The sequence below is a fragment of the Actinoplanes aureus genome (assembly GCF_015704865.1).
Lineage (GTDB): Bacteria > Actinomycetota > Actinomycetes > Mycobacteriales > Micromonosporaceae > Actinoplanes > Actinoplanes aureus.
The window spans coordinates 110532-166364 of sequence record NZ_JADQTO010000023.1; the positions used below are offsets into that span (position 1 = coordinate 110532).

Here is a 55833-nt window from a genome sequence, read left to right on the forward strand (position 1 = left end):
GCTCGTCGTTGCGGATCGCCTCCTCGCTCTGCATCAGGTCGAGGATGAGGCGGTCGTACAGCATGGTCAGCAACTTGGCGGGTGACGCGGTGTTGATCGAGTCCTGAAGATAACGGTCACGAAGGTTGGGTGCGCTCATCGGTTTCCTCGTCAGTTGTCCGGTATGGCCTACGGCGGGGTGGGTCAGCCCAAACTGCCGAGTTGGCCGGCGAGCCAGTTGGACTGGTTCTTCAGGTTGCCGAGCGACGTTTCCAGGTTCGTGTACTGCTTCTGCAGCGAGATCTTGCGGGCCGCGAGACGGGTGTCCCAGTTGCTGATCTGGGTGTTGAAGTTGTCGATCTCGAGCCGCCGCCCGGTGATGACGTTGGCGACGGTGAGCGACTGCTTGCTCGTCTGCTCCTCGAAGTTGTCGGCCAGACCGATCATGGCTTCTTGGATCTTGGTGGGATCGCCGTTGTAGGCGCTGGTGAACTTGCTGGGGTCGAAGGTCAGCTTGCCGGAGCGGTCGAGCTGGATCCCGATCTGGGCGAGGCTGCCGAACGAGATCTTCTCCGGGTTGGAGAGGTCATCGGGAAGCTGCGTGTCGTCGAACTTGGGGTTGGCGTAGGAGAGGCCACCGCTGATCGAACCCATGATCTTCTGGCTCAGCTCACGCACCATGAAGTCACCGGTGAGCGGCGAGCCCTTCTTGGTGGTGGGGTCGTACGACGTCTGGGTGCTGACCTCGGTGAGGACCGCGTTGGCGGCGTCGACGAAGGCCTGCAGCTTCTCGGCGATCCCGCCCGTGTCGGCCTGCGCGCTGACGGTCACGCGCTCCGCCGGCTTGGTCACCGTCACCGAGACACCGGCCATCAGCCCGGTGAAGGTGTTGCTGCTGCTCTCCACCTCGTAGCTGCCCGGAGTGAGCCCCGAGGTCGGGTCGGCCGGGACGTTCAGCGAGCCGACCCGGATCAGCGCGTTCTCCGCGGCGGTGACGTCGGTCGGCGCCACGTCGACGCCGTTGGAGAGGCCGATGACCGCGAACGCGTTGTCGGTGCCGGGCTTGGTGCTGCTGAGCTGGAGGATGGTGTCGCCCGTGCTGGTCGTCACGACGCCGGCCCGCACGTTGAGGCCCTTGGTGCTGTTGATCGCGGCGGCGATGTCGGACGGCTTCTTGCTGGTGCCGAGATCGACCGTGACCGGATCACCGACACCGAAGGTGAAGGTCACCGACGAACCGTTGTTCCCGGTTGCGTCCGTGGTGCCGGCCGGGTACTTGAGCGTGGAGACCTGAGCGTTGGCCACCTTGACGACGTCGAACGTCGTGGTGCCCGCAGCGGCGGTCGTGCCACCCGTGGCGGTGGCGGTCACCGTGTCGGAGCTGGACGTGGCCTTCAGCGCCCGCCAGGTGCTGAGCTGGCCGAGGGTGTCGGCCGAACCCTTCAGCGCGGACAGTTTGCTGTTCACGGACTGATAGGAGGCCACCGTGGTCTCGGCGGTCATGAGCTTGGTCTTGAGCCGGTTCTGCGGGGCGGCTTCGACCTGCATGAGGCTGGAGATCAGGCTGGAGGTGCTGAGACCGCTGACGAGGCCGTCGACAGAGCTGGACACGGGAGCTCGCTTTCGGTGCGGGAACGGAAGAGGTAGCCGGCGTGTGACTACCGGCTACCTCTACCTATTCGGTTCGTACGCCTGCCGATTCAGTTCCGCTCGGTGGCAGTTCGGTTAGCGGAGCAGGGACAGAACGTTCTGCGCCGACTGGTTGGCCTGCGAGAGCATCGAGGTGCCGGCCTGGGTCAGGATCTGGGCACGCGTGAACGAGACCATCTCCTGGGCCATGTCGGTGTCGCGGATCCGGGACTCGGAGGCGGAGAGGTTCTCCACCGCGACGTTCAGGTTGTTGATGGTGTGCTCGAACCGGTTCTGGATGGCACCGAGCGCCGCCCGCGAGTCCGACACGTTCTGGATCGCCTTGTCGAGCACGGTGATGGCCTCGTTCGGGCCGTCAGCCGTGGTCAGGTCGAGCGCAGAGGTGCCGAGAGTGCCGGCGTTGACCGCACCGATGGAGACAGCGATGCGCTCGTTGACATTGGCGTTGGCGCCGACCTGGAAACGGCCGGTGTTGCCACCGCTGATGTCCTCGAGGCTGTCGAGGTCGGCCGCCGGGGCAAGGTTGAGCTGGGCGAGGAGGTCGGTGCCGCCGGCACCCACGTTGAACTCCCCGGCACCGCTCAGCTTGAAGGTGGTGGCGCCAGTGGCGTCCGTCGTGGCGGACATGGACACCTCGTTGCCCTGGAAGTTCTCGCCCGCCACGCCCTTGAGCTGGGTGGAGATCTTCTCGTTGACGAGCTTGGCGATGTCCTGCCCGGTCGCGCCGGCCGGGATCTCGTCATCGGCGAACGAGATGGAGACCGGGGTGTCGAGCGTCTTGCCGTCGACCACGGTGATGTCGAACGACGAGCCCGCACGCAGGCCGGTGGCCGAGGTGCCCGTCGCCGTGGCCAGATCGTCCTTGGCCACCCCGGCCGAGCCCGTGATCGCCTTGGTGGCACCGAACGAGCCGTCCAGCAGCTTCGCCTTGCCGAAGGACGTGGTGCTGCCGATCCGGTCGAGCTCGGCGTTGAGCTGCTTCATCTCCTTGTTGGCGGCGTCCTTCGCCTCGGCGTCCATGGCGCCGCTGTTGGACGTCTGCACCGACAGGTCGCGCATGCGCTGAAGGATCGAGGTGACCTCGTTGAGCGAGCCCTCAGCGGTCTGCGCGACGCTCACGCCGTCCTGGGTGTTACGAACGGCGGTCTTGAGGCCGCCGATCTGCGAGCGCAGGCCCTCGGAGATCGAGAGGCCGGCCGCGTCGTCCGCCGCCCGGTTGATGCGGAAACCGCTGGAGAGCTTCTCCAGCGACTTCGCCATCTGGTTGTCGGTAACCGAGAGGTTCCGGTAGGCGTTCTGAGCGGCGATGTTCTGGTTGATGCGAAGACCCATGGGGTTGATTCCTCCTTGATCGGGGTCTGAACCGGCCCATCCGTGAGCCGTGGGTGTTACGCCCCATCCATTCGGCGGGTCGCCGAGAGACCATGAGAATTCTCTGAGATTTTTTCGGGCTTTTCGGGCGAACCGGAGAAGTGCTGATCGTCGGAAACCGCTCAGCGACACGGCGGATGTGCCGACCTGTCCGAATGAGCGGGCCTGCCGAGGGGGCTGGCCCGACCAGCGATACGACGGAGGACCGGGTGAGCCTGACCGACCTGGCCAGCGTGCTGTGGCGTTCACGTGAGCTGCTCGAGATGCTGCTGTTCAAGCTTGAGGAGGAGCAGTTGCTCCTCGCGTCCAACCGGTCACGATGGCTCAGCCACGCCACCCGCGAGGTCGAGGTGGTACTGGATCAGATCCGGCAGACGGAGGTCATCCGGGCGGCGTACGCGCAAGAGGTCGCCGTCGAGCTCGGTCTCTCGCCGGACGCCTCCTTGGGCGAACTCGCCGACGCGGCGCCGGATCCCTGGTCGGACCTGCTGCACCAACACCGCAAAGCGTTCCTGATGCTGACGTCGGAGATCCGGGCCCTGGCCGACGTCAACCGCGATCTGCTCACAGCCGGCCAGCGCGCGGCTCGCGAAACCATGCTCGCGTTCGCCGAGACTGTGGAAACGTACGGACCGCAGGGCCAGACCGTCAGCGGCGCCGTGCGGCGCCCCACTCTGGTTGATGAGGCGATCTGATGGGCAGCACATTCGGCGGACTCAACACGGCACTCACGTCTCTGTACGCGCAGCGCCGGGGCTTGGACGTCACGGGTCAGAACATCGCGAACGCCAGCACCGAGGGATACACCCGGCAGCGCGTGGTCATGCACGCGCAGAACGCCAACCTGGTGCCCGGCGTCTACGCGACCACCTCGGCGGTGGGCAGCGGCGTCACCGTCTCGTCGGTGGACCGGCTGCGCAACACCGCACTCGACCAGCGCAGCTTCACCGAGCACTCGAACTCCGCCTACCACAACGAGCGGGCCGGGGCGTACGGGCTGATCGAGGACGTCTTCGGGGAGCCGAGCGACACCGCGTTGCAGGCTCGCCTCCAGGACATGTGGGACGGCTGGAACGCCGTATCCGCCAACCCGGACAAGACGGCACCCAAGTCGGCCCTGCTCGAACAGGCCACCACGGTGGCCTCGTCGCTGAACGACGCGCATGCCGCCCTGAACAATCAGTACGAGTCGGTGCGGTCCGGGCTGGAGACGTACAAGAACGACGTCAACAAGGCCGCCGACGCCATCGCGAAGCTGAACAAGGAGATCGTGGTGGCCACCGCCGCCGGTCTCCAGGCCAACGAGCTGCAGGATCAGCGCGGCATGCAGATGCTGAAGCTGTCCGAGCTGATCGGTGCCACCGCGAACGAGACACCGAACGGCGCACTCAACGTCTACGTCGGCAGCGCCCCGCTGGTCAGCGAGTTCCACACCCGTGAGATCGACATCAAGTCACCCGGCGCCCTGAGCCTGGCCGACCTGCCGGCGCGTGACGTCGAGTTGCAGTGGACCGACAACGAGACTCCGGTGGCGGCCGGTGGGTCGATGGGCGCCCAGTTGGAGACGCTCGCCGAGGGCGGCACCCTGCACGGGATAGCGAGCCGGTTGGACGGCATCGCCCGGACCCTGGCCCAGACGGTCAATCAGATTCATCAGCCCGGGTACGGCATGGACGGCACCACTGCGATGAACTTCTTCGTGCCGAAGGGCTCCGACCCGCTGGACCCGAACCCGCTGGTCTACCAGCAGGTGTCCGCGTCGAACATCGTCGTGAACGAGGAACTGCTCAAGTCACCGGGCAAGCTCGCGGTCTCCTCCGGGAACCCGGCCGCGGTGAATCCGGAGGATCGGGTGCTCGACGGCACGGTGGCCGACGACCTCTCCGAGCTCGGCACCTCCCGGACCGGGGCGGACTCCGAGTACCAGTCGCTGATCGGGGACCTGGGTGTGGCCGCTCAGTCGTCGATCCGCCGGCGCGACATCCAGAACGCGGTGACCGACCAGGTGGACGCGGCACGCGACGCGGAGTCCGGGGTGAACCTCGACGAGGAGATGACCAATCTGCTGACGTACCAGCGCGGTTACGAGGCCGCCTCGCGCGTACTCACCACGATCGACTCGATGCTCGACCAACTGATCAACCGAACCGGCCTGGTCGGTAGGTAAAGGGAGCACAGCGCATGAGTTCTAGCCCGCGGGTGACGGAAAGCAGCGTTCGGACCCGGACAATGGCGAGTCTGCAACGCAGTCTCGGCCGTACCCAGACCGCACAGGATCAGATTTCGAGTGGCAAGCAATTGCATCGCCCCTCGGATTCACCGACCGGAACCGTCACGGCGCTCCAATTGCGCGGCGAGGTCCGGGCGAACAAGAAGTACACCACCAACGCGGACGACGCGATGGGCCGGCTCGGCACCGTGCAGGACACGCTGCAGAGCGCCACGGCGCTGGTGGCGAAGGTTCGCGACCTGACGGTCGCGGCCGCCAGCACCGGCAGCGCCAGCACACCCGAGGCGAACCGGGCGCGCGCTGTCGAGATCGAGGAGATCAAGGGCACGCTGATCCAGTACGCCAACACGAAGTACCTGGACCGGCCGGTTTTCGGCGGTGCCACCCCGGGCGGCAACGCCTATGGGGACTCGACAGGTACGTACGTCGGCGAGAAGAACGGCGAGATGCTCCGGGCGATCGGGCCGAACGCGCGGGTCCGGGTGGACGTCCGGGGCCCGGAGGTGTTCGGCACCGACAAGCTCCTCGACGGGTCCGGCAACCCGCTCCCGGACGACAATCCGGCGCAGCTCTTCCGGGTTCTCGACACTCTAGCCACAGCCATGCGGGAAGGAGATGCCGATTCCATTACTACTGGTCTGGAGAATCTGGATAAAGCCTCTAATCTCCTAACTTCCACTCTTTCGGACGTAGGCGCCCGATACAATCGGGTTACCCAGATGAAGCAGTCCGCTGAGGATCGCTTGATGTCCGTGTCGTCGCAGCTCTCCGATATCGAGGATGTCGACCTGCCGAAGGCGATCATGGAATTGCAGCTCCAGCAGACCTCGTATCAGGCCGCCCTGGCCGCCACGGCCAAGGTGATCCAGCCCTCGCTCATCGATTTCCTGAGGTGACCATGAGTATTCGCACCGCATCCCGACCGATTGAGTCCACCATGACCGACCCGTCGCTGGGTCTGCCGACCATCTCGATGGCGGTGCCCATGCCCGGGTTCCCGGCTCACCGGGAATTCGTCCTGGTGCGGCTCAACGAAGAAGGACTGCTCTACGCCTTCACGTCGCTCGACAACCCGGATCTGCGCTTTCTGGTCGCGCCGCCCGAGCCGTTCTTCCCGGACTACGCCCCGGAGATCGAGAACGAGGTGTTCGCCGCGCTGAACACCAAGGACCCGGACCGCCTGCTGCTGCTCACGGTCATCACCGCGGGCACCGACGAGACCACCGCGAATCTCCTCGCGCCGATCGTGGTCGACCGCGACAGCATGCGCGCGATGCAGGTCGTCCTCTCCGGGTCGAGCTACCCGGTCCGGGCGATCATGAATCGGAACTTCTGACCCTCCATGAACCTTTTTCAGAGCGGCCGCGGCCCCGGTTGAGAAAGGTTCAGTGCAGGCGCGGTCGTGTTTCCTCGCGGCCGCGCCTTTGCCATGCTGTCCGTTCCATGGATGGAGGAGGGCACCGATGCTTGTGTTGACCCGGCGGGCCGGGGAGAGCGTGATGATCGGCGACGACGTCGTCATCACGGTGCTCGAAGCCCGTGGTGACGTCATCCGGCTGGGCATTCAGGCTCCCCGCGACGTGCAGGTGCACCGCGAGGAGGTGTACCGCGAGCTGCAGGACGCGAACCGGGCGGCCGCCTCACCAACCGACGACGCCGTCCACGCATTGACCAGAATGCTGGAGAAATCCGACACGGAAGAGTGAAAGGTGCAAGACTGACGCCCGTCGCGATCGCGCGGCGGGCGTTCTCCCGTCGCTAGACCTTCAGCCCCCGGGTACGCAGGAACGCGATCGGGTCCACCGCGTTGGCATGGATCGCCGGCGCCGCGTTCACGTGCACCTCGAAGTGCAGATGCGGCCCGGATGACGAGCCCGAGGTGCCGACGTGGCCGAGCAGCTGGCCGCGCGTGACGGTCTGACCGACCTGAACGACCGGGCGGCGGACCAGGTGGCAGTACCGGGTGACGATGTTGCCGGCGTGCTGGACCTCCACGTACCAGCCGCAGCCCTTCAGGTTGCGGTTGCCGTCCACGTCGCAGCTGCCGGCCGAGACGTTGCAGACCACCCGGATCACCGTGCCGGCCGAGGCGGCCAGGATCGGGGTGCCCCGCTTGGCGGCCAGGTCGACCCCGTCATGTGACGGGCGGGCGGTGGTACGGAATCCGCTGACCAGCCCCGCGCCGACCGGGACGCCCCAGAGCTCGCCCTTCAGCGGCGCCGGGATCCGGGGTGCCGGTGCCGGTTCGACCGCGCAGCCGGGGATCGGGGTGGCCGGCCGCACGACGTACGCGTCCGACACGTAGGCGCCGTTGGCCAGCTGGTTCCAGAGGTTCGTGGTCCGTACCGTGCCGGAGATCTGTTGCGCGGCGACCTGGCAGACGATCCACACCTTCGCGCCGTCGGCGATCGAGCCGAACCGCTCTGCCGACGCCGAGGGGGTGCGCCGCAGGTTCAGCCGCGTCCCATCGGTCTTGGCGTTGCCGGTCACGGTCGGAACCTTGGCGGCGGCCGCCGCGGGCTCCGCTGTCGCGGGCAGGAGCGGACCCAGCAGGCTCGCGGTGGCGACGGCCGCCAGCGCGGTACGGCTTCGATGTCGGACCTTCATGCCACCAGGCTGTCCGGCACCGGATGCGCACTGAGGTGCGTCCGGAGTGCGGAACGGTTGCGGCCGTGCCCGGTTCAGGACGCACCTTACCTGCACCGGCCGCTGACCCCGGAGACAACGTTGGGGCCGCAGTCTTTGCCACAGACGGAAATGCCGTCCCTTCATCTTGAGGGAGAGAGCGTGGGCGCAGAGCGCGAATCAGTCATCGGTAGCGGTGCGTTGGGTACCGTCGGTGCGCTGGATCTGACGGTGGATGCCCATGTGCACACCGGGTTCGCGGCCGGCCGGGATGCCGTCGGTGTGGTGGTCTCGGCCGCCGACCAGGTCGGTCTGACCGCGCTCACCTTCGCCGACCAGGCAGGTCCGGACACCACCTGGCTCACCGCGTACGCCGACGCCGTACGCCGGGCCCGGCACCGCACCGAGCTGAAGTTGCGGGTGGCGGCCGAGGTGGAGGTCGTACGCCCGGACGGCTGGCTCGCCCTGCCCCCGGACCTGGCTCAGCTGGACGCCCTGTCGGTCGCGGTCTCCGCGCTGCCGCTCGGCGACGAGCTGCTCGACGCCCGGGAGATCCGCGCGCGGGTCGACGCCGGCGTACTTTCCGCCGAGCAGGTGGCCGAGGTGCTGGTGCGGGTCACGGTGAGCGGTATCGAGCGGGCTTCCCGGTATGTCACGTCGCAGCTGGCCCGCCCGCTGGCGCTGCTGGCGCAGTCGGGGATCGAGGACACCGTGGTCAGCCCGGCGCTGGTCGGCGAGCTCGCCACGGCGTGCCGGAGCACCGGGACCGTGGTGGAGATCAGTGAGGCCTGGCGCAGCCCGTCGGCGCGAATGGTGCAGTTGTTCCGGGACGCCGCGGTGACGGTGGTTCCCGCGAGTGACGCCCGGTACGCCGCAGAGGTCGGCCGCTGGCAGTACCTCCGACGCGTCTGAGGAATTTGAACACGAGGTGCGTTCGTCTCCGTACTCTCTGTCATGCCGGGTACTTCAGCATGGGAGAGTTGCGATGAGTATGGTTCAGCAGGCTATCGAGGTCAGCGCACCGGTTCACACGGTGTACGAGCAGCTCGCGGCATTCGAGAACTACCCGCGATTCATGACCGGCGTGCGTCAGGTGACGTCGGTCGGTGCCGACCAGACACACTGGATCATGGACGTCGACGGGAAACGCCGCGAGTTCGACGCCCAGATCATCGAACGGTCACCGGACGAGCGGGTCTCCTGGTCGACGATGGAAGGGCCGCTGCTCGCCGAGACGATCACGTTACGTCCGATGGGTGAGACGAAGACCCAGGTCGTCGCGCAGCTGGAGGCGGACATCGCCTTCCTGATGCCGAGCGACCGGCACGGGCAGGAGTCGCTCAACCGCCGCCTCAAGGCCGACCTGACCACGTTCAAAGGCCTGGTCGAGAGCGGCGTGCTGGGTGGCCGCCCGATGCCGACCGGCGCCAGCACGAAGCTGTTCGGCGGCGTGTTGAGCCGCGACCCGGTGTCGCCGGCGTCGGTGGCCGCGCGCATCCGCAACCGCCAGTCCACGCCGCCGCCGGGCCCCGGCGCGGGCTGGGACACCGGTACCGCTGATCTCGGCAATGCCGACCCGACCGGCACCGGCCTGACTGACAACCCTATCCACAACGCGCCCACCATCGCGGACATCAAGAGCCCGTCCGGTATCCGGGGACCTCAGAACATCGAGCGGGAGATGCGCTCGGCCGGGCGCCGGGTCGGCGCACCCGGTGCGCTGAGCGGTGGCGTGTCCGGCACCGCCCCGATGGGCGGCCGGATCAGCAACACCGACATGTGGGGCGACGGCATGGTCAACGAGGAAGAGCGCGGTTGACGGCGCCGAAGGCGACAAAGGCCGGCCTTCGGGCCGGCCTTCTGCTATGCCGGGGCGCCTTCCAGGGTCACCAGCAGGCGGGCGCCGCGTGGTACGGCCTGCTCGTACCGGACCGAGCCGCCGTTCGCCTCGACCAGGTGGCGGACGATGAACAGGCCAAGGCCGGCGCCGCGGATGAAGCGGCCGAACACGTCCGGCAGCAGCGCCTCCGGGATCCCGGTGCCGCTGTCCTGCACCACCAGCAGCACCGTGCCGGCATCCTGACGATCGGCCCGTACGTGTATCGGCGGCGCCCCGTGCCCGAGCGCGTTCTTCAGCAGGTTCTCCACCACGACGGTCAGGTGTCCGCGGTCGGCGAGCGCGGTCAGCTCCTCGTCGATCGTGATCTCCACGTCGCCCTCGCCGGCGATCCCGGCGCTGACCGTCTCGACCACCTCGAGCAGCGGCACCGGCACCCGGCGGGCGGTCACCGCGCCGGTGTCCAGCCGGAAGAGCAACTGCAGATCGTTCATCATCTTGATCAGGCGTCGGGTGTTCTTGTCGATCTTCGTGGCCAGCTCCAGCCGGATGTCCTCCGGCAGGTCCGCCCAGTCGGCGCAGAGCAGTTCGGCGAGACTGGCGATGGAGCTGATCGGCTGTGCCACGTCGTGCGTGAGCATCGAGGTCAGGTCGTTCTTGAAGGCGAGCGCCGTGGCGAGCTCGGCATTGCCGCGCTCCAGCTCGGCGGCGTGCTCGGTGAGCGCGTTCTCGGCGCGCTTGCGTTCGGCGATGTCGACGCAGGTGGCCACGTATCCGCGGGGTGCGCCGGCGGCGTCCGGGATGGCCGCCATGGTGGCGAGCACCGGCACCTCGGTGCCGTCGGCGCGGGGAATCGTCCAGTCCAGTCCGGTGCCGGGCGGGGGTAGCGGCGGGGGGTCGTGAACGGCGTCGTGATGCCCGGTCAGTTCGCGCCACCGGCGGTTCACGTCGATCACGTGGTAGTTGGCGTCGAGCACCATGACCGCCTCGTTCATCGACTGGAGCAGCGTCTGGGCGAAGTCCTGCCGGTCGCGGAGCTCGGCGACGAGGTGACGCTGCTGCCGGTCGGCGCGGTCGAGGGTGCGTACCAGGTATGCGAGGAGGGCGAGGAGCACGAGCGCCGCGAGGATCACCCCGGTGCTCACCGCGGCGGCCGGGCGGCTGATCCCGGTGCGTACCGCGAGCGCGCTGACCACCGCTGCGATGATCGGCGCGGCGATCAGGGCGGGGACCAGCCGGCGTACGGCGATGCGCGGCACCGAGTCGTCCAGCGTGCGCAGCGGTCCGGTTTCCGGCCGGGCCAGAATCGTGCCGGTGGCGAGCAGCAGCAGCGCGCCGGCGAGGGGCAGCGGCATGACGCCGTCCGGCCCGCTCCCGGCCGGGAACGTCGGTGCGAACAGGCGGGGGACCAGGGCGACCAGCGCGATGATGGCGGCGCCCAGCAGCAGCGGGTCGGCGACTCGGAAGGACACGAGTCCGGTGCGGTGCGGCAGGCGCAGGTCGAGACAGGCCAGTGCCAGACCGGCGAGGATCGTGGCGACCGCCGCAGCGGGGTGATCGCCCAGGGCGGCGCCGCCGAGCACGGCCGCCACCAGCGCGAGTAGCGCGGCGGCGCCGGAGCGGACCCGGGCGGCCCGTTCACCGGGGACCGGCACCACCTGGAGAAGGAGGGCGATCCCGGCGGGGACGAGGGCAACCGCCGGACCGGGGATGACCCCGTCCGGCGGTACGCCGCCGTCGAGCGTGCGCGTGTCCAGGGCACCGAGAACGGCGACCGTGACACCGGCGCACCCGGCGATCAGCCGGGACAGCCTGCCCACGCCATGCGCCGCGATATGCACATATACCCCCAAGACGTGAGGGAAAGAGCATAACGCGGCCTACCGGTACGGGCGGTTACTTGCCCGCCCAGCTGAAGCCGTCCTCGATGCGGATCTTGCTCGCGACTCGCACGATGTCGGCGTGGTGCCGGTTGGCGTGATGGCCACAGAACGCCAGTTCGCCGCCGCTGATCAGCGTGACCTCCAACTTGGCGGCCGCGCCGCAGCGATCGCAGCGCTCGGTCAGCTCGCCGATGACGTCGATCTCGGGCGACAGCAGGGTGGTCATATCGCTCTCCTTGCTTAGTGGCGTGCTCGGTGGCGGGTGCAGCGTTCCTGACAGGGTGAGATTCGGCCCCCAGCACGGTCGGCTTAGAGGTTCCCCGGTGTGATCCGGCCGATCGGAATCGATCGCCTAATGCCGCACCGGGGCTGCAACCCGGCGCTACCCGGGTCTGCTCCTGTTCCTTCTCAGCTTTCCCTCAAGTGCGTACGGCATGCGTCGCGCGTCTCCGGCGCCATTCCCGGCAGCTAGTGGTGCTCGACCCGGAGTACACCGCGGGCCGGTCACCTCAGCTTCCCAGGAACTGGTGCGCGAGTACGGCGGAACGGTAGTCGACGACTGGGCCCGCCGGCTGCTTCACCCCGGCCCACCCGACCGGCGCCGCAGGAGACCGGCCCAAGTGCCGTACGAGACCCCGGGCCGACGGATAGCGTGAAGACGACCCGAGCCCGAGGGGGACCGCCATGTCCGAGGCGCCGGTAGCCGAGCGGCCGACCGTCCTCGTCGTCGACGACGAAGAGGACCTGCGCGACATCATGCGTCGCATGCTGGAGCGCCGCGGGTACGCGACGCTGGTGGCCGGTGACCCGGAGGAGGCGATGTCGGTGTGCCGGGAGCACCCGGGCGAGATCGCCGCGCTGGTCACCGACCTGACCCTGCCCGGCGTCTCCGGCGGTGAGCTGGCCGGCGCCGCCAGCGACCTGCGTCCGGGACTCGGCGTGGTCTTCATCTCCGGGCTGCCCAAGGACATCGCGGTGACCAAGGGCCTGGTCGGCGCGGACGCGCTGCTGGTGAAGAAGCCGTTCACCGCGGACGCCCTGCTGGCGGCTCTCAAGTCGGTGCTGGGTCAGAACGGCTGAGGTCGGACGAGGGCCAGGGCAGGGTCAGCTCGCCGAGGCGCCACCGGGCCGGGCCGTCCAGCACCGGCCAGCCCTCGGCGCGCATCCGGCGTACCGTCGCCAACCAGCGCTGCCGTGGTCCGAACGGGGTGGCCTCGGTGTCCCACGCCCGGCCGAGCGCGCGCAGCAACTCGTGCACCGGATGTCCCGGCACGTTGTGGTGGATCAGCGCCTTCGGCAGCCGCTCGGCGAAGACCGCCGGATGTTCCAGCACCGGCAACCGGGCGGACAGGGTGAGGGTGCGCGGCGTGCCGTTCTCGACGACCGCCCAGGTGGCGATCCGGCCGAGCTCGTCGCAGGTGCCCTCGATCAGCAGCGCGCCGGTCGCGGTCATGGTCCGCCAGGCGGCCGTGACCTCCTGCTCGTCGTACTGGCGCAGCACGTTGAAGGCGCGCACCACCACCGGGGCGAGCCCGGCCAGCTCGAACCCGCCGCGCCGGAACTCCAGCCACGGCGGATCCGCGTAGGGCTGGGCGGCGATCACCCGTACCGGATCGATCTCCAGACCGACCACCGCGACGTCCGCACGGACCGCGGCCGCCAGGCGGTCGCGCAGTTCCACCGCCGTGACCGGCGTGGCGCCATAGCCCAGGTCGATCACCAGCGGCCGCGCCGCTTCCTTCAATAGCAGTTCGCATCGGTACGCGAGAAAGTTGTCGACCCGCCGCAGCCGGTTGGGATTCGTCGTCCCCCGGGTGATCGCGCCGACCGGCTTCGCCATCGTTACCTTTCCCGGTGCACCTTGTGCTGGGCGGCCTGGGCGATCGGCCGGATCACCACACGGTCGATGTTGACGTGGTGCGGCCGGGTCGCGGTGAACGCGATGACGTCCGCGATGTCGTCGGCGACCAGCGGCTCCTTCACGCCGTCGTAGATCGCGTCGGCCTTCTCCCGGTCACCGCCGAACCGCTTGAGCGAGAACTCGTCGGTGCGCACCATGCCCGGGTCGATCTCCACCACCCGGACCGGCTTGCCGGAGAGTTCCAGTCGCAGCGTCCCGACCACGGCGGTCTGGGCGTGCTTGGACGCGGCGTACCCGCCGCCGCCCTCGTAGACCGTGAAGGCCGCCGTCGACCCGACCGTCACGATCGTGCCGGCGCCGCTCGCCTCGAGTGCCGGGAGCAGCGCCTGGGTGACTCGCAGGGTGCCGAGGACGTTCACGTCGTACATCCATTGCCAGTCATCCACCGACCCGGCGGCGACCGAATCAAGTCCGCGGGCGCCGCCCGCGTTGTTCACCAGCAGGGTGACCGGGCCACCCAGCCCGGCCACCAGTTCGGCCAGCCGAGCCACCGATTCGTCCGAGGTCACATCGCACTGCGCCGCGGTGGCGCCCGGACCGATCTCCTCGACCAGCTCCGCCAGCCGATCGGCCCGCCGGGCCGCGGCGACCACATGGAATCCCTCGGTGGCGAGCCGGCGGGCGGTGGCTGCTCCAATCCCGCTGGAGGCGCCGGTGACGACAGCGATGTTCTGCATGAGCTGAGCCTTCCCGCGGCGGAAAACCGATGACACTTCGTCGAGAATCCTCTCGCACCATCCGGGATAACCCCGGTTTGCAATGACCTGGATCACCCTCGATCGGCTGCGTGGTGGTTCGGTGAGCGCCGATGGGGAAGATGAACCTTGGCGCAACAAGTTTTTACATTCGATGCGGAGGGGGCACATACGTGGCTGGGCTTCGAATCGGCGGCCTGTCCGCCCCACGACGCATCGCCACCCTCTCGGTGCACACGTCGCCGCTGGAGCAGCCGGGGACCGGCGACGCGGGCGGCATGAACGTGTACATCGTCGAGGTCGCCAAGCGTCTCGCCGAGCGCAACGTCGAGGTCGAGATCTTCACCCGGGCCACCACCAGCGGCCTGCCCCCGCTGGTCGAGATGCTGCCCGGCGTCTATGTGCGGCACGTCACCGCCGGCCCGTTCGAGGGTCTGGCCAAGGAGGAGCTGCCGTCCCAGCTGTGCGCGTTCGCCAACGGCGTACTGCGGGCCGAGGCGGCGCACCCGCCCGGTCACTACGACCTGATCCACTCCCACTACTGGCTCTCCGGCCAGGTCGGCTGGCTCGCCCGCGAACGCTGGGGTGTGCCGCACGTGCACACCGCGCACACTCTCGCCAAGGTGAAGAACAGGCTGATCGCGGCCGGTGACCGTCCCGAGCCGAAGGCCCGGCTGATCGGCGAGGAGCAGGTGGTCGCCGAATCCGATCATCTGGTGGCGAACACCCGGTTCGAGGCACAGGACCTGATCTCCCACTACGACGCCGATCCGGCCCGGGTCAGCGTCGTCCAGCCCGGCGTGGATCTGGACCGGTTCCGTCCGGGCACCGCCGACCGGGCCCGCTTCGGCCTGCCTACCGACGGCCGGATCGTGGCCTTCGTCGGCCGGATCCAACCGCTCAAGGCGCCCGACGTGCTGATCTCCGCGGTCGCCGAGATGCGCGCCCGGGGTACGTCCGACGTGACCCTGGTGATCTGCGGCGGCCCCAGCGGCAGTGGCCTGGAGCGCCCCACCGCGCTGATCGAGCTGGCCGCCTCCCTCGGTGTCTCCGACTCGGTGGTCTTCCTACCTCCGCAGACCGGCCCCGACCTGGCCGCCCTGTACCGGGCCGCCGACCTGGTCGCGGTGCCGTCCTACAACGAGTCGTTCGGGCTGGTCGCGCTCGAGGCGCAGGCCTGCGGCACTCCGGTGGTCGCCGCCGCGGTGGGCGGCCTGGTCACCGCGGTCCGGGACGGGATCAGCGGCGTGCTCGTCGACGGGCACAACCCCGCCGACTGGGCCCAGGTGCTGGAGAAACTGCTCGACGCGCCCGGCTACCGGCTCCGGCTCGCCGCCGGCGCGGTGGCCCACGCGTCCCGCTTCTCCTGGGATCGGACCGCCGAATCACTGCTGCGGGTCTACCGTGACGCGATGACCGAGCACCGGGCGCTGATCGCCGCCCGGCTGGAGAGGGCGGCCTGCGCATGGTGAGCGAACTGATCGAGCGTGTCCTTGCCGACCGCGAGCTGGAGTGGGAGTCCACCGGCGACAACTCGTACGTGGTCAGCCTCCCCGGCACGCACAAGCTGAAGACCGCCTGCAATCTGATCGTCGGCGAGCACTCGCTGCGGATCGAGGCGTTCGTCATGCGCCGGCCCGACGAGCGGCACGAGGAGCTCTGGGCCTGGCTGCTGCGCCGCAACGCCCGGATGTACGGCGTCGCCTTCTCGATCGACGCGGTCGGTGACGTCTACCTGACCGGCCGGGTGTCGCTGACCGGGCTGGACGAGGACGAGCTGGACCGGCTGCTCGGTTCGGTGCTCACCTACGCCGACGAGTCGTTCGACACCATGCTGGAGATCGGTTTCGGCTCGTCGATCCGCAGGGAGTGGGACTGGCGGGTCAAGCGCGGTGAATCGCTGGCGAACCTTCAGGCGTTCAAGCACCTCGCCGAGTCCGCCGACTAGAAATTGATGAACGAAAGATTGTCGGGTGCCGCCGGCGGTCCGAGTCCACAGAGGATCGCGTCGTTTTCGCGCCCGTCGGCCTAGTAATTTTTTCCATGCCGATGAGCCCGGACGAGTGATTGGTGGATCCTCCGATCGGTTGGTTGTCGGCGATTGTGACGGTTGAGACAGATGTCGACACGAATTCGGGTTGTGAGGCTTGACTGCCCCAACTAGCGTGGTCGATGGACGCCGAGCCGTCAGTTCGGGGAACGGGTCGATCGGCAACGATCGCCGCGGATCGGCGTTTGGGGACGGGTGGCATGAGCCGTTGGGGGACGGCGCGACCCGAGACCGGCGGTTAGTGCGGGCGGCGCCTATGGGGATGGGTGTCGCCCGCCGCCGCCGGCGCTTTTGTTTCCAGCGTGTTTCATTTACTGCATCTGTTGCGCATCCGATCATTTGGCGTGCGCATTCCAGCCGTGTGCGGTTTGTGCCCTGCGCGCGCGATTAGCGCAACGTCCGATGTGTTCCCTTGGCGAGAGCTGCGAGGTTCCGGCCGTACCCACCGAGCCGACCGGCCCGGTGGGTGATGCGGGTCTCAGTGAGTCGCTGCGGCGAGTTCGGCGGCACGCGCTTCCGCCCGGCGCTGCTGCTCGGCCCGCCGTGCCCGGGCCGGCCCGGCGAAGAACTGGCCCACCGCGGCCGCGGCGCAGAGCACGAAGCAACCCACCCAGAGCACCACGTCGCCGCCCTTCTGCAGCACCAGGCCGCCGAGGATCGGCGCGAGCGCCGTACCGATCGACCAGGTCAGCGAATTCAGCCCCTGGTAGCGGCCGCGCAGCGCCGGCGGTGACAGGGCCGCGACGGTGTTGGCGTTGCTGGGCGACTGGAGCATCTCGCCGAGTGTCCAGATGACCACGGTCACCGCGTACATCCAGGGGGCCTCGGCGACCGCGACCAACCCGAAGCCGGCGCCGATGATCAGCGTCGCGAGGGCCAGCACCCGGGCGCTGTCGCGGCCGGCGATGAGCCGGGGCACGAAGAGCTGACCCAGGACGATGAGTACGCCGTTGACCGCGATCACCAGGCCGTAGGTGGCCGCCGAGAACCCGTCGGCCAGCATGGCGATCGGAAGCGTCGAGGCGTGCTGGAGGATGACCAGCACCGACGCCAGGCTGAGCAGCAGATAGACCAGGAAAACCCGGTCCTTCAACGCGGTGCCGATGCCGCCGGTCGCCAGGGCCGGCCCGGTGCTGTGCGCCCGGCTCGGACGGGTCTCGGCCAGGAAGATCGCGGTGATGATCGCGGTGATCAGGGTGGTGCCCGCGTCGACCACGAAGAGCAGCAGGTAGTCGACCTGGGCGGCGAGACCGGCCGCCACCGCGGCCAGGGCGAAGCCGAGGTTGATCGCCCAGTAGTTCAGCGAATAGGCCCGCACCCGGTCGTGCTCCGGCACGACGTCGACCATCATCGCGGAGAAGGCCGGCCGGACCCCCTCGGCGAACATGCCGAGCAGCAGAGTCACGACGGCGATCTGCGCGTACGTCTCCGCGAAGCCCAGCGTGAGCATCAGCGCGGCCGCGCCGAACTGGGCGGTGAGCATGGTCGGCCGCCGGCCCCAGCGGTCGGCCAGAACGCCGCCGGTCATGGTGCCGATCGCGCCGCCCACGCCGTACAGCCCGAGGACGATGCCGGCCTGGCTCTGGGTGAAGTGGCGGTCTCCGGTGAGGTAGATGCTCAGGAAGAGCACCACGAAGGCGCCGAGGCGATTGATCAGGGTGCCGGTCCAGAGGAACCAGAACTGCCGCGGCAGGCCACCGGCGGCTTCCCGTAACCAACCCCGCACGACGCCTCCCGGTAAGCACTGATCAAGGTCCGCTGCCTTACAACCTAGGGGTCGGCGCAACCGGGTTTCCATGTGGCGGCGGACACGTACCGGGTGGCCCGCACATCGCCCGGGGCCACGGGGGAAAATGTGCTCATGACTGGAACCCTGGTGCTCCTGCGGCACGGCAGAAGCGAGTGGAACGCCAAGAACCTCTTCACCGGCTGGGTCGACGTGGACCTGGACGCCACGGGTGAGGACGAGGCCCGGCGTGGCGGAGAGCTCCTCCGGGATCAGAACGTGTTGCCCGACGTGGTGCACACCAGCCTGCTGCGCCGCGCGATCCGGACCAGCGAGATCGCCCTGCACATCACCGACCGCCACTGGATCGAGGTGAAGCGCCACTGGCGGCTCAACGAGCGTCACTACGGCGCCCTGCAGGGCAAGGACAAGAAGCAGACCCTGGAGGCGTACGGCGAGGAGCAGTTCATGCTCTGGCGCCGGTCGTACGACGTACCGCCGCCCCCGATCGAGGACGGCTCCGAGTTCTCCCAGTTCGGCGACGCCCGGTACGCGGACCTGCCGCCGGAGCTGCTGCCGAAGGCGGAGTGCCTGAAGGACGTGCTGGAGCGCGCCCTGCCCTACTGGTACGACGCGATCGTTCCGGACCTGCGGGCCGGCAAGACGGTGCTGGTCGCCGCGCACGGCAACTCGCTGCGCGCCATCGTCAAGCACCTCGACGAGATCTCCGACGAGGCGATCGCCAAGCTGAACATCCCGACCGGCATCCCGCTGCGCTACGACCTGGACGAGAACCTGCGCCCGATCAACGCGGGCGGCACGTACCTCGACCCGGAGGCGGCGAAGGAAGCCGCCGCCGCGGTGGCCAACCAGGGCCGCTAGGAAGGAAAGCCTTCAGTCCGCTCTTGGGTGGCGGGCGGGGCGGTTGGATGGGGCCGGGACGCCCCCGTGGTGTCCCGGCCCTCCCTCCCCCGGTGTCAGCTCTGGCTGCTCACCGGCTCCCCGGTGATCAGGTAGATCACGTGCTCGCCGATGTTCACCGCGTGGTCGGCGTACCGCTCGTAGAAGCGGCCGAGCAGCGCGCCGTCGATCGCGGTCTCCGCACCGTACGGCCAGTCGTCGTCGAGCATGATCTTGAAGAGGTGACGCTCGAGGTCGTCGATCGCGTCGTCCTGCTTCTCCAGCTCCGCCGCGGCGTTGACGTCCGGGTTCTGCAGCAGTGCGGTGATCTTCTCCGCCATGAGGTCCGCCACCTCCGCCATCTGCTTGAAGGTCGGGCGCAGCTCGGCCGGAACGGCGGGCGACGGGTGCCGGCGCGACGCGGTCTTCGCCACGTGCTCGGCCAGGTCGCCCATCCGCTCCAGGTCGGCGGAGATGTGCAGCGCGGTGATCACGCGGCGCAGATCGCCGGCCACCGGCGCCTGCCGGGCGATGGTGTCCGCCACCTTCGCCTCGACCTGTTCGTAGATCGCGTCGACCTCGGCGTCCCGCTCCATCACCGCTTCGGCGGCCTTGAGGTCCGCGGTCAGCAGCGCGGTCGTCGCCTTGCGGAGTGCGGCACGAACCGCCTCCGCCATGGTCACCAGCAGGCGGCTCACCTCGATGAGGTCGGCCTGATACTCCTCGCGCATGTTCTGGTCCCGGGTGCTCAGGGCCGACGTCGGGCGCCGGCCGGTGTGTCTTGCTCACGCTAGGTCGAGACGGCGGCCTCAACATGAACAGCGGTGAACGACGCCGGGCGCAGTGGTGAACATTATTCGACGCGCGCCCGTTTCGTCCTTTTGGCCCTGTGGCTCAGGTAAACAATGACCCTACGATCGCAGCGTGGAGTGGGAATATGCCGTCGGCCTGGTCTCAGCCGCGCTTGCCGTCGGTGTGGGAGCGGGGCTCGTCCTGGCGCGGGTCCGCCGGCCGGGCGAATCGGCCGGGTCGGGACCGCTGGAGGGGAGAGCCGCCATCGAACCGGACGAGGATCGCCCGGCGGGTAAGCACGGCCTGAAGGGGCTCGGTCGCAAGAGCCTCGACTCGTTGCGGGTGGGCGTCGTCGTCCTGGACGTGGACGACTACCCGGTGCTGGTCAACCCGGCGGCACGTGCGATGGGCCTGCTCCGCTCGGGTGGAGCGCCCGGCACCATCGCGGCCCACCCGATCCTGCGCACCCTGGCGGGACAGGTGCGGCGTACCGGCGTACGCCGGGAGGTGGAGCTCGACCTGCCTCGCGGCCGCGCCGGCGGAGCGCAGGCCCCGCTGGGCCTGCATCTGCGCGCCGTGGCCCTGAACGCGACGCATGTCGCCGTCGAAGCGGCCGACGTGACCGAGTCGCACCGGCTCGCCCGGGTCCGCCGGGACTTCGTCGCCAACGTCAGCCACGAGCTGAAGACCCCGATCGGGGCACTCCAGCTCCTGGCCGAGGCGCTTCTCGACGCCACCCAGCTGCCCGACACCGCCCCCGAGGCGCAGTCCGAGGACCTGCTGGCCGCGCGCCGCTTCGCCGAGCGCATCCACCACGAGTCCGCCCGCATGGGTCGGCTCGTCAGCGAGTTGCTCGAGCTCAGCCGCCTGCAGGGCGCCGAACCGCTGCCCGACCCGGAGCCGGTCCCGCTGGACTGGGTGATCGCCGAGGTGATCGACCGGACCCGGACCACCTCCTCGGCCAAGGGCATCGAGATCGTCTACGACGGTCCCAAGGGCGCCATGGCGTACGGCAACGACAGCCAGATCGCCACCGCCGTCACCAACCTGGTCGAGAACGCCATCGCGTACTCCGGCGAGGACACCAAGGTCTCGCTCACCATGCGGCAGCGCGATGAGTGGATCGAGATCGACGTCGCCGACCAGGGAATCGGCATCGCCCCACAGGACGTCGACCGGATCTTCGAACGGTTCTACCGAGCGGACCAGGCCCGCTCGCGATCCACCGGCGGAACCGGCCTCGGCCTGGCCATCGTCAAGCACATCGCCACCAACCACGGCGGCCGCGTCGACGTGACCAGTTCACTCGGCGACGGTTCTACGTTCACCTTGCGCCTACCGGCGCGCCCCCCTGAGTCCCCCTCGTCGTCACCGACGGCGATTGAGATCGAGTCTGGTGCGGCCGGGCGTTGACCCAGCCGCCGACGACGGAAGGAACTTCATTGGCCCGCGTGCTCGTGGTCGAGGACGAGGAGTCGTTCTCCGACGCCCTGTCGTACATGCTGCGCAAAGAGGGGTTCGAGGTCTCGGTCGCCGCGACCGGAACCTCGGCGCTCACGCAGTTCGACCGGACCGGTGCCGACATCGTGCTTCTCGACCTCATGTTGCCGGAGATGTCCGGCACCGAGGTCTGCCGCCAGCTGCGGCAGCGCTCAGCCGTCCCGATCATCATGGTCACCGCCCGGGACAGCGAGATCGACAAGGTGGTCGGACTGGAGATCGGCGCCGACGACTACGTCACCAAGCCGTATTCGCCACGTGAGCTGGTCGCTCGGATCCGTGCGGTGCTGCGCCGCCAGGGCACCGAGGCCGCCGAGGTGACCACCCCGACGCTCGCCGCCGGCCCGGTCCGGATGGACGTGGAGCGTCACGTCGTGACGGTCGACGGCACCGGCGTGCAGTTGCCGCTGAAGGAGTTCGAGCTGCTCGAGCTCCTGCTGCGCAACGCCGGCCGGGTGCTCACCCGCGGTCAGCTCATCGACCGCGTCTGGGGAGCCGACTACGTCGGCGACACCAAGACCCTGGACGTGCACGTCAAGCGCCTGCGCTCCAAGGTCGAACCGGAGCCCTCGGCTCCGCGCTACATCGTCACGGTGCGCGGTCTCGGCTACAAGTTCGAACCCTGATGGGATCGGCCAGGCGCCCGTCCTTGGGCGCCTGGCCTCCCCAACCGAGCATTGCTCAGTGACAGGTTGGCATGCGACCACCCCGCGCGCAAGATGGTTACACCTGGCGGGGTGACGCGGGCTCACGTCCGCCGCGGCGCTTCGGCGCTTGCGCGCTCGCGGTGGCCGGGTGGATGGCGATCAGGCCGGACTTCAGGCGGGCCGCGCAGAGCTCGGCGAGTTTCCGGTACGCGGCCTCGCCGATCAGGGCGGTCAGTTCCGGGGCGTAGGTGAGGTACATCGGCTCGGTGCCGACATGGGCATCCGGGGACGAGGTGCACCACCAGGCCAGGTCGTGGCCACCGGCTCCCCAGCCGCGGCGGTCGAACTCCGTCAAAGTGGACTGGAGCAGCTTGGTGCCGTCGGGCCGGGTGATCCAGTCCTGCTCCCGGCGTACCGGCAGCTGCCAGCAGACGTCGGGCTTGTACTTGAGCGGGTGCACGCCGTCCCGCAGAGCCTGGGCGTGCAGGGCGCAGCCACCGCCGGCCGGGAAGGTGCCGTCGTTGAGGAACACGCAGGGGCCGTCACCGGATCGGGTGGCCGTACGCCGGGCGGGTTTGGTTCCGTCGACCGTGTCCACCTCGGTGTAGTTCTTGAACCCGCGCCGGTAGTGCTGCCAGGTCTCCGGCGTGAGCTTGGCGGCCGCGGCCTTGACGCGGTTCTCGTCGTCGGCGTCGGTGAAGAAGGCGCCGTGCGAGCAGCAGCCGTCGTCGGCTCGCCCTCCGATGATGCCGCGGCAGGCGGAGCCGTAGACGCAGGTCCAGCGGGAGAGCAGCCAGGTCAGGTCGGCTCGGACCAGGTGTTGCTCGTCGGCGGGATCCAGGAATTCGATCCATTCCCGAGGGAAGTCGAGGGCGACCTCCGCGGGGGGTTGCGTGCTGCTCATCCGGGTCAGCGTACGCCCACCGATGGATCACGACCGTTTAGAGCTGATATATCCGGGCCTGACGGGCGCGGCTACCCTGGTAGGCGTGAGTTCCCGCGTTCCCGTGCTTCTCTCCAGCTCCTCGGTCTTCCCCGAGCCGACGGCGGCGGCGTTCGAGATGGCGGCCACGGTCGGCTACGACGGCCTCGAGGTCATGGTGTGGACCGACGCCGTCAGCCAGGACGCCGGTGCCCTCAAGGGTCTGGCCGACCACTACGACGTCCCGGTGCTCTCGGTCCACGCACCCTGCCTGCTGGTCACCCAGCGGGTGTGGAGCTCGGACCCGTGGGAGCGGCTGAGCCGGGCCGCCCAGCTCGCCGAGTCACTGGGCGCGCCGACGGTCGTGGTGCATCCACCGTTCACCTGGCAGCGCGACTACGCGCGCAACTTCGCCGAGGGCCTGGCGAAGGTGCAGGCCCGGCACCCGGATCTGAGCTTCGCGGTGGAGAACATGTTCCCGGTCAAGATGGCCGGGCGCTGGTTCGTGCCGTACACGCCGGGCTGGGATCCCACCGAGTCCGGCTTCGACTCGTACACGCTGGATCTGTCGCACTGCGCGGCCTCCCGCATCGACGCCCTGGAGATGGCCGACAAGATGGGCTCCGGCCTGCGGCACGTCCACCTCGGCGACGGCACGGGCGAGGGCCGCGACGAGCATCTGGTGCCCGGCCGCGGCAACCAGCCGTGCGCGGAGCTGCTCCAGTCCCTGGCGCACCGCGGTTTCACCGGCTCGGTAGCCCTCGAGATCAACACCCGCAAGGCGCCCAGCCGCCCCGCACGCGAGGCCGACCTGCGCGAGTCCCTCGAGTTCGCCCGCAAACACCTGACCCCAGCCGCCTCAGCAACCCCCGCAACCACCCAGGCCTAGCTTCCGTGGAGGTCTGCTCGCCGGTCACGCTCTTTCATCGGTACGCGTGACCGGCGTCCCGCCGAAGCCGACCCGCACCCGCCCTCCCCGCGCAAGCCAGACTTCCGTCCCGGCCCCACCGCGCCCGCCGGGAAACACCAATCCGTCCCGCTACAAGAGCCGCGCCCGGCTGCTCGCCAAGCACCGGGCTGCTTGCCGCGGGTGTGCGGGACCGGATCGGATTGCCCACGTTCGCCGCCCTAACCGTCAGGCGATGCTGTTTCCCGGCGGTCGCGCTCGGGCGGCGAGGCAAAGCCGGCCTAGCGCCGGAACAGCGGGCACGGGTCGGCTTCCGCAAGACCCGCTCACGCGTACCCCGAAGAAGCGGAACCGACATGCAGGCCGAGACCCGGAACATGGTCTAACAGCATCCAAAAGCGCATATCGACCTACCGGGGCGAAATGCCGCCGAGCGAAGCGAGGCCATCAGACACAGCCACAGCGCGTTTGCGTGCCCGGTGTGCTGCCACGTGTGACCGCGTCGCGCAGCGTTCCGAGCAGAACCGGCGGCAGTTGTTGGACGACGTGTCCAGGTAGACGTTGCCGCAGCGCTCGTCGGCGCAGATGCCGAAGCGGGCGCTGCCGTACTCGCAGAGCCACACGGCCAGGCCCCACACCGCGCCGGCCAGGAACTCGGCGCTCACCGAGGAACCGCGGCTGGTCACGTGCATGTGCCAGTCGCTGGCGTCGTGCCCGGAGATGCGTGGCTGCACCGGGTGCGCCTCGAGCAGCGAGTTGAGCTCGTGTACCGCCTCGTTGTCGCGGCCGGAGGTGCCGAACTCGAAGACCTCGCGCAGTCGCCGCTGTGCGCGGCGGAAGGCGGCGAGGTCTTTCTCCGCGACCTGATCACGCATGTAGGCCTGCTCGTCGGCGAACAACGCCCGCAGTCCGGCGAGATCGTCCAGGCCGGCGTTGACGAGGTCGACCGCCGTCCGCGCGTACGCATCGAAGTTCACCCGACAACGGTAGCCGCACGTGGCCCCAGGGGGCACGTGCGCAGTGCCCGGGACGTGCGAATCCGGGCCGCACCGCGGCGCCGGGTGCCGGGCCGGACGTTACGCTCGGCGCATGTTCCGTTCCCTGTTTCTCGCCGCGGCCGGTTCTTCTCATCTCGAGCGGCTGGTCGAGTCCGTGCCCGTCAGCAAGGCGGTCGTGCGGCGGTTCGTCGCCGGCCGCAGCGCCGACGACGCACTGCGGGTGAGCCGGGAACTGGCCGACGACGGTCTGGCCGTCAGCCTCGATCATCTGGGTGAGGACACCCGCACGATGGAGCAGGCGGCGGCGGTCCGGGACGAGTACGTCGCCGTGCTGCGTCGCTTGCGCGACGCCGGTCTCACTCCGGCGGCCGAGGTGAGCGTGAAGCTTTCGGCCCTGGGTCAGCAGATCGACGACAAGGCGGCGTACGAGCACGCGCACGCGATCTGTGCCGCCGCCACCGAAGCGGGCACCAGCGTGACGCTGGACGCGGAGGACCACACCACCACGGACGCGACCCTGGAGACGCTGGTGGAGTTGCGGCGGGACTTTCCGTCGACGGGTGCGGTGCTCCAGGCGTACCTGCGGCGGACCGAGGGGGACTGCCGGGAGCTGGCGACGGCCGGGTCGCGGGTGCGGCTCTGCAAGGGCGCGTACGCGGAACCGGAGTCGGTGGCCTTCCAGTCGGCGCTGGACGTCGACAAGTCGTACGTGCGGTGCCTGAACATCCTGATGTCCGGCGAGGGCTACCCGATGGTGGCCACCCACGACCCCCGGCTGATCGCGATCGCCGAGGACCGGGCCCGCTGGTTCGACCGCTCCACCGGCGAGTACGAGTTCCAGCTGCTCTACGGCGTACGCCCGGAGGAGCAGGCCCGGCTGGCGGCCGGCGGCCACACCGTGCGGATTTACCTGCCCTACGGCGAGCAGTGGTACGGCTACCTGATGCGCCGTCTCGCCGAGCGCCCGGCGAACGTTGCCTTCCTGGCCCGGGCCGTCACCTCGAAGAAGTAACGCATTTGGGCGATTCCAGCCCGAAACCGGCGTGTCGACCTTGACTTTTTGTGGGCATTTCACGGAACGTATCGCGTTGGTCACAGCCGTATCGATACCGTTCTGATGACACGCACGTAATCTGCCGCGGCGCCACTGGGCCGGTCATGGCGGATCGTGCCTGCGAAAGGATCGGTGCGACGCGATGACGGGTCCAGCCCAGACCGAGGAACGGCTCTCGGAGGTGCGGTTCCTGACGGTGGCCGAGGTGGCCGCCCTCATGCGGGTTTCCAAGATGACCGTCTACCGGCTCGTGCACGGCGGTGATCTCACCGCGGTCCGGGTCGGCCGCTCGTTCCGGGTGCCCGAGCACGCGGTTCACGAGTATCTGCGTGGCGCCTTCTCGCAGAGCGCCTGACGCCGGGGTCGTGTTGGCCCGGTAGGGGCGGGCCGGTACGCTGGACCGGTTGGTTCCCGGGTTCTCGCGTGCCGTGTCAGGCGGCGCCGCTGCCCGGGACCCCGTCCAGTCCGGGTCCGGCCGCACGCTGGTCCCACTCACATGGTTTCGAGAGGCTTTTCGTATGGGCTCCGTGGTCAAGAAGCGCCGCAAGCGTATGGCGAAGAAGAAGCACCGCAAGCTGCTGCGCAAGACCCGCGTCCAGCGTCGCCGTCTCGGCAAGTGACGGCCGGCCAGGAGGATCTCCTGGCCTTCGCCGGCTCTTGCCGACCCTTTCCGAGGCTTCGCATCGAAAGGTGCACCCGTGGTGACCTCACCGCCCAGCGTTGTCGTGGTCACCGGAGTCAGCCGCTATATCGGCGCTCGGGTGGCCGCACGCCTCGCCGCTGATCCCCGGATCGACCGTGTCGTCGGCCTGGATCCGCATGACCCGCCCGCAGGCCTTCTCGGCCTGCTCGACGGCGTGGAGCGGATCCGGGCCGACGCGCGCGCGGCCACCGAGGCGATCGCCGACCTCGGCGCCGAGGCGGTCGTGCACCTGGCCGTGACCAGCGTGCCGGACCCGCAGCACGGCGGCCGCGCGGCGATGAAGGAACAGAACGTCATCGGCACCATGCAGGTGCTGGCCGCCGCGCAGGGCACCACCCGTTTGCGCAAAATCGTGGTGCGCTCGTCCACGGCGGCGTACGGCGCGTCGTTCCGCGATCCCGCGGTCTTCACCGAGGACACCGAACCCCGTGCCGTTCCCCGGGGTCCGTTCGCCCGCGACATCCTCGACATCGAGGGGTACGTCCGGGGGTTCCGCCGCCGCCGGCCCGAGGTCTCGGCCACGGTGCTGCGGTTCGCCCCGATGATCAGCTCGTCCGCCGAGACGTCGCTGACCCGCTACTTCTCCCAGCCCCTGGTCCCGACCGTGCTCGGCCGCGACGCCCGGCTTCAGTTCGTGCACGTCGAGGACGCGCTGGAGATCCTGCACCGGTCGGTGACCGAGGACCATCCGGGCACCTTCAACGTCGCGGGCGAGGGCGTGCTGATGCTCGCCCAGGCGGTCCGCCGGGCCGGCCGCATCGCCCTGCCGCTGCCCGAGTCGGCCCTCTCCACCGGCGCCGCGTTGCTGCGCAACCTCGGCGTCGAGCAGATCGGTCTGGACCAGATCGACCTCTTCGTGCACGGTCGGGTGGTGGACACCACCCGACTGATCCGTGAGTTCGGTTTCACCCCGCGCACCACGGCGGCCGCGTTCGACGAATTCATCAAGGCGCACGTGGCCGGTTCCACGCTCACCGCGGACCGGCTCGCCGCCGCCGAGCGGACGATCCTGGACGGCATCCGCCGGGTCCGGGCGGCGGCCGAGGTCTCCGTCGCGGAGTCGGCTCCGGCCGGACGGGACCAGCCATGAGCTCGGTCTTGCACTCGTGGCGACGCCGCGGCGAACCGGAGGTGGCGGCATGAGCCAGCACGAGTATCGCGACATGCTGCCCGGGCACGCCGAGTTCCGGCTGCCCGCGCCCGCTCCGGCGCAGCGGGTCAACGGGCGCCGGCCGATCCCGGAGGTGCCCGTGGCAGAGTCCTCGGCGGTGCAGGCCGCCGGCGACACCGTGGACGTCTGGGACCAACGGGTCGCCAAGGGCCTCGCGTTCCTGCGCCGCCGGCTCGCCGGGTCGTACGAGGTGGACGACTTCGGCTTCGACCCGGAGCTGGCCGACGCGCTGTTCCACCCGATGCTGAAGATCCTGTACCGGGACTGGTTCCGGACCGAGGTGCTCGGGATCGAGAACGTGCCGGCCGATGGCGGCGGTCTGGTGGTGGGCAACCACTCCGGGACCATCGCGCTGGACGCCCTGATGCTGACCGTCGCCCTGCGCGACAAGCACCCGAACGACCGGCACCTGCGCCTGCTCGGCGCCGACCTGGTCTTCCGGATGCCGGTGATGAGCGAACTGGCCCGGGCGGCCGGCGCGACCGTGGCCTGCAACCCGGACGCCGAGCGGCTGATGACCAGCGGGCAGCTCGTCGGCGTCTTCCCGGAGGGCTTCAAGGGCATCGGGAAGCGCTTCGCGGACCGGTACAAACTCCAGCGTTTCGGTCGCGGCGGGTTCGTCTCGGCCGCGCTGCGTACCGGTACGCCGATCATCCCGGTCGCCATCGTCGGCGCCGAGGAGATCTATCCGATCCTGGCCGACCTGAAGCCGCTGGCCCGGCTCCTCGGCGTGCCGTACTTCCCGGTCACGCCGACCTTCCCGTGGCTGGGACCACTCGGCCTGGTGCCGCTGCCCAGCAAGTGGCTGATCCAGTTCTGCCCGCCGATCCCGACCGCGCACCTGACCGAGTTCGCCGATGACCCGCTGGTCGTCTACAACCTCGCCGACCAGGTCCGCGAGACGATCCAGGCGACCCTGCACGAATTGCTGGAGAAGCGGCCGGACCCGTTCGGGCCGTGACGAGTCGGTCCGGACCGTCCTATAGTGACGCTTGAGGGGCGGCCCCGGAGTTTCACTCCGGCACCGCCCCTCGCCAGCTGCCTTACGGAATTCTCAGAACAGGTCGCCCAGCAGTCCGCCCAGGACACCGTCCTCGGCGTCGGCGGGCACCGGCGTGGTCGTCGACCCCGACGGGCTGGGCTTGACGCTCCCGATCGCCGGCTTGCCGCCCGGCATCGGCGAGTTTCCGAGACCCGGCGCGGTCACGCCGTTCGTGGCGTCCGGCTCGGCCGTGGAGCCGCTCTTCGCCGGCTTCGGCCCGGCCGTCCGGCCGTCCTGCTTGCTGTTGGTGCCCTTGCCGTTGTGCCCCTGCTGCGTTCCGGAACCCGCGTTGCTTCCCTGGCCGTCGCCCGCACAGTCGCGCAGCCTCGGCCCGAGCTCGTCGGAGCCGGCCGGCGTGATCCGTTCACAACGGACCCCGTTCCGCAGCGCCTCGGTACGGCCCGTCACGTCCTCGAGCAGGGCCAGCGAGGTGAGCGCACGGTCCCGGTTGGCCGGGGAGAGCCCGTCCAGCGCCGGTGCGAAGGCGTCTCGCTGCCCGTCGACGAAGCCGTCCAGTGTGGTGAGCGGCTTTGTGTCCTTGTGTGCCACGGCGGACGTGGTGAGCAGCCGTACGCCCTTGCGGGTGTCGGCGTCCATGTCGTCCAGCACCCTGCCGAAAGCGGGATCCTCGCCGTCCATGGCGACCGCTTCGGTGAGCCGGTTCCGCGCGAAGTCCAGCGACAGCTGCCCCCGCGTCACGTCCGAACCGGCGATCGCCAGCTGGGCGCGCTCGGTGGAGCGTTTGACGCCGTACAGAGCGTCACCGGGCGACGCGCTCTCGCTCGCCGCGGAGATCCCGGAGACGGCCATCGCACCGGCGGCCACGCCGATCACGATCGCGCCACGGGCCCGGATCCGGCGGCCGAAGATGGAGCGGCGTGCCCCGTCGGCGACCTCGGGAACCGGATCGAACTCGTCGTCGGCCGCGGTCCGGCCGATGCCGTCCCGTTCGGCCGTCGCGACCAGCATGGCGCGCAGGCCGACGCGGAACTCGGAGTCGACCGGTGCGCCGGGCCGGGCCGCGGTGAGGCGGTTGCCGATGGCCACCAGCCGGTCGAGCTCCACGTCGGCATGGCCACGGGTGTGGTGCCGACGGGCGCCGCCGGCCTCGTCGAGTAGTTCCGCGAAGCGCTCGGCGCTCCGGCGGTCCCAAAAATCGAACTTCACCGTGGGCACCTCCCCTCGCTCGTGACTGTCTCGCCGGCCTGCGGGCCGACGTCGGCGACCGGACCGTGGGTCACGGCTGGGGGTCGCATCCGGACAAACGCGCGACACGCGGCCCCGGTTACGGGTGTGTGACGTCGCCATCGGGTATCAGAGATCGACAGAGCACCCCGGTTCAGTGACAAGCGCTCGATCAAGATTGGAACCCTTCCGGCAGGAGCCGGTTGAGTGCTCGTACGGCCCGGTATTGCAGAGCCTTGATGGCGCCCTCGTTCTTGCCCATGGTCTGCGCGGTCTCGGCGACCGAGAAGCCCTGGAGGAACCGGAGCACGATGCACTCCTGCTGTTCCGGGTTGAGCTGCTTGACCGCGGTGAGCAGTGCGACATTGGTGATGTGGTCGACCACCGCAGACTCCGGGCTGCCCTCCGGGCCGCGGTCCTCCCGGTCGGCGTCCAGGACGTCGCCGGTGGTGACCTCGAGCCGGTACCGGCCCGACTTGAAGTGGTCGGCGACCAGGTTGCGGGCGATGGTGACCAGCCATGCGCCGAGGTCGCGGCCCTGCCAGGTGAAGCTGCCGATGCGCTTGAGGGCACGCAGGAAGGTGTCCGAGGTCAGGTCCTCGGCCAGCTGCCGGTTGCCGACCCGGAAGTAGACGAAGCGGAACACCGTGTCGACGTAGCGGTCGTAGATCAGCCCGAACGCCTCGGACTCGCCGGCCTGAGCCCGTTCCACCAGCGCCCACACCTCGGCGGCCGGGTCCGACCGGTCCGGCCGGGCCGGATGCTTCGGCGGGGCGGATTCGGTCGGCGGCCCGGTGGTGCTCTGCGTCGGCAGCACCACGGTGTGGTCGCCGGCGACCGTCTCGGACTCGCCGATGTTGGACCGCTGGCCGGCGGTGGGCTGAGCCGGCGGCCGGGGCGTACCGACCCGGCCGCCGAACTTGCCCTTGCCCGCGTGCGGTTGGGCGACGGCCGGTGGCCCGTTCGGTGTCCGGCGGCTGCCGGTCTGCTTCGGGCTGTCTCCGCGGATCGCGTTGACGATGGTGCCTCCGAACGAGTCGTTTTCGACGTGGCTGGGTCGGCGGTGCCCGGCACCGGCCGACGGCCATGGGGGATTCACTGACTCGCGCAGGGCGTTCAAGCCTTGGGAGAGCGCGAGCCGTGCCGCGAGGACGTCGCGGTGGAACGGGTCCTCGGCGTACACATGCGTCACTTCGCCTCCTCAACCCGGCGGGCCTGGAGTGTCGACCGCGAATCCGTCCCGCCAGACAGGGATTCGCCGTGATTCCGTGCGTTTTGTGGCACAGCGGCCTCCTCGGGATGAGGGTGGTCACTCACAACAAAAGGGGTGGGGCAACCCGCTGAATCGCTGGTTGACCTCACCCGTTGGTGTGGATTCCGTTACACAGAGCGGAAGTATCACCGAGTTCGGACACACCGAGTCGCACACCGTGTGCGCTGCGCGCAAAGCCGCGAATATGATCAAACGCGACGCCCGGAGCTCCTCCCACCCTCATCGAGCCGCGGTGCCGGGGACCGCACCGGCTGTCCGGCATCCCGCCAGCAGCCGTTTTGTGCCAAACTCGGGCCTCGTGGAGGAACCCGCCCGCGCTGTGCCCGCCAAAGACGCGGTCTCCGAGGCCGCGCGCCGCAGTCCGGACAAGCTCGCGTTGATCTCCGGTGAGACGGTCGTCGGCTGGGCGGAATTGGACACCCGGGTGTCCACGGCGGCCCGCTGGGTGGCCTCCCGGACCGCGCCGGGAGACCGGATCGCCATCCTGCTCGGCAACACCGTGGAATTCGCGGTCGCCTACTTCGGAATCCTGCGGGCCGGTCGCGTCGCCGTGCCGCTCAACCCCGGCTACACGACGGACGAGCTGGAGTACGCGATCACCGACTCGGGTGCGAGCCTGATCGTCGGGGAGTCCGGGGACCGTGCTGTGCGCGTACCGATGAAGGTGGACGGCCCGGAGGTCGCACTGCCGGACGTGCGTGCCGGAGATCTCGCGGTGTTGCTCTACACCTCGGGCACCAGCGGGCGCCCGAAGGGCGCGATGCTGACCCACGCCGCGCTCGCCGCCAACCATGACCAGCTGGACCGGATCGAGCCGCCGGTGGTGGGTCCGGACGACGTGGTGCTGCTCGCGGTGCCGTTCTTCCACGCCTACGGGCTGAACACCGGGCTCGGCACGGTCGCGCACCACGCGGCGACCGGCGTCCTGGTCGAGCGTTTCGATCCGGCGGACTCGCTGGAGCTGATCGCCGCACACCGGGTCACCGTGACGGTCGGCGTGCCCGGCATGTATCTGGCGTGGACCAGGGCGCCGGAGGCGGGCGATGCGCTGCGCGGCCTGCGGACCGCGGTCTGTGGCGCGGCGCCGCTGGACGCGCGCATCGCAGCGCGCTTCCGGGCGCTGACCGGCAAGAGCATCCTGATCGGGTACGGGTTGACCGAGTCGGCACCCGTGCTGACCACGACGGCGGTCAGTCACCGGGACAAGAGCGGCTCGATCGGCCGGCCGTTGCCCGGGGTCGAGCTGCTTCTGCGGACGTCGGCCAGCCTCGAGTTGTGGCGGGACGGCACCGCGTCGGTCGAGGAGGATCTGGCCGAGCTGGACCTGGCCGTCGCCGTGTCGGCCGGAACCGACCCGGGCGAGATCGTGGTGCGCGGGCCGAACCTCTTCTCCGGTTACTGGCCGGACGGCAGCGGTGGTCCGGACCCGGACGGCTGGTGGCCGACCGGCGACATCGCGTACGCGGACGCCGACGGCGACCTCGTCCTGGTCGACCGGATCGGTGAGCTGATCCTGGTGAACGGGTTCAACGTGTACCCAGCCGAGATAGAACGGGTGCTGGACGCGCATCCGCAGGTGGCGGCCGCGGCCGTGGTCGGGGTGCCCGATCCGGAGGCGGGCCAGCGGCCGTACGCATATGTCGTGCCCATCGGTGACCCGCCGCCCAGTGTGACCGAGTTGCAGGTGTACTGCGCGGCCCGGCTGGCCCGGTTCAAGCTGCCCGGCATCGAGCTGGTGGCCGAGCTGCCCCGGTCGCCGATCGGCAAGATCCGGAAGAGGGAACTGTCATGACGAACCGTCTCACCCTGATCAGCCGGGTGGGTTGTCATCTGTGCGAGGTGGCCGAGCAGACGCTGGACCGGATCGCGCCCGGACAGTGGACGAAGGTCGACGTCGACTCCGACATCGAGCTGGAACGCGACTACGGCGACCGGGTGCCGGTGCTGCTGCTGGACGGCAAGGAGCACGGCTACTGGCGTATCGAGGAGGACCGCCTGCTGCGGGATTTGGCTCGACAGCCTGGTGAGCCCCGGTTGTAGCCTCGCTTCTCGTGACGTCAAAGCACCTGGTCTGGGACTGGAACGGAACCCTTCTCGACGATCTTCACCTGGTGGTGTCGTCGACCAACATCGCTTTCTCCTCGGTCGGCGGCCGGGACGTGGGCCCCGACGAGCACCGGCTGGCGTTCCGGCGGCCGGTCGCCGAGTTCTACGCCGAGATGCTCGGCCGGGCCATCGACGCCGAGGAGTTCGGCCGGCTGGACCGGATCTTTCACGACGCGTACCGGGTCGGGCTGACCGACGTCGCGCTGGCCGCCGACGCGCAGATCGCGATCAAGACCTGGCCGGGCAGCCAGTCGCTGCTGTCCATGTGGTTCCACAGCGAGCTGGTCCCGGCGGTCGAGTCCTACGGGCTGACCGGCATGTTCACCCGGATCGACGGGCTGCGGGCCGAGCTGGGCGGCGGGTTCAAGGCCGCTCACCTCGCCGCCCACCTGGACGAGATCGGGGTGGCCGGCCGCGACGTGGTGATGATCGGTGACTCGCTCGACGATGCCGACGCGGCCGAGTCGGTGGGTGGGAAGGCGGTCCTCTACGCCGGCGGGTTCACGCATCCGGAGCGGTTGCGCGGATCCGGTCGTCCGGTGGCCGACACGCTCGTGGATGCCGTAAAGATGGCCATGTCACTCTGAGCCAGGTGGCCCTGGTGGGGTACAAGCGGTAATACTCGACAGGTCGGCTCGGCTAACACAGCCGGGTCGATCTTGTCCAATTGTCCCGACAAGATCGCGATTTGTGCACGCCTTCACAAGCGCCTACTCTGTGACTCCGACGAGCCCCGCTACCACAGTCGCCCCACGAGGGTTTCACCGGTATCGCACAGACAGGGCTCACCGCAGGTTCGCCTCGTCGGCACGGAGTCAGATGAGTCAGCATCGTCACGGAAGCACGCCCGGCGAAGCCGGTGGCGTCCCGGCCTTCCCGGATCTACCGGAGGCGACCATCGCGCGACTGCCCGAGTACCTGCGCGCCCTCCATCACCTCGCCGAGACCGGCGCCGAGACCGTCTCCAGCGAGGGACTCGCGGCCGCCGCCGGGGTGAATTCCGCCAAACTTCGCAAGGACCTCTCGCACCTGGGGTCATATGGGACACGTGGGGTCGGCTACGACGTCACCCTGCTGGTCGACCAGATCGAGTACATCCTCGGCCTGGACAAGAACCGGGCGGTCTGCCTGGTCGGTGTCGGTAACCTCGGGCACGCGCTGGCCGGTTACGCCGGTTTCGCCAGCCGTGGGTTCCGCGTGGTCGCGCTCTTCGACGCGGATCCGAAGAAGGTGGGTGAGCGGATCAACGGGCTCACCGTGCAGCACATCGACGAGCTGGACCGGGTCGCTGCCGAGGAGTCGATCGCGATCGGTGTCATCGCCACCCCGCCGGGCACCGCGCAGGCGGTGGCCGACGCACTGGTCGCGGCCGGTGTGACAAGCATCCTGAACTTCGCGCCCGGCGTCCTCGCGGTGCCGCCCAACGTCGATGTGCGGAAGGTGGACCTCGCCATCGAGCTCCAGATCCTGTCGTTCCATGAACACCGCAAGGCGTCCCTGACCGCGCTTCCGGGTGGCCGGACAGCCGAGGCGGACAACCAGGAGGCGGTCGGCTCGTGAACCTGCTCAGCATCGGCGCGTCGTACCGCACCGCCGACGTCGCCGTCCTGGAACGGCTCGCCATCGCCGAGACGGCCGTCCCCGACCTGCTCCAGAAGCTGGTCGCGCAGCCGTACGTGGGGGAGGCGGTCGTCCTCTCCACCTGCAACCGGGTCGAGGTGTACGCGGCGGTCAGCGGCTTCCACGGCGGCCTCAGTGACATCTGCAACGTGCTGTCCGAGCACTCCGGCATCCCGGCCAGCGAGCTCGCCGGCCACCTCTACGTGCACTACGGCGAGGCGGCGGTACAGCATTCGTTCCGGGTTTCCTCCGGCCTCGACTCGATGGTCGTCGGCGAGGCCCAGATCCTGGGGCAGCTGCGTGACTCGTACCACGCGGCGACCGAGGTGGACTCCGCCGGACGGCTGCTGCACGAGCTCATGCAGCAGGCGCTGCGGGTCGGCAAGCGGGCGCACGCCGAGACCGGTATCGACCGGGCCGGGCAGAGCGTCGTGACCGCGGCCCTGGACGTGGCCGCGGACCACCTCGGCGGTGACCTGACCGGGCGTTCCGCCCTGGTGATCGGGGCTGGTGCGATGGGTGCGCTGTCGGTGGCCACGCTCACCCGTACCGGGGTGGGGCCGCTGCGGATCACCAACCGCAGCGTGGAGCGGGCCGACCGGCTGGCCGAGGCGTACGGTGCCGTGGCGGTGCCGTTCGAGAACCTCGAGTCGGTCCTCGGCGAGGTGGACATCGTGGTCAGCGCGACCGCCTCCACCGAACCGGTGCTCACCCGCGATCTCTTGCAGAAGACGCTCGCCCGTAAGGACGACAAGCTGGTCGTCCTCGACCTGGCTGTTCCGCGGGACGTGGCGCCCGACGCGGGCGACCTTCCCGGCCTGGTGGTCGTCGACATCGACGGGCTGGCCGCGAGCCGGCGTGCCCTGCCGGCAGCGGCTGAGACCGCGGCCGTCGAGCAGATCGTCTCCAGCGAGGTGGACAACTTCCTCGCCTGGCTGCGTGGTGCCGAGATCGCCCCGACCGTCGCCGCGCTGCGGACCCGGGCGGAGGAGGTCGTCTCGGCCGAGATGCGCAAGTTGGTCGCCCGGCGTCCGGATTTCACCGAGGAGCAGCGGGCCGACGTTTCCCGTACCCTTCACCGGGTCGTCCAGCAGCTGCTGCATTCGCCCACCGTGCGGGTCCGGCAGCTTGCCGCCGAGCCCGGCGGAGATCAGTACGCGGCCCTGCTCCGCGAGCTGTTCGACCTGGACGTGCCGCTCGCCACCCAAGCCAACGCCGTGCCCGAGATCGGAGGGAAGTAATGACTTCGTCACAGCCTCCGCTTCGTCTCGGCACGCGTGGTAGCGCTCTGGCGCTCACCCAGTCGCGGATGGTCGCCGACGAGCTGACCGCCGCCACCGGACGCCCGGTGGAGCTGGTGCGGATCGTCACGCCCGGCGACCAGTCCTCGGCGCCGGTCGTGGAGCTCGGCGTGGGCGTGTTCGTCTCCGCTCTGCGGGACGCCCTGCTCGCCGGTGAGATCGATTTCGCCGTGCACTCGTACAAGGACCTGCCCACCGCCGACCACCCGCGGTTGCACATCGCCGCCGTCCCGCGCCGCGAGGACCCGCGGGACGCCCTCATCGCCCGCGACGGACTGACCCTGGCGGAGCTCCCGCCCGGCTCGGTCATCGGTACCGGTGCGGTGCGCCGTATCGCGCAACTGCTGGCCTTGGGCCTAGAGTTGCAGGTCACGCCGATTCGGGGGAACGTCGACTCGCGCATCGCCCGGGTACTCGGACCCGAGGCCGACCTCGATGCCGTCGTCATCGCCCGGGCCGGTGTGGCACGTCTCGGCCGGTCGGCGGAGATCACCGAGACGCTCGACCCGATGCTCATGCTGCCCGCCCCGGCTCAGGGTGCGCTGGCCGTGGAGTGCCGGGCCGACGACAGCGATCTGGTCGGGCTGCTGTCCGCACTCGACCACGCACCGACCCGCGCCGCCGTCATCGCGGAGCGGTCGATGCTTGCCACGCTCGAGGCCGGGTGCTCCGCCCCGGTCGCGGCACATGCCGAACTCGCCGAGGGCGAGAACGGTGACGAGATATACCTGCGCGGTGCGGTGATCAGCCCGGATGGGCTTCGAGCCATCCGACTGTCGCGTACCGGAACGCCCGCCGGCGCGGCGGAGATCGGCAAGGCACTCGCCACCGATCTTCTCGACGCCGGAGCCGATACCCTGATGGGGAGCACAGAATGACCACCCGCACCGCCCGTAAGCCAGCCGGACGCATCGCGTTCATCGGCGCCGGACCCGGCGACCCGGAGTTGCTGACCCGCCGCGCGTACGCGGCGCTGACCGATGCCGACCAGGTGGTCTACGACCGCGGCGTGCCCGAGTCCCTGCTCAGCGCGATCCGCTCCGCAGCCAAGGAGGACGCGCAGTTCAGCCCGGCCGAGGGTGCGCCCGGCGACGTCGCCAAGGTGCTGCTCTCCGCCGCGAAGTCCGGCCTGTCCGCCGTGCACCTGGTCGCCGGTGACCCGTTCGGCCACGACTCGGTGGTCAAGGAGGTGCAGGCGGTCGCGCGTACCGCGGTGCACTTCGAGGTGATCCCGGGTATCGGCCAGGCTGAAGGTGTCGCCGCGTATGCGGGTGTGCCGCTGCCGGGCGTACGCATCGCCGCCGACGTCGACGACATCACCACCCTGGACTTCGACGCGCTCGCCGCGGCGGCCCAGAAGGGCTCGTTCGCGGTCGCGGTCGACGCGGGTGACCTCGCCGCCGTCCGGGACGGCCTGCTGGCCGCCGGCGTCGAGCCGGGCGTGCCGGTCGGTGTGACCGGCGACGGCACCGGTGAGACGCAGTACACCACCACCTCGACCGTGGACAGCTTCGTCGCGGCGGCGCTCGGCTTCACCGGCCGGGTGGTCCTCACGGTCGGCTCGGACGTCGCGGAGCGCGACACCCTGAGCTGGTGGGAGAACCGGCCGCTGTACGGCTGGAAGGTGCTCGTCCCGCGTACCAAGGAGCAGGCCGGTGCGATGAGTGCCCGGTTGCGCGCCTACGGTGCGATCCCGTGCGAGGTGCCGACCATCGCGGTCGAGCCGCCGCGCACCCCGGCCCAGATGGAGCGCGCGGTCAAGGGCCTGGTCGACGGCCGGTACGCCTGGGTGATCTTCACCTCGGTGAACGCGGTCCGCGCGGTCTGGGAGAAGTTCGCCGAGCACGGTCTCGACGCCCGCCACTTCGGCGGCGTGAAGATCGCCTGCATCGGCGAGGCCACCGCCGAGGCGGTTCGCGCGTTCGGCATCCAGCCCGAGCTGATCCCGTCCGGTGAGCAGTCCAGCGACGGCCTGCTGGCCGAGTTCTCGCCGCACGACGAGATCCTCGACCCGGTCGGCCGGGTGCTGCTGCCGCGCGCCGACATCGCGACCGAGACGCTGGCGGCCGGGCTCATCGAGCGCGGCTGGGAGGTCGACGACGTCACCGCGTACCGGACGGTGCGTGCTGCTCCGCCGCCCGCCGAGATCCGGGACGCGATCAAGTCGGGCGGGTTCGACGCGGTGCTCTTCACCTCGTCGTCGACGGTGCGGAACCTGGTCGGCATCGCCGGCAAGCCGCACGCCCGTACCGTGGTCGCGGTGATCGGCCCGAAGACGGCCGAGACGGCGGTCGAGTTCGGCCTCCGGGTCGACACCCAGCCGCAGGCGGCCTCGGTGCCCGACCTGGTCGAGGCGCTCGCCGAGTACGCGCTCGAGCTGCGCGAGAAGCTGGCCGCGATGCCCGCCAAGCAGCGCCGCGGCTCCAAGGTCCAGGGGCCGACCGCCCTCCGATTCCGCTGATTCGATGAAAGGCGCGCCGGCTTGCCGGCGCGCTTTTCGGTTTTAGGGAGCGTCCGATGTCCTTCCCCGACATCCGTCCGCGCCGGCTGCGGCGCACCCCCGCGATCCGCCGCCTCGTCGAGGAAACCCGGATCGCCCCGTCCGAGCTGGTCCTGCCCCTGTTCCTGAAAGAGGGCCTGACCGAGCCGAAGCCGATCAGCTCGCTGCCCGGCGTCGTCCAGCACACCCGGGAGTCCCTGCGTAAGGCCGCGCACGACGCGGTCAGCGCCGGTGTCGGCGGCCTGATGCTGTTCGGCGTGCCGGAGAACGGCAACAAGGACGAGACCGGCTCTGCCGGACTCGACCCGGACGGCATCCTCAACGTCGGCCTGCGTGACCTGAAGGCCGAGGTCGGTGACGCCACGGTGATCATGGGCGACCTGTGCATCGACGAGTTCACCTCGCACGGGCACTGCGGGGTCCTGGCCGCGGACGGATCCGTCGACAACGACGCCACGCTGGACATCTACGCCGAGATGGCGGTGGCGCAGGCCTCCGCCGGCGCGCACATGGTCGGACCGTCGGGGATGATGGACGGCCAGGTCGGTGTGGTCCGGCGCGCCCTCGACGAGGCCGGCTACCAGGACGTCTCGATCCTCGCGTACTCGGTGAAGTACGCGGGCGCCTTCTACGGGCCGTTCCGTGAGGCGGTCGAGTCCACCCTCAAGGGCGACCGGCGGCAGTACCAGCAGGACCCGCCGAACCTGCGGGACGCGCTGCGCGAGGTCGACCTGGACGTGGCCGAGGGCGCGGACATCGTCATGGTCAAGCCGGCGCTGCCGTACCTCGACGTGATCGCCGCGATCCGGGAGCGGGTCACCGTGCCGGTCGCCGCCTACCAGGTCTCCGGCGAGTACGCGATGGTGGAGGCGGCAGCGGCGAACGGCTGGATCGACCGGGAGCGGGTCATCCTCGAATCGCTCACCTCGATCAAGCGGGCCGGCGCCCAGATCACCCTGACCTACTGGGCCGCCGAAGTGGCTGAGCTGCTCGCCTAGTCGCGGGGCTCGAGGCTTTGCACGAGCTGGGTGACATCGGCGATGTACTCGTACCAGTCGCGATCGGACTGGTAGCCCAGCTCGGCATTGACCTTGAGCATCGACTCGTTGTGCTGCGCGTTCCACGTCTGGACCTGGCGCAGGTCCGGCTCCGCGGATCGCAACTCGAAGAGCATCCGCGCCTTGATGGCCCGGTCGATGCCGTAACCCCGGTGCTCGCGCACGACGATCGTGTCGTACTGGTCGGCGCGCTCGGGATGCTGCGCCGGAACCACCACCTCGGTCAGCCCCGCCACCGTGCCGGTGTCCTCGTGCATGGCCAGCACGATGTACGGCTTCAGCCCGCGCTTGTGCAGCGTGTCCAGTGAGTCGCGCAGCCGCTGTGGGTCGGAGGAGCGGGGAGCCAGGTCGAGCTCGTCATCGTCGTGCTGGGCCTCCGCCTTGGCCTGCGCGTACGCCTCCAGGAGCCATTCCGGCGGGCCCCCGGGGTGATACTCGATCCGGTAGCCGGGGCTGATGCCGCTGGCCATCGAACCCAGGGCCAGCCAGTCCACCGAGTCCAGATTGAGCACGGAGCGTGTCTCCACATACTCACGCTCGAAGCCGAGCGCCTCGTAGAACGCGATCGCCGAGGTGCCGCCGATCGCCTCGACCCCGATCGACGAGAAACCCTCGAGGTACGCCCGGCGGGCCGCCATCGCGACCAGTTGCCGCCCGAGCCCGCGGCGGCGTAGCTCCGGCCGGACCAGGATCTCCAGCACACCGATGTCACCGAGCAGCAGAATGTTGACGTGGGCGTAGATCTGGCCCTCGCCCTCGGGCACGCGGTCGTCCTCAGCGATCCAGGTGATCCGCCGCTCGCCCGGCATGGTCTCGGCCAGATAGTCCCGGACCTGCACATCTCGCCAGGGTGGATCGTCGGGAAGATCGGCGGCCATTACCGCGTTGACCATCTCCACGAGCGAGTGGATCTCGGCCGCGGACGCGGAGCGGGGATCCCATTCACGCACCCTCACCCGTACATCGTGCCGTTTGGGCGACCTTCAGGGAAGGGTTGACCACGCAAAAGTACGGGCATGCTCACCCTGCGTCGCGATGCCATCAGGTGCGGCTTCGCAGTCCGTAGTCATTGGCCGTGTTGAAAACGTCCTGTGCGTACTGCCGGACGTCGTTGTAGGTCAGCACCGCCTCCCACCAGAGCTCGGGCTTGGACAGATCGCGCCCGCCCTGGCAGAGGTAGGTGGCCGCGGCCAGAGCGGCGTCGTCGATGTCGTTCGGGTTCTTCTGCCCGTCGTTGTCGGCGTCGATCCCGCTCGTCTGCCAGGTCGCCGGGATGAACTGCATCGGCCCGACCGCACGGTCGAAGTTCACGTCCTTGTCGAGCGCGCCCCGATCGGTATCCCTGATCAACTGGCGTCCGCCCTGGCCGTCCAACGGCAGCCCGTAGATCGTCGGCTGGGCCACACCGTCGAAGCCGAGCACCGCGCCCTCATGGCTGCCGTGCCCGGACTCGATCTTTCCGATCGCGGCCAGGGTGGTCCAGCTCAGATGACAGGACGGGGTCTGCTTCGCGGCGACCAGCTCGGCATATCCATACGCCTGGACGGCGACGACCGGGATGCTGACCCGCATGCCGACCTGCTGAGCCCACGTCGCCAGCGCGTCGGCCGGCCGGACGCCGGTCGCCGTGGGCTGGACGGTGGGCAGCCCGGTCGCACCCGGAGCCGGCGCGCTCGCTCCGGGTGGGAACGCCCCCGCCGACGCCGGCGGGCCGGACGGAACGGCCCAGCTGGAGCCCGGCGCGCCGGGTGCGCCGGGCACGCCGGGCGCACCGGACTCGCCTGTGAAGGTCGGGGTGGCGCTCGGCGTGGGTGCCGCCTCCAGCGCACGGGGAACCAGGTAGGCGCCGGAGGTAGCGGCCAGCACCACCAAGGCGACGACCACGATGCCTGGCAGGATCACCCGGCCGGCGGGGCCTTTCGCCCAGGTCGCGGTGGTCCGCCCGGCTTGCCCGGCAGCAGCCACCGGGCGGAAGCGGCGCCCCGCCGATTTCGATGCGCCAGCGCCAGCGCCGACCGGCACCGGCTCGCCGGGCTTGGCGCCGTCACCGGCCGCGCCGTCACCGGCCGCGCCGTCACCGGCCTTCGCCGAGCTGCCCGCGGCGCCCGAGCCTGCCTTCTCCATCCCCGGGGTGACTGAGGCACTGTCTTTCACCGCTGCGGCTCCGCCAGCCCCGGATCCGGCCGGACCGCCGTCCTTGGTGGCATCCGCCTTCACCGAGCCCGGCGCCGCGCTGGTCTTGGCTGCGTCCGCCTGTTCCGAGCCTGTTGTCGCGCCCGCCTTTGCGGCGTCCGCCTGTTCCGAGCCTGTTGTCGCGCCTGCCCTTGCGGCGTCCGCCTTCTTCGAACCTGGCGCCGCACCCGCCCCAGCGGCGGCGTCGGCCTTTTCCGAGCTCGCTGGTGCCGCGCCGGCCTTAGTGGCGTCCGCGTTCTCCGACCCTGGCGCCGCGCCTGTCCTGGCGGCGTCCGGCCTTTCCCAGCCTGTCGCGGCGCCCGCCCCAGCGGCGTCGGCCTTCTCCGAGCTCGCTGGTGCCGCGCCGGCCTTAGCGGCGTCCGCGTTCGCCGACCCCGGCGCCGCGCCCGTCCTGGCGGCGTCCGGCATTCCCCAGCCTGTCGCCGCGCCCGCCGCAGCGACGCCGGCCCCTTCCGAGCCCGTCACCGCCGTGCCAGCCTCCCCACCGCCGGCAGCCTTGGCGAGGGCCACCCGGGCGGCCTCGGCAGTCCGAGCCAGCGCCGCCCAGGCGTCGCCCTTCTCGAAGTCAGCCTCCGCCCGGCCGCCCGGCTGCTCTTCGGCCGTCTCAGCCCGGCCGCCCAGCTGCTCCGCAGCCGTATCGGCCCGGCTGTCGGTCTGCGGCGTGCCGTCGGAACCCTCGCCGGGCCGAGTTGGGTCGGCCGGAGCAGCCGCCGAATCCGGCTTGTCCGAAGCGCCACCGCTCGGCGCCGCGCCGGAGCTCCCCAGCGGCCCGCTCTGATGCGGTGCCGCGGAGCGCAGCTCCGGGAGCTCTGCTGGGTTCTTCCGCGCCTCCGCCACGGGATCGACCCTACCCGTCGATGTCACTCCACGGGGACGTCGCTGCGACCCTGTGGACAACTACCGGTGCGCGGTTGGCCGCAGGGGCCCTACGCTGGTCGGATGCCGCGCTATGAGTTCCGGTGCCGCGCCTGTGGCGCCACCTTCGAGGTCAGCCGTCCGATGCGTGAGGCCGCCGCCCCGGCCGCCTGTCCGCAGGGCCATGACGACACCGTCAAGCTGCTGTCCACAGTCGCCGTGACCGGTCGGAGCGGCGGCGCTCCGGCCGCCCCGGCCGGCGGTGGCGGCTGCTGTGGAGGCGCCTGCGGCTGCTGACCAACCTGTCGCGCCACGCGGCCGGCCCCCCTTCGGGCCGCGCGGCGACACGAGGCCGTCGACTTCGGGCGGTGAGGCGGTGCTAGCAGGGCGTGTCCTTTTCGGTGACTCGTACGGGTACACCCGAACGGCCGGACGGTTTTGGCCGAGCGCGGCGTTTCCCGCGTTCGATCTCTTTCGTTACGAGACGCGTAGTCCCGTATGCCGCCGTCGATGCCGCGATCACTTTGTCCTCCGTACGGGGTCGGCTGTGGCGGGAATTCGGTTACCGTCCGTTTCTACGATGGGCGGTGACACAGAGATACGGCAGCATGAGGCGCGACTTCCACAAAGGGGGCGGAGGTTCAACCGTGTCGGGACGGAGCGAGCTACCTAGCGGTCTGGTGACCTTTGTGTTCACCGACATTGAGGGCTCGACACGACTGGCCCGGATGCTCGGTGAGGCGTACCGGGAGGTTCTCGGTGCGCATCGTTCGGTGCTACGCGCTGTGCTCAGAGCCTTCGATGGTGTTGAGCTACTAACTGAGGGTGACTCTTTTTTCGTGGCGTTCGCCAATGCCGACGCGGCGTTGGCGGCATGTGTCGAGGCGCAGCGGAGACTGTCCGCCCATGACTGGCCGCGGCGGGACGCGGTGCCGCGAGTCCGGATGGGGCTGCACACCGGAGAGGCCACTCCGGTCGGCCGGGAATACGCGAGCGCCGAGGTGCACCGCGCCGCCCGGGTGTCCGCTGCCGCGCACGGCGGTCAGGTCCTCTGCTCCGAGGCGACCGCGCTGGCCGTGACCGCCACGTATGCCACCACCGGCGGCGGTCCGGCGGCAACCACCCTGGCCGCTGTCGACCTGCTTGACCTGGGCGCGTACCGGCTCCGGGGTTTCGACGACGACGAGCGGATCTTCCAGGTGGTCGCGCCCGGCCTGGAGCGGGACTTCCCGCGGCCGCGTACCGCCGAGGCGCCACGGCACAACCTGCCCGCCGAGCACAGTGTTTTCGTCGGGCGGCGTGCGGAGTCGGCCGAGCTGGCTGAGCTGATCAGCCACAACCGGCTGGTCTCGGTGGTGGGACCGGGCGGTTCCGGCAAGACGAGGCTCACCCTGGCCGTGGCGGAACGGCTGCTTCCGGCGTACCCCGACGGGGTTTGGACGATCGATGCGGCGACCGCGGCGAACGGCTTGCCCAGCGCCTTGGCCGCGGCCCTCGGCCTGCGGCCCGAACCGGGCCGTCCGGTGATCGAGACCGTGGTCGAGCAATGCGCCGAGCGGCGCATGCTGGTGTTGCTCCAGACCTGTGACGCGGCGCCGGTGCTGACCGCCACCCTGGCGCATCGCCTGCTCAGCCGGTGCCGCCGGCTGGACGTGGTGGCCACCGGCCGGGCGCCGCTGGGGCTGGGCGGGGAGACCGTCTGGCGGATTCCGCCGCTGGTGCCGGCGGACGCCTTCGCCATGCTGCGTGATCGGGCCGCGGCGGCGCAGGGCGGCCGCGTCGGCGACGGGGAGGCGCAGCTGGCCGGGCTCGCGGCCCGCCTGGAGGGATCGCCGCTGGCGATCGAGCTGGCCGCGGCGCGCCTGCGCCTGCTGCCCGCGGAACAGCTGGCCCGGCGTCTGGACGATCCGTTGCGCGCGCTGGACAACGATTCCGCGGGTGAGGGGCGGCACGCCAGCCTGGCGAATAATCTCGCCTGGTCCTACCGGACCCTGGGCAGCCCGGCCGCCGGCCTGCTGCGCCGGATGGCCGTCTTCGCCGGCCCGGTGGATCTGGCGACGGTCGAGGGGTGCGGCGCCGGCGCGCTCAGCGCGCTCTCCGAGCTCGCCGACAAATCCCTGGTCGAGGTGGTGCCGGGGCCGCGCTACCGGCTTTCCGACCAGGTACGGGCGTACGCGCTGCGCCAGCTCGCCGCCGCCGGTGACGAGCCGGCCGTCCGCGACCGGCACCTCGGCTGGGCTATCCAGATCCTCGACGGCGTCACGGTGGACACCGATGGCCAGGTGCGCACGGTGTCCCTGACCGAGCTGGGACCGTACGTGCCGGAGTGGCAGATCGCCCTGCGCTGGGCCGCGACCTGCGGTGACGTGCGGGCCGGACTGCGGCTCGCCGAGACGCTGGACCCGTGGTGGCGGGAGCACGGCGGCGCCCAGGAGGGGCGCGAGCTGCTCTCCCTCCTCTACCAGGGTGTCTCCGGTGACGAGGTCACGCCGGCCGAGCTGGCGGGGGCTCACCTGGTGCACGCCGGCCTGTCCGACGACCGCTCCGAGCGGGAGCGTCACCTGATCCGGGCGGAGGAGGCGGCGCGCCAGTCCGGCGATCCGGCGCTGCTGATCCGGGTGCTCGCCGCACGGGTGCAGCCGGACGGCACCTGCGACCCGTCGGAACAGGCCTGCCGTTCGGTGATCGCCGAGGCGGAGCGGTCCGGTGTGGCGGCCGCCGCGCTGCCGGCCGTGCTGACCCTGGCCGAGCTGCTCTGGCGGCGGAACGCCCTGGTCGAGGCCGCCGAACTGCTCGGTGCCGCCCGCCAGCTGGAGGCCGTCCATCCGGAGGATCGTGGCCGGCGGGCGGTCGACTGGCTTCTCGGCATGGTCGCGTTGCGCCGCGGCGACCTGGTCGCGGCCCACGATCACCTGGTGGTGGCGCTGCGTTCCCGCCTGCGGCACGGGTTCCGGGGCGCTGCGGCGGACGCGGTCGCCGCGATCGCGGTGCGGTGCGTGTTCGGCGGGGACCCGGCGACCGCGGCGGTGCTCTTCGGCGGTGCGGAGACGGCGCGTGGCGCCCGGCGGACGGAGTCGTTCGGTGCGTTCTGGTCGGCTCAGCAGGCAGCCCTGCGGACCGCGCTCGGTGATGCGGCGTTCGATGCGGCGTACGCCGACGGTGCCGCTCTGGGCTTCGATCAGGTGGTCGCCATGGCGCTGGCCGTGGAGCACCCGGACCTGGAGGACGGCGCGACCAGGTTTGCTCAGATCGTCCGTTAGGCGTCGCCGAGCAGTACGGTGGCCTGGTAGTAACCCCAGGCCACCGTGTTGCAGACCGGCTGCACCAGCTTCTCGTGCTCGTCGCACGTCCGCTGCAGATCAGCCCGGAAGGTCTCGTCGAGCCGCCGCTTGTGTGCCTCGAAGGTGCCCGCCGCCCGATAGTTCCGGTAGCCGAAGTCGTGATGCCAGCAGGCGTTCTCGAACCGGAAGCCGAACGGCCGCTCCGGACCGTGCGAGCAGTAGTCGGTCGACCAGTCGAAGTCGTACGCCGCCCACTGCTCGCGGTCGAGCCGCGCCGCGTTCCACTCGGCCGTGCTGGCCGCGGTGGGTTGGGTCCATCGGGCCAGCAGGGTCCCCTTGTCGACGACCGCCCCCCGCGCCGGCCCGGCCGGCAGTATCGTCGTGGCCGCCAGCAGGACGCCCGCGGCGGCGCGGCAGATCGCAGGGCGAATCATCGTGCCTCCTCCAGGTGCGACCTTCAGCTTGACCGTTAGGGTGTGTCCGTGCAGGCGGTTCCATGATTCATCTACCGCTGGTCCGACAGGGGCCGCTGCGGGCGCTCGGCGTCCGGCTCGTGATGGCGTGCACCCTGGTGCTCGTCGCCGTGGCCGTGATCTATACGGACCGGGACGGTTACCGGGACGTCAACGAGGACGGCCTGACCCTCCTCGACTGCTTCTACTACGCCGTCGTCTCGCTCTCCACCACGGGCTACGGCGACATCACCCCGGCGACCCAGAGCGCGCGACTGGTGAACGTCCTGTTCATCACCCCGGCCCGGGTGCTCTTCCTGATCATCCTGGTCGGCACCACACTGGAGGTGCTGACCGACCAGTACCGGAAGGGCCTGCGGGTCAGCCGGTGGAGGCAGAAGTTGAAGGATCACGTGATCATCTGCGGCTACGGCACGAAGGGCCGGGCCGCGGTCGCCGCGTTGCTGGAAACCGGGTACGACAAGTCCCGCATCGTCATCGTGGAGAACCGGGAGGCCGGGGTCCGCCAGGCGACGGCCAGCGGGTTGGTCGTGATCGAGGGCGATGCCACCCGGTCCGCGGTGCTCAACGAGGCCGATGTGAAGAACTGCAAGTCGGTCATCATCGCCACCGACCGGGACGAGGCCTCGGTCCTGATCACGCTCACCGTGCGCCAGCTGACCGCCGGACAGGTCCGGATCATCGCGGCGGTACGTGAGCAGGAGAACGCCGCCCTGCTGAAACAGAGCGGTGCGCACCACGTGATCGTCTCGTCCTCCACCGCCGGTCGCCTGCTGGGCCTGACCACGACCGCCCCGCCGCTGATCGACGTGGTGGAGGATCTGCTCACTCCCGGCCAGGGCATGGCGCTGGCGATGCGCTCGGCCGAGCGGGCCGAGGTGGGCCGCAACCCGCGCGAGCTATCGGCGCTGGTGGTGGCGTTGATCCGCCGGGGCAAGGTGCTTCCGCTCGGCGGTGAGCAGACGGTCAACATCGAGACCGGCGACCTGCTCGTCTACATCCGCGACGACGAGAGCGCGCACAACGGCGTCGCGGTCTAGGGTTTGCGGCCGACTCCGGCGAACTCGGAGACCTTGTCGGTGATGCCCGGGTGCGCCGGGTCGGGTCGCCACGCCGAGCACGTCACGACGCCCGGATCGAGCAGGTCCAGGCCGGTGAAGAAGGCGGCGATCTGGTCGCGGCTGCGGGCGCAGATCGGTGCGGCGCCGCTCTCGTTCCACTGCTTCATCGACTGCTCGACCGCCGCGCCGTTGACCTCCTTGGTCGGGTGCGAGATCACCAGATAGCTGCCGGACGGCACCGCGTCGACGAGTTCCCGGACCACCCGGGACGCCTCGGCGTCGTCGACCACGAAGGGCACGATCCCGAGCAGCATGATCGCGGTCGGCTGGTCGAAGTCGAGGGTGTCCCGGGCCAGCTCGAGGATCAGACCGGTGTTCCGGATGTCCGCGTCGATGTAGTCGGTGGCGCCCTCGGGTGTGCTGTTCAGCAGGGCACGGGCGTGTGTCAGCACCATCGGGTCGTTGTCCACGTAGACGATGCGGCTGTCCGCCGCGACGCGCTGCGCCACCTCGTGGGTGTTGTCCGCGGTGGGCAGGCCGGTGCCGATGTCCAGGAACTGCCGGATCCCGGCGTCGCCGGCCAGATGCCGCACGGCCCGGCCGAGGAACTCCCGGTTCGCTCGGGCGGACTGGACCAGCTCCGGCATCAGGGCCAGCGCGTACTGCGCGGCCTCACGGTCGGCGGCGAAGTTGTCCTTGCCGCCGAGCAGGTAATTCCACAGCCGCGCGGAGTGCGCCACCTCGGTGTTGAGCGAGGCGTGCACCTCCGGATCGAGCTCGTGCGCATCCGTCACAGACCGAACATTATCGATCCGGATCCGGGAGGGGAAGGCGTTCCCCCTCCCAGTGCGATGACCGGACTAGAGGATGGTCCAGGTGTCGCCGGCGTTCAGCAGGTCGCTGAGCATTTCTTCTGGGGTGCCGGTGGCCTGGGCTTTTGCGTCGTGTACCTGTTTGCGGACGATTTCGTCGTAGGAGGGGCGTTGGACGTTGCGGAATACCCCGATCGGGGTGGTGGTCAGGTCGGAGCCGGAGAGCCGGGACAGGGCGAAGGCGTAGGCGGGGTCGTCGACGGTGGCGTCGTGCACCATCGGGGTGCCGCCTTGCTGGACTTTGAGTCCGAAGCTGCCTTCGGGGTGTACGACGGAGTAGCGGCCGTCGGTGCCGAAGGTGATGGGTTGGCCTTGTTCCAGGCGGATCAGGTGTTCGTCGCGGGTTGCCGGGTCTTTGATCAGTTCGAAGGCGCCGTCGTTGAAGATGTTGCAGTTCTGGTAGATCTCCACGAACGCCGACCCCTCATGGGTGGCGGCGGCGCGCAGCACGGATTGCAGGTGTTTGGCGTCGGAGTCGATGGTGCGGGCCACGAAGGTGGCTTCGGCGCCGAGGGCGAGTGAGAGCGGGTTGAACGGGGAGTCCGCCGACCCGGCCGGCGTCGACTTGGTGATCTTTCCGATTTCGGAGGTGGGTGAGTACTGGCCTTTGGTGAGTCCGTAGATCCGGTTGTTGAACAGCAGGATTTTCAGGTTCACGTTGCGGCGCAGCGCGTGGATCAGGTGGTTCCCGCCGATCGACAGGGCGTCCCCGTCGCCGGTGACCACCCACACGCTCAGATCCGGGCGGGATGCGGACAGGCCGGTGGCGATCGCTGGGGCCCGGCCGTGGATGGAGTGCATCCCGTAGGTGTTCATGTAATACGGGAACCGCGATGAGCAGCCGATCCCGGAGACGAACACGATGTTGTGCCGGGGGATGCCGAGTTCCGGCATGAACCGTTGCATCGCGGCCAGGATCGAGTAGTCGCCGCAGCCCGGGCACCAGCGGACTTCCTGGTCGGATTTGAAGTCCTTGGCCGTCAACGTGACAGCGACCGGGTTAGCCATTCTTGACCACGTCCTCGAGCATGTTCTCCAACGTCGCGGCGGTGAACGGCAGACCACTGACCTGGTTGAACGCCACCGCGTCGATCAAATACTTCGCCCGGATCAGCTGGGCCAGCTGACCCAGGTTCATCTCCGGGATCACCACCTTGTCGTAGCCGGCCACCACCTCACCCAGATTCGCCGGCAGCGGCGCCAGGTGCCGCAGGTGGGCCTGGGCGATCGGGAGGCCGCGCTGACGCAGCGCCCGGCACGCCGCCCCGATCGGCCCATACGTGGACCCCCAGCCCAACACCAGGACGCGGGCGTTCTCCTCCGGGTCCTCCACGTCCACGTCCGGCACCGCGATCGCGTCGATGCGCTGCTGGCGGGTGCGGACCATGAACTCGTGGTTGGCCGGGTCGTAGGAGATGTCACCGGTCTTGTCGGCCTTCTCCAACCCGCCGATCCGGTGTTCCAGCCCCGGCGTGCCGGGCACCGCCCACGGCCGGGCCATCGTCTGCGGATCCCGCAGATACGGCAGGAACCGGCCATCCGCGGTGTTCGCCTCGGTCGTAAACGGCACGTGCAGGTCCGGGAGTTCATCCACCGACGGCAGCAGCCACGGCTCGGAGCCGTTGGCCACATAGTTGTCCGACAACAGGATCACCGGGGTGCGGTAGGTCACCGCGATCCGGGCCGCCTCGATCGCGGCGTGGAAACAGTCCGACGGTGATTTCGGGGCGATCACCGCCAGCGGTGCCTCGCCGTGGCGGCCGAACAGGGCCATGTTCAGATCGGCCTGCTCGGTCTTGGTCGGCATCCCGGTCGACGGGCCGGCCCGCTGCACATCCACGATCACCAACGGCAACTCCAACGCGATCGCCAGGGAGATCGTCTCGCCCTTGAGCGCCACCCCCGGCCCCGACGTCGTCGTCACCCCCAACGCCCCGCCGTAAGCCGCGCCGAGGGCGGCGCCGATCGCCGCGATCTCGTCCTCGGCCTGCATCGTGGTCACACCGAACCGCTTGTGCTTCGACAACTCGTGCAGGATGTCCGATGCCGGGGTGATCGGATACGCACCCAAAAACACCGGCAGCTTGGAACGGACGCCGGCGGCGACCAGACCCAGCGACAGGGCCTGGTTACCGGTGATGTTGCGGTAGGTGCCCGGCCGCATCTTCGCCGGCTTCACCTCATACCGCACCGTGAACGCCTCGGTGGTCTCACCGTAGTTCCAGCCGGCCTGGAACGCGGCCTTGTTCGCCGCCACCAACTCCGGCCGCTTGGCGAACTTACGCTCCAGGAACCGCAGCGTGGACTGGAACGGCCGGGAATACATCCACGACAGCAGACCGAGCGCGAACATGTTCTTGGCCCGCTCGGCGTCCTTCTTCGACACCCCCGCATCAGCCAGCGCACCCACCGTCATCGAGGTCAACGCCACCGGATGCACCGCATACTCACGCAGGGAGTCGTCGTCGAGGGGACTGGTCGCATATCCGACCTTCGCCAGATTCCGTTTAGTGAACTCGTCGGTGTTCACGATGATGTCCGCACCCGCCGGCAACTCCGGCAGGTTCGCCTTCAACGCGGCCGGGTTCATCGCCACCAGCACGTTCGGCGCATCACCCGGAGTCAAAATGTCATAGTCAGCGAAATGCACCTGAAAACTGGACACACCCGGCAGCGTCCCGGCAGGTGCACGGATCTCCGCAGGAAAATTCGGCAGAGTCGAGATGTCGTTGCCAAGCTGAGCGGTCTCCGAGGTGAACCGGTCACCAGTCAACTGCATACCATCACCGGAATCCCCGGCGAATCTGATGACAACCCGGTCCAGCTGCTCGACCCGCTTCGCGGGAGCGGCCACGTTCAACCTCCAAAGAGCGCGGTCCGGCGGCTGAGGTTCGTCGATGAGCCGGCCCGCAATTCGTCACTTCCACACTACGTCGCCGCTCCTTACGAGGCGGCCGCCGACCGCTGACCACAGTAGCGACGCGGGGAAAGAACCAGCCACCGAAGTCCACCATGCGGCACGCGGAAAGCGGGTCGCCGTCCGTTAGGCTCCCCGATCGTGGACGGATATCTCGGTTCGTACGCCACCCTGGGTCTTGTGCTCGCCGCCGGGGTGCTGCTGTTCGTGGCGGCGTTCGGGGCGAACCGGCTGTTGCGCCCGGCGAACCCGGCGGAGCCGCTGGGCAAGCGGATCTCGTACGAGAGCGGCGTCGACCCGGTCGGCGGCGACTGGGCCCAAGCGCAGATCCGGTACTACGTCTACGCGTACCTCTATGTGCTTTTCGCGGTGGAAGCCGTATTTCTCTTCCCGTGGGCGCTGATCTTCGATCGGCCGGGCTTCGGCGGGCTCGCGATCGCTGAGATGGGTGTCTTCGTCGGGGTGCTCGCGCTCGGGATCGTGTACGCCTGGCGCAAACGCATCCTGACCTGGACCTGACGGCAATCCGTACGGCTGAGGTCGTCACCGACCGGGTGGCGGGCTCGCCACCGGAAAGCCGACATGTCAACATCGTGCGCATGGGTCAGCTTCTGCTCTTCATTGTCGTGGCGCTCGTCGTCGCGACGATCGTCTTCGGCGTGACTGTCCTGCTGAGCGGAGGCGACTCCGGACTGACCCCGGTGGAGCCCGACGGCCGGGCGGTTCCACTGCCCAGCGATCGGCCACTCGGCGAGTCCGACATCTCCGAGACCAGGTTCGACACCACCTGGCGGGGCTATCGGATGGCGCAGGTGGATCAGGCGTTGCAGCGCGCGGCGTACGACATTGGCTACAAGGGCGAGCTGATCGGCGTGCTCGAGGCCGAGGTGGCCGCGCTGCGTGAGGGCCGGCTGGAGGACGCCGACGCACTGCGCCGGGCGCGTGAGGTCGCCGCGGCACCGCCCGGAGCCGCCGCGCCGCCGCCCACCGAGCCGGCCGAGGCCGTGCCGGCGGAAAACGTGCTGGAGCAGGTGGCCGACGTGCCGCCGCAGGCCGGTCCGCCGGGTTCGGCGGCACCGGCCGTCGACGGGGAGTCGGCGGAACGCCGATGAGCGGCGGTGGCCCAGCCGAAGGGCCGGCCGGGCTGGGTGACGCGGCCCGCCCCGGATCCGGCGAGTTCACCGCCACGGTGATCGTCAAGGCGCCGGCGTCGAAGGTCTTCGCCGCGTTCATGGACTGGGAGAAGCAGTCCGAGTGGATCCCGTTCACCCGGGTGCGCGTGGTCGAGGGCGACGGCGGTGAGGGCAGCCTGGTGGAGGCGGTCACCGCGATCGGCCCGGCGGTGCTCCGCGACGAGTTGCGGGTGGTCAAGGTCAACGCGCCGTACGAGGTGCGCGTCGTGCACTGCGGAAAGGTGCTGCGCGGCCCCGGCTCGATGCGGTGCACCGCGATGTCCGGCGACCGTACGCAGGTCGTACTGCACGAGTGGTTCCACCTCCCGGCCGGCGCGGTCGGGAAGATCGCCTGGCCGGTGCTCTGGCCCGGCTCCAAGCTCGGCTTCACCGGGGCGCTGAGAAAGTTCGGCCGCCTGGTCGAGCAGGGGCGGCTGCCATGACCGACGACGGTCTGGTGATCGGCGAGGACGGTAAGGCCCGCTGCTTCTGGGGTGGCTCCTCGCCGGACTACGCGCTCTACCACGACACCGAGTGGGGCCGGCCGGTCCGCGGCGACGACGCGCTCTTCGAGCGGCTCACCCTGGAGGCGTTCCAGTCCGGGCTGGCGTGGATCACGATCCTGCGCAAGCGGCCGGCGTTCCGGGCCGCCTTCGACGACTTCTCGATCGCCAAGGTGGCGGCGTACACGGAGGCCGACGCGGCCCGGCTGATGGCCGACGCCGGGATCGTCCGCAACCGGATGAAGGTGGACGCCGCGCTGCACAACGCGAAGGTCGCCGCCGAGTTGGAGGGCGGCCTCTCCGCGCTGCTCTGGTCGTTCGCCCCGCCGGCCCGCCCGCGGCCGCGTACCCGGGCCGGCGTACCGGCTGTCACGGCCGAATCCACCGCACTCGCCAAGGCGCTGAAGAAGCGCGGTTTCAAGTTCGTCGGACCCACCACGGCGTACGCGTTGATGCAGGCCACCGGCATGGTGGACGACCATCTCGCGGACTGTTGGGTCCCACCGGTCACGGCTGCCGGCCACGCGTGATGAGATGGGACGCATGGCGCAGTGGTCGGTGATCATTCCGGACGAGCAGTGGGCGACCGAGCGGTTGTTCCAGCACGATGTCGTGACGGTGGCGGGCGGCCCGGCGGAGGCGACCGCCGGCGACGACGTGATCGTGGTCGCCGAGGAGAACGTCGTGGCGCTGGCCCGGGTGGAGAAGGCCACCCCCGGTGAACTGGTGCTGGGCTACCAGCGGCGGGCGTTCGACGAGCCGGTCCCGGCCGAGGGCCTGACCGGCGGAGCGGTCGACGCGGGCACCTTCCGCCGGCTGGCCGAGCGGCTCGGCGCCTCGTCAGACCCGAAGCCCTGGCTGGTCAGCGTGGCGATGCCGATCGAGGCGAGCAGCCCGGCGGAGGCGGTGCGCCAGTTCTGGTCGCACGTCCAGGAGCTGGGCCCGGCCGAACTGCCGGCGTACGTCTGGCCCTCCGGCGACGAACTGGCGATGCAGGCCTTCGTCCTGGGCACCGAAAAGAACCAGGACCCCGAAGAAGAAGACGACGAGACCGAGTAGCTGAAAGGCGTGCCTTGCGGCACACCTTTCAGCGGGTTGACGCTCGGCCCGAGCCGAGGCGCCAAGGCGCCTCAACGTCCTTCGTAAACCGGCCTCTGCTTGTTCAGGAAGGCCGAAACCGCCGCCTTGTGGTCCGCGGTGGCACCGCAGATCGCCTGGGCCTGTGCCTCCGCTGCGAGGGCGTCGGAGAGCGTGCCGGCGTCGCCGATGGAGAGCTCCCGCTTGATCGCGCCGTAGGCGACCGTGGGCCCGGCGGCGAGCCGCGCGGCCAGCTCCTGCGCGGCCGGCAGCACCTGCTCGTCGTCCTCCATCAGACGGGAGAGCATCCCGATCCGGTACGCCTCCTCGGCCTTCACCGGCTGGGCGAGCAGCAGCAGCTCGACCGCGCGGGCGTGCCCGACGATCCGCGGCAGCGACCACGAGATACCGCTGTCCCCGGCCAGTCCGACGTTCGCGAACGCCATCAGGAACTTGGTCGACGGCCCGCCGATCCGGAAGTCGGCGAGCAGCGAGAGCGACGCGCCCGCACCGGCGGCCATGCCCCGCACCGCGGCGACGACCGGCTTCGGCATGCTGGCCAGCCGCTGCGCGATCGGGTTGTAGTGCACCTGAACCGTGTTCAGGTCGGTGGCGCCCGACTCCAGCAGCGTGGCGTGCTCACGCAGGTCCTGGCCGCCGCTGAAGGCGCCCCCGGCGCCGGCGAGCACGATGGCCCGGCAGGACCGGTCGCTCTCCAGCTGGGCGAGGGTGTCCCGCAGCGCCTCCTTGAGGTCGACGGTGAAGGAGTTCATCGCCTCGGGGCGGTTCAGGGTGAGGGTGACGACGGCGTCAGTGCGGTCGACGAGCAGGGAGTCCGCCTTTAGTCCGATCGTGGGTGGCGGGTGGGGAGGTTGGATGGCGGTCATGTGTCTGAGAATCCCACACGTCCACCACGACTGGCCGACTGCAGGCAACGTTCCACGTAGCGGTCGGCGGCCGGGCGCAGCCGGGTGGCGTGCTTGTCGAAGAAGCCGGCCGCGCGTACGCCCGGCCAGCCCGGGGGCAGCAGCGCGGGCGGCAACTGCGGGTCCTGGAAGAGGAACGATCGCCAGGCGTGCACCAGCTGGAACCGGGCGGCGTACGCCTCCTCGTCGGTACTGCGCGAGGTGACCGCCTTGACCACGGGCCGTAGTGACGTCACGAAGTCCTCGTACGACTGCCCGAGTCGGCCGAGGTCCCAGGCCCGTCCGACGATCTCGGTGGAGCCGGAGGCGCCCGCGGTGTGACTGGCGCTGAACCGGTCGTACCCGATCTCGGCCTCGGCCAGGATCGCCTCCACCTCGTCGGAGGCGCGCGGGGCGACCCACACCTGCTCGCTGAGCGGGCCGTAGCCGAGGAAGGCGAGCCGGGCGGCGTCGCGCCGGGCCAGCGGGCCGTTCAGAAGGATCATGTCGAACCGGCCGTCCCAGCTGCCGCCGCGACCGGTTCGGTACACCCGGCTCGCCGCGTCGTCGAGTCGGCGCGCGGCTTTCGGGGTGAGTAGATAGCCGGGTCCGGAGGCTAGTCGCAGCGGGTGCAGCCATCCCTGGCGCACCATCCGCGACACCGCGGTGCGCACCGCCGGAGCCGCGATGTCCAGCGGCGCCAGCAGCCTGACCAGGGCTGCGACCGGTGCTCGCGACCCGCGGGCACGCAGATAGTCGCCGTACAGGTCGAAGAGTGCGGACCGCGCCTGCATGACCGCACATTGTGACAGCCTGAAAGGCGATATGCTAGATGCTGTCACATCCGCCCGGGCTGGGTTTGGGTTCGCCGGTGTTCA

Annotated in this window: 57 protein-coding genes (1 of these 57 cut by a window edge); 35 read left to right on the forward strand and 22 right to left on the reverse strand. The window is 69.9% G+C overall.

Translation table 11 applies throughout. The annotated features are described in order from the left end of the window. From fliS to I4J89_RS36150, 3 genes are all read right to left on the reverse strand, one after another. Positions 1-139: the 5' end (the start) of a flagellar export chaperone FliS gene (fliS, locus tag I4J89_RS36140; RefSeq protein ID WP_196418664.1), read on the reverse strand. Its footprint begins 236 nt before the window's first position; 139 of the gene's 375 nt are visible here — the first part of the coding sequence; its start codon is at positions 137-139; its stop codon lies beyond the left edge, outside the window. Positions 140-183: 44 nt separating this feature from the next. After that, positions 184-1590: a flagellar filament capping protein FliD gene (gene fliD / locus I4J89_RS51720; RefSeq protein ID WP_196418665.1), complete on the reverse strand. Its 1407-nt coding sequence runs from the start codon at positions 1588-1590 to the stop codon at positions 184-186. A gap of 114 nt (positions 1591-1704) precedes the next feature. Beyond that, positions 1705-2961, reverse strand: coding sequence for a flagellin N-terminal helical domain-containing protein (locus I4J89_RS36150; protein ID WP_196418666.1), 1257 nt, complete (start codon positions 2959-2961; stop codon positions 1705-1707). A 140-nt stretch (positions 2962-3101) separates the two neighbouring features. Here I4J89_RS36150 and I4J89_RS36155 point away from each other — a divergent pair, with 140 nt between their 5' ends. The 5 genes from I4J89_RS36155 (at position 3102) to csrA (ending at position 6936) form a co-directional block, all read left to right on the forward strand. Beyond that, complete coding sequence (locus tag I4J89_RS36155; RefSeq protein WP_309238613.1) at positions 3102-3695, forward strand: flagellar protein FlgN; 594 nt, start codon at positions 3102-3104, stop codon at positions 3693-3695. After that, positions 3695-5167 carry a flagellar hook-associated protein FlgK gene (flgK, locus tag I4J89_RS36160; protein ID WP_196418667.1) on the forward strand — a complete coding sequence of 491 codons (1473 nt, stop codon included), beginning with the start codon at positions 3695-3697 and terminating at the stop codon, positions 5165-5167. The genes I4J89_RS36155 and flgK overlap by 1 nt, the downstream gene beginning before the upstream one ends. A 62-nt stretch (positions 5168-5229) precedes the next feature. Beyond that, a complete protein-coding gene (locus I4J89_RS36165; RefSeq protein WP_230860150.1) occupies positions 5230-6126 on the forward strand; it encodes a flagellin N-terminal helical domain-containing protein in 897 nt (298 codons plus the stop codon). 41 nt (positions 6127-6167) lie between these two features. Beyond that, on the forward strand, positions 6168-6566 hold the full coding sequence (fliW, locus tag I4J89_RS36170) for a flagellar assembly protein FliW (RefSeq protein WP_230860151.1): 399 nt from the start codon (positions 6168-6170) through the stop codon (positions 6564-6566). Positions 6567-6693: 127 nt separating this feature from the next. Then, the gene (gene csrA / locus I4J89_RS51090; RefSeq protein WP_196418670.1) at positions 6694-6936 is read left to right on the forward strand and encodes a carbon storage regulator CsrA; all 243 of its coding nucleotides are present in this window, start codon (positions 6694-6696) and stop codon (positions 6934-6936) included. A gap of 52 nt (positions 6937-6988) precedes the next feature. Here the strand turns inward: csrA and I4J89_RS36180 are convergent, their stop codons facing one another. Continuing rightward, positions 6989-7837 (reverse strand): peptidoglycan DD-metalloendopeptidase family protein, encoded by an 849-nt coding sequence (locus I4J89_RS36180; RefSeq protein WP_196418671.1) that lies wholly within the window; start codon positions 7835-7837, stop codon positions 6989-6991. 180 nt (positions 7838-8017) lie between these two features. Between I4J89_RS36180 and I4J89_RS36185 the strand changes: the two genes are divergently transcribed. Further along, positions 8018-8767 (forward strand): hydrolase, encoded by a 750-nt coding sequence (locus tag I4J89_RS36185; RefSeq protein WP_196418672.1) that lies wholly within the window; start codon positions 8018-8020, stop codon positions 8765-8767. Between the two features lie 73 nt (positions 8768-8840). After that, positions 8841-9674, forward strand: a complete 834-nt coding sequence (locus tag I4J89_RS36190) for an SRPBCC family protein (protein WP_230860153.1) — start codon at positions 8841-8843, stop codon at positions 9672-9674. Positions 9675-9718: 44 nt separating this feature from the next. Here I4J89_RS36190 and I4J89_RS36195 read toward each other — a convergent pair whose 3' ends face one another. Both I4J89_RS36195 and I4J89_RS36200 read right to left on the reverse strand, forming a co-directional pair. Then, the gene (locus I4J89_RS36195; protein ID WP_309238614.1) at positions 9719-11512 is read right to left on the reverse strand and encodes a sensor histidine kinase; all 1794 of its coding nucleotides are present in this window, start codon (positions 11510-11512) and stop codon (positions 9719-9721) included. Positions 11513-11588: 76 nt separating this feature from the next. After that, positions 11589-11801 (reverse strand): DUF7455 domain-containing protein, encoded by a 213-nt coding sequence (locus I4J89_RS36200; protein ID WP_196418673.1) that lies wholly within the window; start codon positions 11799-11801, stop codon positions 11589-11591. Between the two features lie 458 nt (positions 11802-12259). Here I4J89_RS36200 and I4J89_RS36205 point away from each other — a divergent pair, with 458 nt between their 5' ends. Continuing rightward, on the forward strand, positions 12260-12655 hold the full coding sequence (locus I4J89_RS36205; RefSeq protein ID WP_196418674.1) for a response regulator: 396 nt from the start codon (positions 12260-12262) through the stop codon (positions 12653-12655). Here I4J89_RS36205 and I4J89_RS36210 read toward each other — a convergent pair. Then, positions 12627-13415: a class I SAM-dependent methyltransferase gene (locus I4J89_RS36210; protein WP_196418675.1), complete on the reverse strand. Its 789-nt coding sequence runs from the start codon at positions 13413-13415 to the stop codon at positions 12627-12629. The two genes, I4J89_RS36205 and I4J89_RS36210, sit on opposite strands and share 29 nt — an antisense overlap. Before the next feature lie 2 nt (positions 13416-13417). Beyond that, entirely contained in the window at positions 13418-14173 is a 756-nt protein-coding gene (locus I4J89_RS36215; RefSeq protein ID WP_196418676.1) for an SDR family oxidoreductase, read from the reverse strand. 191 nt (positions 14174-14364) lie between these two features. Here I4J89_RS36215 and mshA point away from each other — a divergent pair, with 191 nt between their 5' ends. Then, positions 14365-15663, forward strand: a complete 1299-nt coding sequence (gene mshA / locus I4J89_RS36220) for a D-inositol-3-phosphate glycosyltransferase (RefSeq protein ID WP_309238615.1) — start codon at positions 14365-14367, stop codon at positions 15661-15663. Next, a complete protein-coding gene (locus I4J89_RS36225; protein ID WP_196418677.1) occupies positions 15657-16139 on the forward strand; it encodes a type III secretion system chaperone family protein in 483 nt (160 codons plus the stop codon). Before mshA ends, I4J89_RS36225 begins: the two co-directional genes overlap by 7 nt. A 580-nt stretch (positions 16140-16719) precedes the next feature. On the opposite strand, the gene I4J89_RS36230 is transcribed toward I4J89_RS36225, so the two are convergent. Continuing rightward, positions 16720-17967 carry an MDR family MFS transporter gene (locus I4J89_RS36230; RefSeq protein WP_196418678.1) on the reverse strand — a complete coding sequence of 416 codons (1248 nt, stop codon included), beginning with the start codon at positions 17965-17967 and terminating at the stop codon, positions 16720-16722. 135 nt (positions 17968-18102) lie between these two features. Here I4J89_RS36230 and I4J89_RS36235 point away from each other — a divergent pair, with 135 nt between their 5' ends. Continuing rightward, positions 18103-18849 (forward strand): phosphoglyceromutase, encoded by a 747-nt coding sequence (locus I4J89_RS36235; protein ID WP_196418679.1) that lies wholly within the window; start codon positions 18103-18105, stop codon positions 18847-18849. A 95-nt stretch (positions 18850-18944) separates the two neighbouring features. Here the strand turns inward: I4J89_RS36235 and phoU are convergent, their stop codons facing one another. Beyond that, the gene (gene phoU / locus I4J89_RS36240) at positions 18945-19598 is read right to left on the reverse strand and encodes a phosphate signaling complex protein PhoU (protein WP_196418680.1); all 654 of its coding nucleotides are present in this window, start codon (positions 19596-19598) and stop codon (positions 18945-18947) included. A 193-nt stretch (positions 19599-19791) separates the two neighbouring features. Here phoU and I4J89_RS36245 point away from each other — a divergent pair, with 193 nt between their 5' ends. Both I4J89_RS36245 and I4J89_RS36250 read left to right on the forward strand, forming a co-directional pair. Next, entirely contained in the window at positions 19792-21072 is a 1281-nt protein-coding gene (locus I4J89_RS36245) for a sensor histidine kinase (protein ID WP_196418681.1), read from the forward strand. 29 nt (positions 21073-21101) lie between these two features. Beyond that, the gene (locus tag I4J89_RS36250; RefSeq protein WP_196418682.1) at positions 21102-21785 is read left to right on the forward strand and encodes a response regulator; all 684 of its coding nucleotides are present in this window, start codon (positions 21102-21104) and stop codon (positions 21783-21785) included. Between the two features lie 97 nt (positions 21786-21882). Here I4J89_RS36250 and I4J89_RS36255 read toward each other — a convergent pair whose 3' ends face one another. Beyond that, a complete protein-coding gene (locus I4J89_RS36255; RefSeq protein ID WP_196418683.1) occupies positions 21883-22710 on the reverse strand; it encodes a DUF3109 family protein in 828 nt (275 codons plus the stop codon). Positions 22711-22795: 85 nt separating this feature from the next. Here I4J89_RS36255 and I4J89_RS36260 point away from each other — a divergent pair, with 85 nt between their 5' ends. Continuing rightward, positions 22796-23617, forward strand: coding sequence for a sugar phosphate isomerase/epimerase family protein (locus I4J89_RS36260; protein WP_196418684.1), 822 nt, complete (start codon positions 22796-22798; stop codon positions 23615-23617). 428 nt (positions 23618-24045) lie between these two features. Here I4J89_RS36260 and I4J89_RS36265 read toward each other — a convergent pair whose 3' ends face one another. After that, positions 24046-24612, reverse strand: coding sequence for a CGNR zinc finger domain-containing protein (locus tag I4J89_RS36265; RefSeq protein ID WP_196418685.1), 567 nt, complete (start codon positions 24610-24612; stop codon positions 24046-24048). Between the two features lie 112 nt (positions 24613-24724). Here I4J89_RS36265 and I4J89_RS36270 point away from each other — a divergent pair, with 112 nt between their 5' ends. The 5 genes from I4J89_RS36270 (at position 24725) to I4J89_RS36290 (ending at position 28522) form a co-directional block, all read left to right on the forward strand. Next, the gene (locus I4J89_RS36270; RefSeq protein ID WP_196418686.1) at positions 24725-25645 is read left to right on the forward strand and encodes a proline dehydrogenase family protein; all 921 of its coding nucleotides are present in this window, start codon (positions 24725-24727) and stop codon (positions 25643-25645) included. A 184-nt stretch (positions 25646-25829) separates the two neighbouring features. Beyond that, the gene (locus I4J89_RS36275) at positions 25830-26042 is read left to right on the forward strand and encodes a helix-turn-helix domain-containing protein (protein WP_014447695.1); all 213 of its coding nucleotides are present in this window, start codon (positions 25830-25832) and stop codon (positions 26040-26042) included. A gap of 163 nt (positions 26043-26205) precedes the next feature. Next, positions 26206-26307 carry a 30S ribosomal protein bS22 gene (locus I4J89_RS36280; RefSeq protein ID WP_007465623.1) on the forward strand — a complete coding sequence of 34 codons (102 nt, stop codon included), beginning with the start codon at positions 26206-26208 and terminating at the stop codon, positions 26305-26307. A gap of 78 nt (positions 26308-26385) precedes the next feature. Beyond that, positions 26386-27480 (forward strand): NAD-dependent epimerase/dehydratase family protein, encoded by a 1095-nt coding sequence (locus I4J89_RS36285; protein ID WP_196418687.1) that lies wholly within the window; start codon positions 26386-26388, stop codon positions 27478-27480. A 49-nt stretch (positions 27481-27529) separates the two neighbouring features. Next, complete coding sequence (locus tag I4J89_RS36290; RefSeq protein WP_196418688.1) at positions 27530-28522, forward strand: lysophospholipid acyltransferase family protein; 993 nt, start codon at positions 27530-27532, stop codon at positions 28520-28522. 93 nt (positions 28523-28615) lie between these two features. Here I4J89_RS36290 and I4J89_RS36295 read toward each other — a convergent pair whose 3' ends face one another. Together I4J89_RS36295 and I4J89_RS36300 are read right to left on the reverse strand one after the other, a co-directional pair. Next, complete coding sequence (locus I4J89_RS36295) at positions 28616-29770, reverse strand: DUF5667 domain-containing protein (protein ID WP_309238616.1); 1155 nt, start codon at positions 29768-29770, stop codon at positions 28616-28618. Between the two features lie 190 nt (positions 29771-29960). Then, positions 29961-30908 carry an ECF subfamily RNA polymerase sigma factor, BldN family gene (locus I4J89_RS36300; protein ID WP_373688188.1) on the reverse strand — a complete coding sequence of 316 codons (948 nt, stop codon included), beginning with the start codon at positions 30906-30908 and terminating at the stop codon, positions 29961-29963. A gap of 451 nt (positions 30909-31359) precedes the next feature. On the opposite strand from I4J89_RS36300, the gene I4J89_RS36305 reads away from it, so the two are divergent. The 8 genes from I4J89_RS36305 (at position 31360) to hemB (ending at position 39586) form a co-directional block, all read left to right on the forward strand. Next, positions 31360-32853, forward strand: a complete 1494-nt coding sequence (locus tag I4J89_RS36305) for a class I adenylate-forming enzyme family protein (protein WP_309238617.1) — start codon at positions 31360-31362, stop codon at positions 32851-32853. Further along, on the forward strand, positions 32850-33101 hold the full coding sequence (locus I4J89_RS36310) for a glutaredoxin family protein (protein WP_196418692.1): 252 nt from the start codon (positions 32850-32852) through the stop codon (positions 33099-33101). Before I4J89_RS36305 ends, I4J89_RS36310 begins: the two co-directional genes overlap by 4 nt. Before the next feature lie 11 nt (positions 33102-33112). Further along, the gene (locus I4J89_RS36315) at positions 33113-33754 is read left to right on the forward strand and encodes an HAD family hydrolase (RefSeq protein WP_196418693.1); all 642 of its coding nucleotides are present in this window, start codon (positions 33113-33115) and stop codon (positions 33752-33754) included. Between the two features lie 232 nt (positions 33755-33986). Further along, positions 33987-34727, forward strand: a complete 741-nt coding sequence (locus tag I4J89_RS36320; protein ID WP_196418694.1) for a redox-sensing transcriptional repressor Rex — start codon at positions 33987-33989, stop codon at positions 34725-34727. After that, positions 34724-36028, forward strand: coding sequence for a glutamyl-tRNA reductase (locus I4J89_RS36325; RefSeq protein ID WP_196418695.1), 1305 nt, complete (start codon positions 34724-34726; stop codon positions 36026-36028). The genes I4J89_RS36320 and I4J89_RS36325 overlap by 4 nt, the downstream gene beginning before the upstream one ends. After that, complete coding sequence (hemC, locus tag I4J89_RS36330) at positions 36028-36966, forward strand: hydroxymethylbilane synthase (RefSeq protein WP_196418696.1); 939 nt, start codon at positions 36028-36030, stop codon at positions 36964-36966. Before I4J89_RS36325 ends, hemC begins: the two co-directional genes overlap by 1 nt. After that, the gene (locus tag I4J89_RS36335; protein WP_196418697.1) at positions 36963-38549 is read left to right on the forward strand and encodes a bifunctional uroporphyrinogen-III C-methyltransferase/uroporphyrinogen-III synthase; all 1587 of its coding nucleotides are present in this window, start codon (positions 36963-36965) and stop codon (positions 38547-38549) included. The genes hemC and I4J89_RS36335 overlap by 4 nt, the downstream gene beginning before the upstream one ends. Positions 38550-38605: 56 nt before the next feature. Continuing rightward, the gene (hemB, locus tag I4J89_RS36340) at positions 38606-39586 is read left to right on the forward strand and encodes a porphobilinogen synthase (RefSeq protein WP_196418698.1); all 981 of its coding nucleotides are present in this window, start codon (positions 38606-38608) and stop codon (positions 39584-39586) included. Here hemB and I4J89_RS36345 read toward each other — a convergent pair. Both I4J89_RS36345 and I4J89_RS51725 read right to left on the reverse strand, forming a co-directional pair. Beyond that, complete coding sequence (locus I4J89_RS36345; RefSeq protein WP_196418736.1) at positions 39583-40539, reverse strand: GNAT family N-acetyltransferase; 957 nt, start codon at positions 40537-40539, stop codon at positions 39583-39585. The two genes, hemB and I4J89_RS36345, sit on opposite strands and share 4 nt — an antisense overlap. 148 nt (positions 40540-40687) lie before the next feature. Then, complete coding sequence (locus tag I4J89_RS51725; protein WP_196418699.1) at positions 40688-41800, reverse strand: lytic murein transglycosylase; 1113 nt, start codon at positions 41798-41800, stop codon at positions 40688-40690. A gap of 978 nt (positions 41801-42778) precedes the next feature. On the opposite strand from I4J89_RS51725, the gene I4J89_RS36355 reads away from it, so the two are divergent. Together I4J89_RS36355 and I4J89_RS36360 are read left to right on the forward strand one after the other, a co-directional pair. Next, the gene (locus I4J89_RS36355; protein WP_196418700.1) at positions 42779-42991 is read left to right on the forward strand and encodes an FmdB family zinc ribbon protein; all 213 of its coding nucleotides are present in this window, start codon (positions 42779-42781) and stop codon (positions 42989-42991) included. Positions 42992-43302: 311 nt separating this feature from the next. After that, entirely contained in the window at positions 43303-45954 is a 2652-nt protein-coding gene (locus tag I4J89_RS36360; RefSeq protein ID WP_230860197.1) for an adenylate/guanylate cyclase domain-containing protein, read from the forward strand. Here I4J89_RS36360 and I4J89_RS36365 read toward each other — a convergent pair. Then, positions 45951-46409, reverse strand: coding sequence for a phospholipase (locus tag I4J89_RS36365; protein WP_196418702.1), 459 nt, complete (start codon positions 46407-46409; stop codon positions 45951-45953). The two genes, I4J89_RS36360 and I4J89_RS36365, sit on opposite strands and share 4 nt — an antisense overlap. 62 nt (positions 46410-46471) lie before the next feature. Between I4J89_RS36365 and I4J89_RS36370 the strand changes: the two genes are divergently transcribed. Beyond that, complete coding sequence (locus I4J89_RS36370) at positions 46472-47488, forward strand: potassium channel family protein (protein WP_196418703.1); 1017 nt, start codon at positions 46472-46474, stop codon at positions 47486-47488. On the opposite strand, the gene I4J89_RS36375 is transcribed toward I4J89_RS36370, so the two are convergent. Genes I4J89_RS36375 through I4J89_RS36385 form a run of 3 tightly spaced genes read right to left on the reverse strand, consistent with a single transcriptional unit; the run spans position 47485 to position 51235 of the window. Further along, positions 47485-48321, reverse strand: a complete 837-nt coding sequence (locus tag I4J89_RS36375; RefSeq protein ID WP_373688189.1) for an SAM-dependent methyltransferase — start codon at positions 48319-48321, stop codon at positions 47485-47487. The two genes, I4J89_RS36370 and I4J89_RS36375, sit on opposite strands and share 4 nt — an antisense overlap. A 48-nt stretch (positions 48322-48369) precedes the next feature. Then, positions 48370-49389, reverse strand: coding sequence for a 2-oxoacid:ferredoxin oxidoreductase subunit beta (locus I4J89_RS36380; RefSeq protein WP_196418704.1), 1020 nt, complete (start codon positions 49387-49389; stop codon positions 48370-48372). Beyond that, on the reverse strand, positions 49382-51235 hold the full coding sequence (locus I4J89_RS36385; RefSeq protein ID WP_196418705.1) for a 2-oxoacid:acceptor oxidoreductase subunit alpha: 1854 nt from the start codon (positions 51233-51235) through the stop codon (positions 49382-49384). Before I4J89_RS36385 ends, I4J89_RS36380 begins: the two co-directional genes overlap by 8 nt. Positions 51236-51439: 204 nt before the next feature. Here I4J89_RS36385 and ndhC point away from each other — a divergent pair, with 204 nt between their 5' ends. From ndhC to I4J89_RS36410, 5 genes are all read left to right on the forward strand, one after another. Next, entirely contained in the window at positions 51440-51817 is a 378-nt protein-coding gene (gene ndhC, locus I4J89_RS36390) for an NADH-quinone oxidoreductase subunit A (protein WP_196418706.1), read from the forward strand. Between the two features lie 80 nt (positions 51818-51897). After that, positions 51898-52410 (forward strand): DivIVA domain-containing protein, encoded by a 513-nt coding sequence (locus I4J89_RS36395; RefSeq protein ID WP_196418707.1) that lies wholly within the window; start codon positions 51898-51900, stop codon positions 52408-52410. Then, a complete protein-coding gene (locus tag I4J89_RS36400; protein WP_196418708.1) occupies positions 52407-52913 on the forward strand; it encodes an SRPBCC family protein in 507 nt (168 codons plus the stop codon). The genes I4J89_RS36395 and I4J89_RS36400 overlap by 4 nt, the downstream gene beginning before the upstream one ends. Next, the gene (locus I4J89_RS36405) at positions 52910-53503 is read left to right on the forward strand and encodes a DNA-3-methyladenine glycosylase I (protein WP_196418709.1); all 594 of its coding nucleotides are present in this window, start codon (positions 52910-52912) and stop codon (positions 53501-53503) included. The genes I4J89_RS36400 and I4J89_RS36405 overlap by 4 nt, the downstream gene beginning before the upstream one ends. A 13-nt stretch (positions 53504-53516) precedes the next feature. Beyond that, entirely contained in the window at positions 53517-54032 is a 516-nt protein-coding gene (locus I4J89_RS36410; protein ID WP_196418710.1) for a hypothetical protein, read from the forward strand. Positions 54033-54103: 71 nt separating this feature from the next. On the opposite strand, the gene I4J89_RS36415 is transcribed toward I4J89_RS36410, so the two are convergent. Beyond that, positions 54104-54937 (reverse strand): enoyl-CoA hydratase-related protein, encoded by an 834-nt coding sequence (locus I4J89_RS36415; RefSeq protein WP_196418711.1) that lies wholly within the window; start codon positions 54935-54937, stop codon positions 54104-54106. Further along, a complete protein-coding gene (locus I4J89_RS36420; RefSeq protein ID WP_196418712.1) occupies positions 54934-55749 on the reverse strand; it encodes a PaaX family transcriptional regulator in 816 nt (271 codons plus the stop codon). The genes I4J89_RS36415 and I4J89_RS36420 overlap by 4 nt, the downstream gene beginning before the upstream one ends. Between the last annotated feature and the right edge of the window lie 84 nt (positions 55750-55833).

Coding starts and splice junctions, on each gene's coding strand:
- I4J89_RS36150 (WP_196418666.1), bottom strand. CDS start 2,961: ATGGGTCTTCGCATCAACCAGAACATCGCCGCTCAGAACGCCTACCGG.
- flgK (WP_196418667.1), top strand. CDS start 3,695: ATGGGCAGCACATTCGGCGGACTCAACACGGCACTCACGTCTCTGTAC.
- I4J89_RS36165 (WP_230860150.1), top strand. CDS start 5,230: ATGGCGAGTCTGCAACGCAGTCTCGGCCGTACCCAGACCGCACAGGAT.
- fliW (WP_230860151.1), top strand. CDS start 6,168: ATGACCGACCCGTCGCTGGGTCTGCCGACCATCTCGATGGCGGTGCCC.
- csrA (WP_196418670.1), top strand. CDS start 6,694: ATGCTTGTGTTGACCCGGCGGGCCGGGGAGAGCGTGATGATCGGCGAC.
- I4J89_RS36180 (WP_196418671.1), bottom strand. CDS start 7,837: ATGAAGGTCCGACATCGAAGCCGTACCGCGCTGGCGGCCGTCGCCACC.
- I4J89_RS36190 (WP_230860153.1), top strand. CDS start 8,841: ATGAGTATGGTTCAGCAGGCTATCGAGGTCAGCGCACCGGTTCACACG.
- I4J89_RS36200 (WP_196418673.1), bottom strand. CDS start 11,801: ATGACCACCCTGCTGTCGCCCGAGATCGACGTCATCGGCGAGCTGACC.
- I4J89_RS36205 (WP_196418674.1), top strand. CDS start 12,260: ATGTCCGAGGCGCCGGTAGCCGAGCGGCCGACCGTCCTCGTCGTCGAC.
- I4J89_RS36210 (WP_196418675.1), bottom strand. CDS start 13,415: ATGGCGAAGCCGGTCGGCGCGATCACCCGGGGGACGACGAATCCCAAC.
- I4J89_RS36215 (WP_196418676.1), bottom strand. CDS start 14,173: ATGCAGAACATCGCTGTCGTCACCGGCGCCTCCAGCGGGATTGGAGCA.
- I4J89_RS36225 (WP_196418677.1), top strand. CDS start 15,657: ATGGTGAGCGAACTGATCGAGCGTGTCCTTGCCGACCGCGAGCTGGAG.
- I4J89_RS36235 (WP_196418679.1), top strand. CDS start 18,103: ATGACTGGAACCCTGGTGCTCCTGCGGCACGGCAGAAGCGAGTGGAAC.
- phoU (WP_196418680.1), bottom strand. CDS start 19,598: ATGCGCGAGGAGTATCAGGCCGACCTCATCGAGGTGAGCCGCCTGCTG.
- I4J89_RS36255 (WP_196418683.1), bottom strand. CDS start 22,710: ATGAGCAGCACGCAACCCCCCGCGGAGGTCGCCCTCGACTTCCCTCGG.
- I4J89_RS36270 (WP_196418686.1), top strand. CDS start 24,725: ATGTTCCGTTCCCTGTTTCTCGCCGCGGCCGGTTCTTCTCATCTCGAG.
- I4J89_RS36275 (WP_014447695.1), top strand. CDS start 25,830: ATGACGGGTCCAGCCCAGACCGAGGAACGGCTCTCGGAGGTGCGGTTC.
- I4J89_RS36280 (WP_007465623.1), top strand. CDS start 26,206: ATGGGCTCCGTGGTCAAGAAGCGCCGCAAGCGTATGGCGAAGAAGAAG.
- I4J89_RS36290 (WP_196418688.1), top strand. CDS start 27,530: ATGAGCCAGCACGAGTATCGCGACATGCTGCCCGGGCACGCCGAGTTC.
- I4J89_RS36310 (WP_196418692.1), top strand. CDS start 32,850: ATGACGAACCGTCTCACCCTGATCAGCCGGGTGGGTTGTCATCTGTGC.
- I4J89_RS36320 (WP_196418694.1), top strand. CDS start 33,987: ATGAGTCAGCATCGTCACGGAAGCACGCCCGGCGAAGCCGGTGGCGTC.
- hemC (WP_196418696.1), top strand. CDS start 36,028: ATGACTTCGTCACAGCCTCCGCTTCGTCTCGGCACGCGTGGTAGCGCT.
- I4J89_RS36335 (WP_196418697.1), top strand. CDS start 36,963: ATGACCACCCGCACCGCCCGTAAGCCAGCCGGACGCATCGCGTTCATC.
- hemB (WP_196418698.1), top strand. CDS start 38,606: ATGTCCTTCCCCGACATCCGTCCGCGCCGGCTGCGGCGCACCCCCGCG.
- I4J89_RS36345 (WP_196418736.1), bottom strand. CDS start 40,539: ATGGTCAACGCGGTAATGGCCGCCGATCTTCCCGACGATCCACCCTGG.
- I4J89_RS36355 (WP_196418700.1), top strand. CDS start 42,779: ATGCCGCGCTATGAGTTCCGGTGCCGCGCCTGTGGCGCCACCTTCGAG.
- I4J89_RS36360 (WP_230860197.1), top strand. CDS start 43,303: ATGAGGCGCGACTTCCACAAAGGGGGCGGAGGTTCAACCGTGTCGGGA.
- I4J89_RS36365 (WP_196418702.1), bottom strand. CDS start 46,409: ATGATTCGCCCTGCGATCTGCCGCGCCGCCGCGGGCGTCCTGCTGGCG.
- I4J89_RS36370 (WP_196418703.1), top strand. CDS start 46,472: ATGATTCATCTACCGCTGGTCCGACAGGGGCCGCTGCGGGCGCTCGGC.
- I4J89_RS36380 (WP_196418704.1), bottom strand. CDS start 49,389: ATGGCTAACCCGGTCGCTGTCACGTTGACGGCCAAGGACTTCAAATCC.
- I4J89_RS36395 (WP_196418707.1), top strand. CDS start 51,898: ATGGGTCAGCTTCTGCTCTTCATTGTCGTGGCGCTCGTCGTCGCGACG.
- I4J89_RS36400 (WP_196418708.1), top strand. CDS start 52,407: ATGAGCGGCGGTGGCCCAGCCGAAGGGCCGGCCGGGCTGGGTGACGCG.
- I4J89_RS36405 (WP_196418709.1), top strand. CDS start 52,910: ATGACCGACGACGGTCTGGTGATCGGCGAGGACGGTAAGGCCCGCTGC.
- I4J89_RS36410 (WP_196418710.1), top strand. CDS start 53,517: ATGGCGCAGTGGTCGGTGATCATTCCGGACGAGCAGTGGGCGACCGAG.
- I4J89_RS36415 (WP_196418711.1), bottom strand. CDS start 54,937: ATGACCGCCATCCAACCTCCCCACCCGCCACCCACGATCGGACTAAAG.
- I4J89_RS36420 (WP_196418712.1), bottom strand. CDS start 55,749: ATGCAGGCGCGGTCCGCACTCTTCGACCTGTACGGCGACTATCTGCGT.